38 protein-coding genes (1 of these 38 only partly in view) are annotated in these 54,383 nt (G+C 74.2%); 18 read left to right on the forward strand and 20 right to left on the reverse strand.

The genetic code is table 11. The features are described 5' to 3' along the window. Together AC3EVP_RS15580 and AC3EVP_RS15585 are read right to left on the reverse strand one after the other, a co-directional pair. Nucleotides 1-124: the 5' end (the start) of a P-II family nitrogen regulator gene (locus tag AC3EVP_RS15580; RefSeq protein WP_435130483.1), read on the reverse strand. The gene continues 215 nt to the left of window position 1, outside the view; 124 of the gene's 339 nt are visible here — the first part of the coding sequence; the start codon lies at nt 122-124; the stop codon falls past the left edge of the window. After that, nucleotides 121-1,491 carry an ammonium transporter gene (locus AC3EVP_RS15585; protein WP_435130542.1) on the reverse strand — a complete coding sequence of 457 codons (1,371 nt, stop codon included), beginning with the start codon at nt 1,489-1,491 and terminating at the stop codon, nt 121-123. The genes AC3EVP_RS15580 and AC3EVP_RS15585 overlap by 4 nt, the downstream gene beginning before the upstream one ends. 198 nt (nt 1,492-1,689) lie before the next feature. Between AC3EVP_RS15585 and era the strand changes: the two genes are divergently transcribed. Further along, nucleotides 1,690-2,661 (forward strand): GTPase Era, encoded by a 972-nt coding sequence (gene era / locus AC3EVP_RS15590; protein WP_435130485.1) that lies wholly within the window; start codon nt 1,690-1,692, stop codon nt 2,659-2,661. 250 nt (nt 2,662-2,911) lie between these two features. Here era and AC3EVP_RS15595 read toward each other — a convergent pair whose 3' ends face one another. Next, entirely contained in the window at nt 2,912-3,922 is a 1,011-nt protein-coding gene (locus tag AC3EVP_RS15595) for an Lrp/AsnC family transcriptional regulator (protein WP_435130487.1), read from the reverse strand. A gap of 117 nt (nt 3,923-4,039) precedes the next feature. Here AC3EVP_RS15595 and AC3EVP_RS15600 point away from each other — a divergent pair, with 117 nt between their 5' ends. Then, on the forward strand, nt 4,040-5,476 hold the full coding sequence (locus tag AC3EVP_RS15600) for an MFS transporter (RefSeq protein ID WP_435130489.1): 1,437 nt from the start codon (nt 4,040-4,042) through the stop codon (nt 5,474-5,476). A gap of 217 nt (nt 5,477-5,693) precedes the next feature. On the opposite strand, the gene AC3EVP_RS15605 is transcribed toward AC3EVP_RS15600, so the two are convergent. Beyond that, nucleotides 5,694-5,957 carry a protealysin inhibitor emfourin gene (locus tag AC3EVP_RS15605; RefSeq protein WP_435130491.1) on the reverse strand — a complete coding sequence of 88 codons (264 nt, stop codon included), beginning with the start codon at nt 5,955-5,957 and terminating at the stop codon, nt 5,694-5,696. A 4-nt stretch (nt 5,958-5,961) separates the two neighbouring features. Continuing rightward, nucleotides 5,962-7,089: a M4 family metallopeptidase gene (locus AC3EVP_RS15610; RefSeq protein ID WP_435130493.1), complete on the reverse strand. Its 1,128-nt coding sequence runs from the start codon at nt 7,087-7,089 to the stop codon at nt 5,962-5,964. 298 nt (nt 7,090-7,387) lie between these two features. On the opposite strand from AC3EVP_RS15610, the gene leuA reads away from it, so the two are divergent. The 4 genes from leuA to AC3EVP_RS15630 all read left to right on the forward strand — a co-directional run bounded on the left by leuA (nt 7,388) and on the right by AC3EVP_RS15630 (nt 12,050). Continuing rightward, a complete protein-coding gene (leuA, locus tag AC3EVP_RS15615) occupies nt 7,388-9,160 on the forward strand; it encodes a 2-isopropylmalate synthase (protein WP_435130495.1) in 1,773 nt (590 codons plus the stop codon). A gap of 312 nt (nt 9,161-9,472) precedes the next feature. Beyond that, nucleotides 9,473-10,174: a TerB family tellurite resistance protein gene (locus tag AC3EVP_RS15620; RefSeq protein WP_335983363.1), complete on the forward strand. Its 702-nt coding sequence runs from the start codon at nt 9,473-9,475 to the stop codon at nt 10,172-10,174. A 198-nt stretch (nt 10,175-10,372) separates the two neighbouring features. Continuing rightward, nucleotides 10,373-11,119 (forward strand): DNA repair protein RecO, encoded by a 747-nt coding sequence (recO, locus tag AC3EVP_RS15625; protein ID WP_335983366.1) that lies wholly within the window; start codon nt 10,373-10,375, stop codon nt 11,117-11,119. A 133-nt stretch (nt 11,120-11,252) separates the two neighbouring features. Beyond that, complete coding sequence (locus AC3EVP_RS15630) at nt 11,253-12,050, forward strand: isoprenyl transferase (protein WP_335983368.1); 798 nt, start codon at nt 11,253-11,255, stop codon at nt 12,048-12,050. Nucleotides 12,051-12,149: 99 nt separating this feature from the next. Here the strand turns inward: AC3EVP_RS15630 and AC3EVP_RS15635 are convergent, their stop codons facing one another. Further along, nucleotides 12,150-13,532 (reverse strand): glycine--tRNA ligase, encoded by a 1,383-nt coding sequence (locus AC3EVP_RS15635; RefSeq protein ID WP_335983372.1) that lies wholly within the window; start codon nt 13,530-13,532, stop codon nt 12,150-12,152. 244 nt (nt 13,533-13,776) lie between these two features. Here AC3EVP_RS15635 and AC3EVP_RS15640 point away from each other — a divergent pair, with 244 nt between their 5' ends. Continuing rightward, nucleotides 13,777-14,187: a Fur family transcriptional regulator gene (locus AC3EVP_RS15640; RefSeq protein ID WP_335983376.1), complete on the forward strand. Its 411-nt coding sequence runs from the start codon at nt 13,777-13,779 to the stop codon at nt 14,185-14,187. A gap of 62 nt (nt 14,188-14,249) precedes the next feature. Here the strand turns inward: AC3EVP_RS15640 and AC3EVP_RS15645 are convergent, their stop codons facing one another. Next, nucleotides 14,250-15,230 (reverse strand): helix-turn-helix domain-containing protein, encoded by a 981-nt coding sequence (locus AC3EVP_RS15645; RefSeq protein WP_335983378.1) that lies wholly within the window; start codon nt 15,228-15,230, stop codon nt 14,250-14,252. A gap of 175 nt (nt 15,231-15,405) precedes the next feature. Continuing rightward, nucleotides 15,406-16,947: an MFS transporter gene (locus tag AC3EVP_RS15650; RefSeq protein ID WP_435130499.1), complete on the reverse strand. Its 1,542-nt coding sequence runs from the start codon at nt 16,945-16,947 to the stop codon at nt 15,406-15,408. An 89-nt stretch (nt 16,948-17,036) separates the two neighbouring features. Between AC3EVP_RS15650 and AC3EVP_RS15655 the strand changes: the two genes are divergently transcribed. Further along, nucleotides 17,037-17,945, forward strand: a complete 909-nt coding sequence (locus AC3EVP_RS15655; protein ID WP_335983380.1) for a helix-turn-helix transcriptional regulator — start codon at nt 17,037-17,039, stop codon at nt 17,943-17,945. Nucleotides 17,946-18,089: 144 nt separating this feature from the next. Here the strand turns inward: AC3EVP_RS15655 and ppdK are convergent, their stop codons facing one another. Both ppdK and dusB read right to left on the reverse strand, forming a co-directional pair. Next, a complete protein-coding gene (gene ppdK, locus AC3EVP_RS15660; RefSeq protein ID WP_435130544.1) occupies nt 18,090-20,855 on the reverse strand; it encodes a pyruvate, phosphate dikinase in 2,766 nt (921 codons plus the stop codon). Nucleotides 20,856-21,217: 362 nt separating this feature from the next. Beyond that, the gene (gene dusB, locus AC3EVP_RS15665) at nt 21,218-22,432 is read right to left on the reverse strand and encodes a tRNA dihydrouridine synthase DusB (RefSeq protein ID WP_435130501.1); all 1,215 of its coding nucleotides are present in this window, start codon (nt 22,430-22,432) and stop codon (nt 21,218-21,220) included. A gap of 123 nt (nt 22,433-22,555) precedes the next feature. Here dusB and AC3EVP_RS15670 point away from each other — a divergent pair, with 123 nt between their 5' ends. The 3 genes from AC3EVP_RS15670 (at nt 22,556) to AC3EVP_RS15680 (ending at nt 25,705) form a co-directional block, all read left to right on the forward strand. Beyond that, nucleotides 22,556-23,977, forward strand: coding sequence for an MFS transporter (locus AC3EVP_RS15670; RefSeq protein WP_435130503.1), 1,422 nt, complete (start codon nt 22,556-22,558; stop codon nt 23,975-23,977). Next, nucleotides 23,974-24,489 carry a MarR family winged helix-turn-helix transcriptional regulator gene (locus AC3EVP_RS15675; protein WP_435130505.1) on the forward strand — a complete coding sequence of 172 codons (516 nt, stop codon included), beginning with the start codon at nt 23,974-23,976 and terminating at the stop codon, nt 24,487-24,489. The genes AC3EVP_RS15670 and AC3EVP_RS15675 overlap by 4 nt, the downstream gene beginning before the upstream one ends. A gap of 145 nt (nt 24,490-24,634) precedes the next feature. Further along, the gene (locus tag AC3EVP_RS15680; protein ID WP_335983396.1) at nt 24,635-25,705 is read left to right on the forward strand and encodes a LacI family DNA-binding transcriptional regulator; all 1,071 of its coding nucleotides are present in this window, start codon (nt 24,635-24,637) and stop codon (nt 25,703-25,705) included. A 4-nt stretch (nt 25,706-25,709) separates the two neighbouring features. Here the strand turns inward: AC3EVP_RS15680 and nirD are convergent, their stop codons facing one another. The 9 genes from nirD to AC3EVP_RS15725 form a co-directional block, all read right to left on the reverse strand. Beyond that, on the reverse strand, nt 25,710-26,099 hold the full coding sequence (nirD, locus tag AC3EVP_RS15685) for a nitrite reductase small subunit NirD (RefSeq protein WP_435130507.1): 390 nt from the start codon (nt 26,097-26,099) through the stop codon (nt 25,710-25,712). Further along, entirely contained in the window at nt 26,096-28,684 is a 2,589-nt protein-coding gene (gene nirB / locus AC3EVP_RS15690) for a nitrite reductase large subunit NirB (RefSeq protein WP_435130509.1), read from the reverse strand. The genes nirD and nirB overlap by 4 nt, the downstream gene beginning before the upstream one ends. A gap of 124 nt (nt 28,685-28,808) precedes the next feature. Beyond that, nucleotides 28,809-29,300, reverse strand: a complete 492-nt coding sequence (locus tag AC3EVP_RS15695; RefSeq protein WP_435130511.1) for an OsmC family protein — start codon at nt 29,298-29,300, stop codon at nt 28,809-28,811. A 56-nt stretch (nt 29,301-29,356) separates the two neighbouring features. Further along, nucleotides 29,357-30,046, reverse strand: coding sequence for a SanA/YdcF family protein (locus AC3EVP_RS15700; protein WP_435130546.1), 690 nt, complete (start codon nt 30,044-30,046; stop codon nt 29,357-29,359). A gap of 202 nt (nt 30,047-30,248) precedes the next feature. Next, on the reverse strand, nt 30,249-32,168 hold the full coding sequence (locus AC3EVP_RS15705; protein WP_435130513.1) for a hypothetical protein: 1,920 nt from the start codon (nt 32,166-32,168) through the stop codon (nt 30,249-30,251). 95 nt (nt 32,169-32,263) lie between these two features. After that, complete coding sequence (locus tag AC3EVP_RS15710; RefSeq protein WP_435130515.1) at nt 32,264-36,016, reverse strand: DUF5682 family protein; 3,753 nt, start codon at nt 36,014-36,016, stop codon at nt 32,264-32,266. Continuing rightward, nucleotides 36,003-37,232 carry an ATP-binding protein gene (locus AC3EVP_RS15715; protein ID WP_435130517.1) on the reverse strand — a complete coding sequence of 410 codons (1,230 nt, stop codon included), beginning with the start codon at nt 37,230-37,232 and terminating at the stop codon, nt 36,003-36,005. The genes AC3EVP_RS15710 and AC3EVP_RS15715 overlap by 14 nt, the downstream gene beginning before the upstream one ends. Beyond that, nucleotides 37,229-42,403 carry a hypothetical protein gene (locus tag AC3EVP_RS15720; protein WP_435130519.1) on the reverse strand — a complete coding sequence of 1,725 codons (5,175 nt, stop codon included), beginning with the start codon at nt 42,401-42,403 and terminating at the stop codon, nt 37,229-37,231. The genes AC3EVP_RS15715 and AC3EVP_RS15720 overlap by 4 nt, the downstream gene beginning before the upstream one ends. After that, nucleotides 42,400-43,299 carry a DUF4132 domain-containing protein gene (locus AC3EVP_RS15725; RefSeq protein ID WP_335983411.1) on the reverse strand — a complete coding sequence of 300 codons (900 nt, stop codon included), beginning with the start codon at nt 43,297-43,299 and terminating at the stop codon, nt 42,400-42,402. The genes AC3EVP_RS15720 and AC3EVP_RS15725 overlap by 4 nt, the downstream gene beginning before the upstream one ends. Before the next feature lie 295 nt (nt 43,300-43,594). On the opposite strand from AC3EVP_RS15725, the gene AC3EVP_RS15730 reads away from it, so the two are divergent. From AC3EVP_RS15730 to dnaG, 5 genes are all read left to right on the forward strand, one after another. Further along, nucleotides 43,595-44,422 (forward strand): sirohydrochlorin chelatase, encoded by an 828-nt coding sequence (locus AC3EVP_RS15730; protein WP_435130521.1) that lies wholly within the window; start codon nt 43,595-43,597, stop codon nt 44,420-44,422. A gap of 49 nt (nt 44,423-44,471) precedes the next feature. Then, nucleotides 44,472-45,791, forward strand: a complete 1,320-nt coding sequence (locus AC3EVP_RS15735; RefSeq protein WP_435130523.1) for a deoxyguanosinetriphosphate triphosphohydrolase — start codon at nt 44,472-44,474, stop codon at nt 45,789-45,791. A gap of 583 nt (nt 45,792-46,374) precedes the next feature. Beyond that, nucleotides 46,375-47,685 (forward strand): NAD(P)/FAD-dependent oxidoreductase, encoded by a 1,311-nt coding sequence (locus tag AC3EVP_RS15740; protein ID WP_435130525.1) that lies wholly within the window; start codon nt 46,375-46,377, stop codon nt 47,683-47,685. Between the two features lie 4 nt (nt 47,686-47,689). Continuing rightward, nucleotides 47,690-48,130: a GNAT family N-acetyltransferase gene (locus AC3EVP_RS15745; protein WP_335984378.1), complete on the forward strand. Its 441-nt coding sequence runs from the start codon at nt 47,690-47,692 to the stop codon at nt 48,128-48,130. Nucleotides 48,131-48,227: 97 nt separating this feature from the next. Continuing rightward, nucleotides 48,228-50,192 carry a DNA primase gene (gene dnaG / locus AC3EVP_RS15750; protein WP_435130528.1) on the forward strand — a complete coding sequence of 655 codons (1,965 nt, stop codon included), beginning with the start codon at nt 48,228-48,230 and terminating at the stop codon, nt 50,190-50,192. A 135-nt stretch (nt 50,193-50,327) separates the two neighbouring features. Here the strand turns inward: dnaG and AC3EVP_RS15755 are convergent, their stop codons facing one another. Next, nucleotides 50,328-51,338 carry a methyltransferase gene (locus tag AC3EVP_RS15755; protein ID WP_335984376.1) on the reverse strand — a complete coding sequence of 337 codons (1,011 nt, stop codon included), beginning with the start codon at nt 51,336-51,338 and terminating at the stop codon, nt 50,328-50,330. 437 nt (nt 51,339-51,775) lie between these two features. On the opposite strand from AC3EVP_RS15755, the gene AC3EVP_RS15760 reads away from it, so the two are divergent. Both AC3EVP_RS15760 and AC3EVP_RS15765 read left to right on the forward strand, forming a co-directional pair. Further along, entirely contained in the window at nt 51,776-52,444 is a 669-nt protein-coding gene (locus AC3EVP_RS15760) for a DUF1707 domain-containing protein (RefSeq protein WP_335984375.1), read from the forward strand. A gap of 436 nt (nt 52,445-52,880) precedes the next feature. Next, the coding region (locus AC3EVP_RS15765; RefSeq protein WP_435130531.1) for a type I polyketide synthase at nt 52,881-54,383 on the forward strand (1,503 nt) is incomplete at its 3' end.

Below are 54,383 nucleotides of genomic sequence, written 5' to 3' on the forward strand. Positions count from 1 at the left end.
GCCCGCGCTGCCGTCCGTAGCCGCTCGCCTCGGTGACGGTCAGGCCCTGCACACCCAGCTCCTGCAACGCCGTCTTCACGTCATCCAGCTTGTACGGCTTGATGACGGCGGTGACCAGCTTCATGCCCGTGGGCTCCTGTCCTTCGCGGCCGCGCCGAGGAACCCGCCACCCGCGCCCGCCGGGGTCGGCGCCCCGCCCGCCATGCCGTGGGTGAGTACGCCGTGATCGTAGGCGGTCTCGGCGTGCACGGTCAGGTCCAGGCCGGTCCGCTCCTGCTCCTCGCTGGCGCGGAAGCCCATCAGCCGCTCGATCGCCCGCCCGAGGCCGTACGTCACCGCGAACGCGTACGCCCCGACCGCGGCCACCGCGGCGGCCTGCCGGCCGAGTTGGGCCAGGCCGCCGCCGTAGAACAGGCCGCGCGGGCCGCCGGTCATCGTCGAGGTCGCGAGCAGCCCGATCAGCAGGGTGCCGGCGATGCCGCCCATCAGGTGCACCCCCACCACGTCCAGTGAGTCGTCCACGCCGAAGCGGAACTTCCAGCTCACCGCGTACGAGCAGAGCACCCCGGCGGCCAGGCCCACCACGGCCGCGCCGAGCAGGTCCACGCTGCCGCACGCCGGGGTGATCGCGACCAGCCCGGCCACCGACCCGGACGCGGCGCCCAGCGTCGTGGCGTGGCCGTCCCGGCGCCGCTCCACCACCAGCCAACCCAGCAGCCCCGCGCAGCCGGCCGCCTGGGTGTTGAGGAAAGCGGAAGCGGCCAGGCCGTTCGCGCCCAGCGCGGAACCGGCGTTGAAGCCGAACCAGCCGAACCACAGCAGCCCGGCGCCCAGCACCACCAGCGGCAGGTTGTGCGGGCGCATCGCGTCCCGGCGGAAGCCCAGCCGCGGCCCGAGCACCAGCGCCAGCGCCAGCCCCGAGGCCCCCGAGCACACCTCGACCACGGTGCCGCCCGCGAAGTCCAGCGCGTGCAGCTCGCTCACCACCCACCCGCCGGTGCCGAACACCCAGTGCGCGACGGGGACGTATACGGCCAGCGTCCACACCGGCACGAACACCACCCACGCGCCGAACCGGGCCCGGTCCGCGACCGCGCCGCTGATCAGCGCGGCCGTGATGATCGCGAACGACAGCTCGAAGGCGGCGAACAGCGGGGTGGGCACGTGCCCGGTCACGTCGGTCGGGCCGACCCCGCGCATGCCGAGGTGGTCCAGGCCGCCGATCAGGCCCAGCCCGCCCGCGTCCGGGCCGAACGCCAGGGTGTAGCCGGCCACCAGCCACACCAGGGTGACCAGTGCGATCGACACGAAGCTCATCATCAGCATGTTGAGCACGCTCTTGCTGCGGACCATCCCGCCGTAGAACAGCGCCAGGCCCGGCGTCATCAGCAGCACCAGCGCGGTCGCCGCCAGCAGCCACGCGGTGTCGCCCGCGCTGATCGCCGGGTGGCCGCCGCCGGTGGCGGAGGCGAGGGAGAGGACAGGGGGCAGGCCGGCGGACTGGAGCAGCACGGAGAGGTCCCTTCGGTCGCGGCTTGCACGAGCGTGCGACGTACGCGTTACCGGACGTGGGCGGGCGTGTTTCCGCCGCGTTTCGTGTTGCCGCCGGGTTTCGGGCGCCTCACGGTCCGTCGCACCCCCGTACGACCCGGGCGGCGCGGTCCGTACACCTCTGCGGTATCGGGGAGAATGGGGGCCATGAGCGCTCGCACCCCCTCCGCCGGAACCGCCGGTACCGCCGGAGGCACCTCGCACCGGTCCGGTTTCGCCTGCTTCGTCGGCCGCCCCAACGCCGGCAAGTCCACCCTCACGAACGCTCTGGTCGGCCAGAAGGTGGCGATCACCTCCAACCGGCCGCAGACCACGCGGCACACCGTCCGCGGGATCGTGCACCGGCCCGACGCGCAGCTCGTCCTCGTCGACACCCCGGGGCTGCACAAGCCGCGCACGCTGCTCGGCGAGCGGCTCAACGACGTGGTGCGCACCACCTGGGCCGAGGTCGACGTGATCGGTTTCTGCCTGCCCGCCGACCAGAAGCTCGGGCCCGGCGACACCTACATCGCGCGCGAGCTGGCCGGGATCAGGAAGACGCCGAAGGTCGCGATCGTCACCAAGACCGACCTCGTGGACGGCGACCAGCTCGCCCGCCAGCTCATCGCCGTCGACAAGCTCGGCCGGGACCTCGGGCTGGAGTGGGCGGAGATCGTGCCGGTCTCCGCCGTCGGCGACCAGCAGGTCGGGCTCCTCGCCGACCTCCTCGTCCCGCTCCTTCCGGAGGGCCCGCAGCTCTACGCCGAGGGCGACCTCACCGACGAGCCCGAGCAGGTGATGGTGGCCGAGCTGATCCGCGAAGCGGCGCTCGAAGGGGTTCGGGACGAGCTCCCGCACTCCATCGCCGTGGTCGTCGAGGAGATGACGCCCCGCGAAGGGCGGCCCGCCGACCGGCCGCTGCTCGACATCCACGCGAACCTCTACATCGAGCGGCCCAGCCAGAAGGGGATCATCATCGGGCCCAAGGGTGCGCGGCTGAAGGAGGTCGGGACGAAGTCCCGGCGCCAGATCGAGGGGCTGCTCGGGACGGCGGTGTTCCTCGACCTCCACGTGAAGGTGGCGAAGGACTGGCAGCGCGACCCCAAGCAGCTCCGCAAGCTCGGGTTCTGAAGGGTGCCCTGACCCCCCCGGGGGTGCCCCCTCCTCCGAGCTACGGGACCTTGCGGTCGTCGGTGGCTGGTCGCGCAGTTCCCCGCGCCCCTGGATATGCCCGGGTTCCTCCGGGGCAAGCCGGTGCGAGCCGCAGTTACCCAGGGGCGCGTGGGGGTACCTCCCAGGCGGAGCTCTGGGGGAGAACTGCGCGACCAGCCGGCCACCGGGCTGAGGTGGGGGCGAGACGGGACCGTCACGGCGCGGGAGGTCACGCCGGATAAGGGCCGGCCCCCTTGAGGAGACGGTGGATGGGCGCGGTCTCGGTCCGGCGCAAGCCGGGAAGCGCGGCGACGGGCCCCGTCAGATAGCGGTAGAGCGCCTCGGGGTCCTTGCAGCTGATCGACGCGTAGACGTTCGTGGTCCCGGTGGTCGCGGCGGCGAACGCCACCTCGGTGTGCCCGGCGAGCGCGGCGCCGACCTCCGCGAGCCGGGCGGGCTCGACCTCCAGCCAGAGGCCGGCGCGCAGTTCGGAGCGGAGCAGCCCGGCACCGAGGTCGAGGTCGTAGTAGAGGGCGCCGCAGGCGCGCAGTTCCGACAGCCGGCGCCGTACGGTGCTGAGCGACCACCCGGTGGCGGCGGCCAGTTCGGCGGCGGGCGTGCGGCCGTCGCGGGCGAGCGCGTCGAGCAGCAGGTGGTCGCCGGGGGCGAGCGGCACGGGCGCGGCGGCGGCGTCGGGCGGCGGGCCGGCGGGCGCGTCGTCCGGGGCGAGCGCGGCGGCCTCTTGCGGGGTGAGCGCGCTGCTGCGGCTGACCGGGCTGAGGTCGCGCCCGAAGAAGATGTGCAGCAGCGCGTGCGCGGCCACGTGCACCACCTGCGGGGTGCGCGGCAGCTTCTGGAGCAGCAGCGTGTCGTCGTGGCCGGGCGCGGCCGAGTGCGTCACGCAACTGATCTCGGTGCCGCCGGAGATGAGGTTGACCCAGCGGGTGCCGGCGTGCCGGGCCAGCGCCGCGCCGATCGAGGCGGCCGCGTCGGGCGTGCAGCGCACCCGCACCATCCAGGGCGTCAGCCCGGTCCGGAACGGGTCGGTCAGGCCGAGCACCCGGATCGTACGGTCGCCGCGCAGCCGGCCGTAGCGGCGCGCCACGGTCTGGTCGGAGACGCCGAGCACCTGCGCGATCCGGCTGAAGGGCGCGCGCCCGTCGATCTGGAGGGCGTGCAGCAGCCGCCGGTCGAGCAGGTCGAGTCCGGCCAGCGGGGCCCAGACGGCGTCGGATTCCACCACCACAGGCTACGTTCTGTCGGAATACGCCGCGACACCGGGTGTGGCTGGAGACGCGAACGGGTGTGCCCGAGGGTGGGGTGGTCCTTCCCGCGACACCGGAACGGAGTCCCACCCATGCGCAAGTGGCTGCCACTTGTGGCGATCTGCCTGGGCGCCTTCATCCTGCTGGTCGACGTCACCATCGTGAACGTCGCCCTGCCGAGCATGGCGTCCGACCTCCACGCGTCCTTCACCTCCCTCCAGTGGGTGATGGACATGTACGCCCTCGCGCTGGCCGCGCTGCTGCTCGCCGCGGGTTCGCTCGCCGACCTGTTCGGGCACCGGCGGCTGTACGTCATCGGGTTGGGCGTCTTCGCGCTCTCCTCGCTGGCGGCCGCGCTCTCGCCCGACGCGACGACGCTGATCACCGCGCGGGCGGTGCAGGGCGTCGGCGGGGCCGCGATGTTCGCCACCTCCGCGGCGCTGGTCGCCGCGTCCTACCAGGGCCGGGACCGCGGCACCGCGTTCGGGGTGTGGGGCGCGGTCAACGGCGCCGCGGCCGCACTCGGCCCGGTGCTCGGCGGGCTGCTCACCGAGGGGCTGGGCTGGCAGGCGATCTTCCTGGTCAACCTGCCGATCGCGGTGGTCGCCATCGCGCTGACCCTGCGGGTGCTGCCGGTCGGGCGGCGCGGCACCGGCCGGCTGGACCTGCCCGGCGCGCTCACCTTCACGGTGGCCGCGGCCGCGCTGACGTACGCGCTGATCCGCGGCGGGGAGGACGGCTGGACCGACACGCTGACCGTCTCCTCCTTCGTGCTCGCCGCTGTCGCCGTGGTCGCGTTCGTGGTGGCCGAACTGCGGTCCGCGCACCCCATGCTGGACCTGTCCCTGCTGCGCCGGCCCACCTTCTCCGGGCTGCTCGGCAGCGCGGTGCTCTTCCAGGCGGGCTCCTTCGGCGCGCTGGTCTACATCTCGCTGTGGCTCCAGAACGTGCTCGGCCTCAGCCCGATCCGCGGAGGTCTGGCGCTGATGCCGCTGGCGGTGGCGTCGTTCGTGGTCGCCGCGGCGGCCGGGCGGCACGCGCACCGCTTCTCGCCCGCGGTGCCGGTGGGCGTCGGCATGGTGCTCATCGGCATCGGAGCGGGTGTGCTCTGGCAGTCCGTGTCCGCGGGCTCGCACGCCTCCGCCCTCTTCGCGGGGCTCGCCGTCATCGGTGCCGGGGTCGGGCTGGCCACGCCCGTGCTGGTCTCGACCGCGGTCGACGCGGTGCCCGCGCACCGGTCGGGGATGGCCGGCGGCGCCGTCAACACCTTCCGGCAGCTCGGGATGAGCCTGGGGATCGCGTTGTTCGGGTCGATGTTCACGGCCCGCGTGCGGGAGGTCACCTCCCACCGCGGCACGGTGCGGGCGGCGTACGCCGCGGGGTTGGACCGGATCTTCCTGGCGAGTGCGCTGGCCGCGCTGGCGGGAGCGGGGTTGGTCTTCCTCACGGTGCGCCGCTCCCGGGTGGGCGAGACCCCCCAGGGTGCCCCGTCCCCGGATGCCCGGGACCTTGCGGTTCGGGGTGGTTGACCGCGCGGTTCCCCGCTTCCGGGTGGGCGGGACCCTCCGGGGTGCCCCGTCCCCCGGTGCCCGGGACCTTGCTGTTCGGGGTGGTTGGTCGCGCAGTTCCTCGCGCCCCTTTGCCCTTCGGGGTGGCCCTGGCTCGGAGTTACGGGATCTTGCGGTCTGCGGTGGTTGGTCGCGCGGTTCCTCGCGCCCCTGCTTGGGCGCCCTACATGCGGCGGGGTTAGGCGCCCTCGTTCAGGACGGTGGTGATGAGGTCGCGTTGGGCGGGGGTGAGGGCGGGGTCGGCGCAGTGGAGGGTGCGGTCGTCGATGGTGAGGACGTAGGTGAAGCCGTCGGGGACCGGGGGGCTGGGGGCGCGGGGGGTGGCGAGGGCCGCGCGGGCGAGGGCTTCGAGCCGGGGGGCGCCGGGGTGGCCGGCGGTGTCGAGGGCGGCCCGCCGGGGGATGCCGGCGAACCCTCCGGAGCGGACCACCTCGATACGCACGAAGTCACGCCTCCTGGGTCTGCTCACCGGGCTGCTGACGCGGCAGTTCGGCGGTGCCGGAGCCCGAGCCGCCGCCGGCGTCGGTGACGCCGACGGTGGACCACGCGGAGCGGACCGCCTGGTACTGGGCACCTTCACCGTAGCGCGCCTTCGCCGCCGCGGCGGTGGCCGCGGCGAACGCCGCGAAGTCGGTGTCGGCGGCGAGCGAGCCGCCGGTGAGGGTGTCGTACCAGATCTGCCCGGCCTGCTCCCAGGCGTGGCCGCCGAGCGCGGCAGCGACGAGGTAGAAGGCGTGGTTGGGGATGCCGGAGTTGATGTGCACCCCGCCGTTGTCGTCCGAGCCGGAGACGTATCCGGCCATGGTGCCCGGCTGCGGGTCCTTGCCCAGGCGCGGGTCGTCGTAGGCGGTGCCGGGGGCCTTCATGGAGCGCAGGGCGACGCCGTGCACGCCGGGGGCGAGCAGCCCGGAGCCGATCAGCCAGTCGGCCTGGTCGGCGGTCTGCCCGAGGGTGAACTGCTTGATCAGGCTGCCGAAGACGTCGGACACCGATTCGTTGAGAGCGCCGGACTGGCCCTGGTAGTCGAGGTTGGCGGTGTACTGGGTGACGCCGTGGGTCAGTTCGTGCCCGATCACGTCGACGGGGATGGTGAAGTCGAGGAAGACCTTGCCGTCGCCGTCGCCGAAGACCATCTGCTCGCCGTTCCAGAAGGCGTTGTTGTAGCCCTTCAGGTAGTGCACGCTGGCGGTCAGCGGCAGTCCGCGGCCGTCGATGGAGTGCCGGCCGTACGCCTTGAGGTAGGTCTCGAAGGTGTCCCCGAGCCCGTCGTACGCGCGGTTGACGCTGGCGTCCTTGGACGGCTGGGCGCCCTCGGCGCGGACCTCGGTGCCGGGCAGGTCGTCCTTGTGGCCGGCGTCGTGGATGGTGCGCTTCGGCTGGTCGGAGGGTGCGGACGGGGCGGCGGCGGTGCGGGCGGCCCCGGCCGGGCCGAGCGCGGCGTTGAGCCGGCGCCGGGTGCGCTCCCGGGCGTCGTGCTCCAGCGTGTGGCGCGCGGGGCCGGACAGGTCGGCGTCGTCGGACCTGGCGAGGCGGTCCAGGATGTGCGGCGGCACGATCGTGCAGAAAACTCCCATGGACGAACTGTGACAGTCACCGCACGTGCTGTCACTCGATTCCCGTCCACACCACGGGAAGGGGGGATTCGGCCGGACCGCGGTGGACGGCCGATCGTCTTGCATGGTGAGAGGAAGTACGCATCGGGTGCGTGTTCCGTCCGCGCGTGGGCTACTGTCGATGCCATGCGTTTCGGGCTGCTTCTCCTTAGCTGCCGCGGCGAGGGCCTGTAGTCGTAGGCCGACCCCCTCCCCGCGGAGTTTCGGCGTTTCCAAGCCGTCGGCCGCCCCGAGCGGAGCCCCGAGGAGAGCCACCCCGATGAACAGCCAGCCCAGCCGGAACCGTGTCGGCCGCCCCACGCCCATCACCGCCGCGACCGTCGCCCAGCGCGCCACGTCGATGCCGATCCACAAGTACGGGCGGTACGAGCAGGTCGACATCCCCGACCGCACCTGGCCGGACGCCCGCGTCACCAAGGCTCCCCGGTGGCTGTCCACCGACCTGCGCGACGGCAACCAGGCGCTGATCGACCCGATGTCGCCGGCCCGCAAGCGGGAGATGTTCGACCTGCTGGTGCGCATGGGCTACAAGGAGATCGAGGTGGGCTTCCCCGCCTCCGGCCAGACCGACTTCGACTTCGTGCGCTCCATCATCGAGCAGGACGCGATCCCGGACGACGTGACGATCTCCGTGCTGACCCAGTCCCGCGAGGAGCTGATCGAGCGGACCGTCCAGTCGCTGGTCGGCGCCCGCCGGGCCACCGTCCACCTGTACAACGCGACCGCGCCGGTCTTCCGGCGGGTGGTCTTCCGCGGCAGCCGCGACCAGGTACGGCAGATCGCGGTGGACGGCACCCGCCTGGTGGTGGAGTACGCCGACAAGATCCTCGGCGACGACACCGTCTTCGGCTACCAGTACAGCCCGGAGATCTTCACCGACACCGAGCTGGACTTCGCGCTGGAGGTCTGCGAGGGCGTGATGGACGTCTGGCAGCCCGAGGAGGGCCGCGAGATCATCCTCAACCTGCCCGCCACGGTGGAGCGTTCCACCCCCTCCACGCACGCCGACCGCTTCGAGTGGATGTCGCGCAACCTGTCCCGGCGGGAGTACGTGTGCCTGTCGGTGCACCCGCACAACGACCGCGGCACCGCGGTGGCCGCCGCCGAACTGGCGCTGATGGCCGGCGCGGACCGTATCGAGGGCTGCCTGTTCGGGCAGGGCGAGCGGACCGGCAACGTGGACCTGGTCACGCTGGGCATGAACCTCTTCAGCCAGGGCATCGACCCGCAGATCGACTTCTCGCAGATCGACGAGATCCGCCGCACTGCCGAGTACTGCAACCAGATGGAGATCCACCCGCGCCACCCCTACGCGGGCGACCTGGTCTACACGTCCTTCTCCGGCTCCCACCAGGACGCCATCAAGAAGGGCTTCGAGGCGATGGAGGCCGACGCCGCCGCCCAGGGCAGGAGCATCGACGAGATCGAGTGGGCGGTGCCCTACCTGCCGATCGACCCCAAGGACGTCGGCCGCTCCTACGAGGCCGTCATCCGGGTCAACTCGCAGTCCGGCAAGGGCGGTATCGCCTACGTGCTGAAGAACGACCACAAGCTGGACCTGCCGCGCCGGATGCAGATCGAGTTCTCGAAGATCATCCAGAACAAGACCGACACCGAGGGCGGCGAGGTCACCCCGGCGCAGATCTGGGCGATCTTCCAGGACGAGTACCTGCCCACCCCGGACAACGCGTGGGGCCGGATCACGCTGCACTCCGCCCAGACCTCCAGCTCCAGCGACGGCGCCGACGAACTGACCGTCGGCGCCGAGGTGGACGGCGAGGCGACCACCCTCACCGGCCGCGGCAACGGCCCGATCTCGGCGTTCTTCGACGCGCTGGCCGGCGTCGGCGTGGACGCCCGGCTGCTGGACTACTCCGAGCACACCCTCAGCGAGGGCGCGTCCGCGCAGGCCGCGTCCTACATCGAGTGCGCCATCGACGGCCGGGTGATGTGGGGCATCGGCATCGACGCCAACACCACCCGCGCCTCGCTGAAGGCCGTCGTCTCGGCCGTCAACCGCGCAGGGCGGTAACGGGACCGCCCGTTCGGCCCGTCGACGCCCGGCCGCCCGTCAACGCGGGTCGGACCTTCCCCCCGGTGAGTGATTCGCGCACCGGGGGGAGGTCTGCCGGGCGCCGGCCATCCGCCGCGGCAGGTCCCGAAAACGGGCGCGGCGGGCTGCCCGGGAGGGCCGAAAAGCCCCCGGCCGACAGCAACTGACCCCGCACGCGGTACTGACGGCGTAGCCAACTGTGGCTAACATCACGCTCGACGGCACCGTGGCCGCTGCGCACGTTGGCGCCGTTGCGGATGCGTACCGGGACGAGGACGGCCGGAGGGTGCGATGAAACTGGGGCCTATCTGGAGTGTGCGCACATCCTGGCACACCGAGGACGACGGCGAGTTCTACTGCCCCGAGTGCGGCGGCGACCGCGCGTACCACCGCAGAACCGGCACCCGCAGGCTGACGGTCTTCAACGTCCCCCTGTTCGCGCGGGGTTCGGCCGGCAGCGTGATCGAGTGCACCGCGTGCCACCGCCAGTACGGCTCCGAGGTGCTGGCCTTCCCGACCACCACCCGCTTCTCCGCGATGCTGCGGGACGCGGTGCACACCATCGCGCTCGCCGTGCTCACCGCGGGCGGCGCCGACGCGAAGCCGACCCGGGAGGCCGCGGTCGGCGCGGTGCGGGCGGCGGGCTTCAGCGACTGCACCGAGGACCAGCTGCTCGGGCTGCTGGCCGCGATCGTCGCCGACGAGGGCCGCTTCCGCCGCTCCGACGAACTCGGCCCGGACTCCTTCGCCGAGGCCGTCGACGGCTGCGGCAGCTGGCTGTCGATCGAGCTGCACGAGGCGCTGGAGCCGCTCACCGACCACCTCGCACCCCAGGGCCGCGAGCGGGTGCTGCTCGAAGGCGCGCACATCGCGCTCGCCGACGGCCCCTACCGGCCGGCCGAGCGCGACGTGCTGGAGGCGATCGGCCGCTGCCTGTCGATCAACACCTCCGACATCGACCGCCTGCTGCGGGCCGCCGCGACAGCGGCCTGACCGGCCCCGGCCAGGGGCCGCCTCCCGGACCGGCCTCCCCGCCCGGGCCCGGACCGCCGGCGTGCGCGTACGGGGCGTACGGCGGTGGTCCGCGGTCCGGATACGGCGGCGGCCTGGCGCGGCCCGCTGCGGCACGTCACGTCACGGCACGGCGAACCGTTTCCCCGGGGCGGACCCCGGTAGGCGAGAATGGTCCGCATGAGTCTGTTCCGCGACGACGGCATCGTGCTGCGCACCCAGAAGCTGGGCGAGGCGGACCGGATCATCACCCTGCTGACCCGCAGGAACGGCCGGGTGCGCGCGGTGGCCCGCGGGGTGCGCCGCACCAAGTCGAAGTTCGGCGCCCGGCTGGAGCCGTTCAGCCACGTCGACGTGCAGTTCTTCACCCGGGGCGGCGAACTCGTCGGCCGCGGGCTGCCGTTGTGCACGCAAGGCGAGACCATCGCCCCGTACGGCGGCGCCATCGTCACCGACTACGAGCGCTACACCGCGGGCACCGCCATGCTGGAGACCGCCGAGCGCTTCACCGACCACGAGGGCGAGCCCGCGGTGCAGCAGTACCTGCTGCTGGTCGGCGCGCTGCGCACGCTCGCCGCGGGCGCCCACGAACCGCGGCTGGTGCTGGACGCCTTCCTGCTGCGCTCGCTCGCGGTCAACGGCTACGCCCCGAGCTTCGACGACTGCGCGCGGTGCGGGATGGCCGGGCCGAACCGGTTCTTTTCGGTCGGCTCGGGAGGAGTCGTCTGCGGCGAGTGCCGGGTGCCCGGAAGCGTCGTACCCTCACGGGAGGCACTGGAACTGCTCGGCGCGCTGCTGGGCGGCGACTGGGAGACCGCGGACGCCTGTGAGCCGCGCCACTGCCGCGAGGGCAGCGGGCTGGTGGCGGCCTACCTCCAGTGGCACCTGGAGCGCGGGCTGCGGTCGCTGCGCTTCGTGGAGAAGTGAGGCGGCCGCGGCTCACGCCGTACCCCGCCGCACCGCAGCGCACCGCACCGCCTGATCGCCGCACCGCACCGCACCGCACCGCACCGCATGATCGACGAACGACCTGCCACGACCTGTCGGGAGACGTACCACCATGGCACGACGCGGGATTCTCACCCGTCACCGGAAGACCTACAGCGCGCCCGAGCCGCACCCCTCCGGCGAGCGCCCGCCGAAGATCCCGGGCGAGCTGGTCCCCAAGCACGTCGCCGTGGTGATGGACGGGAACGGCCGCTGGGCGACGGAGCGGGGCCTGCCGCGGACCGAGGGCCACAAGGTCGGTGAGGGGGTCGTCCTCGACGTGCTCAAGGGCTGCCTGGAGATCGGCGTCAAGAACCTGTCGCTGTACGCCTTCTCCACCGAGAACTGGAAGCGCTCGCCGGAGGAGGTGCGCTTCCTGATGAACTTCAACCGCGACGTCATCCGGCGCCGCCGCGACGAGATGGACGAGCTGGGCATCCGCATCCGCTGGGTCGGGCGGATGCCGAAGATGTGGAAGTCCGTGGTGCAGGAGCTCCAGGTCGCGCAGGAGCAGACGGTCGGCAACACCGCGATGACGCTCTACTTCTGCCTGAACTACGGGGGCCGCGCCGAGATCGCCGACGCCGCGCAGGCGCTGGCCCGCGACGTGGCCGCCGGCCGGCTGGACCCGGGGCGGGTCAACGAGAAGACCTTCGCGAAGTACCTGTACTACCCCGACATGCCCGACGTGGACCTCTTCCTGCGGCCCAGCGGCGAGCAGCGCACCTCCAACTACCTGCTGTGGCAGAGCTCTTACGCGGAGATGGTCTTCCAGGACGTCCTGTGGCCGGACTTCGACCGCCGCGACCTGTGGCGCGCCTGCCTGGAGTACGCCCGGCGCGACCGCCGCTTCGGCTCCGCCCAGGCGTAGGCACACGCCGGCGCCCGAAGACAGACGCGAAAGGGGCGCGGGAACCGGATCGCCGGTTCCCGCGCCCCTTTCCGCGCGAGGACTCGCGTCGGAGTCGCGTCAGCAGCCCAGCAGGCGGGAGCCGAGGTAGGACTCGACCTGGTCGAGGGAGACGCGCTCCTGCTTCATCGTGTCGCGCTCGCGCACCGTGACGGCGTTGTCATCGAGGGTGTCGAAGTCCACGGTGACGCAGAAGGGCGTGCCGATCTCGTCCTGGCGGCGGTAGCGGCGGCCGATCGCGCCCGCGTCGTCGAACTCGATGTTCCAGTTCTTGCGGAGCGCGGTCGCCAGGCCCTTGGCCTTCGGGGACAGCTGCGGGTTGCGGGACAGCGGCAGCACCGCGACCTTGACCGGCGCCAGCCGCGGGTCGAGCCGCATGACGGTCCGCTTCTCCATGACGCCCTTGGCGTTGGGCGCCTCGTCCTCGTTGTACGCGTCGAGCATGAACGCGAGCATGGCGCGGTTCACGCCCGCCGCCGGCTCGATCACGTACGGGTACCAGCGCTCGCCGGCCTCCTGGTCGAAGTACGACAGGTCCTGGCCGGACGCCTTCGCGTGCGCCGACAGGTCGTAGTCCGTGCGGTTGGCGACGCCCTCCAGCTCGCTGAACTCCTGGCCGCCGAACTGGAAGCGGTACTCGATGTCAGCGGTGCGCTTGGAGTAGTGGGAGAGCTTCTCCTTCGGGTGCTCGTACCACCGGATGTTCTCCTCGCGGATGCCGAGGCCGGTGTACCAGTTCCAGCGCTCCTGCATCCAGTACTCGTGCCACTTCTCGTCCTCGCCCGGCTTGACGAAGAACTCCATCTCCATCTGCTCGAACTCGCGGGTGCGGAAGATGAAGTTGCCGGGCGTGATCTCGTTGCGGAACGACTTGCCCATCTGCGCGATGCCGAACGGCGGCTTGCGGCGGGCGGTGGTCTGCACCTGGGCGAAGTTCACGAAGATGCCCTGCGCGGTCTCCGGCCGCAGGTACGCCACCGAGCCGGCGTCCTGCGTCGGGCCGAGGTGGGTCTGGAGCATGCCGGAGAACTGCTTGGGCTCGGTGAAAGCGCCCTTGGTGCCGCAGTGCGGGCAGTTGATGTCGGCGAGGCCGTTCGCGGGCAGCCTGCCGTGCTTCGCCTCGTACGCCTCCTCCAGGTGGTCGGCGCGGAAGCGCTTATGGCAGGAGGTGCACTCGGTGAGCGGGTCGGAGAAGGTGGCCACGTGGCCGGAGGCGACCCAGACCTCGGGGGAGAGGATCACCGACGAGTCGAGTCCCACCACGTCGTCACGCGAAATCACCATGGCGCGCCACCACTGGCGCTTGATGTTCTCCTTGAGCTCGACGCCCAGCGGTCCGTAGTCCCAGGCGGCCTTGGAACCGCCGTAGATCTCACTGCTCGGGAAAACGAAGCCACGGCGCTTGCTCAGGCTGACGATGGTGTCGATCTTGTCGGCGGCCACGGTGCTCTCTTCAGTGCGACGGGGGGTTCGGTCGCCCCAGATTACCGGCGGGTGCGGGGCCCATATCAAATCCGTTCCGGCGCGCGGGCCGCCGAGGGCCTCCGCTTCGGCGCCGAGCGCGCAATACTTGACAACGGTTTCCACTTGTCCGGGCCGTGGCGGTCCGGCCGGGGCTGGCACAATGGGCCGCCGGGCCCGGGTCCGGGGACGGCGACCTCGGGACGACCTGAGAAGGAGGCAACCCGTGGACAGCACCAAGCAGCCGGTGCGCGGCCGCTCCACCCGACAGCGCGCCGCGGTCGCGGCGGCCCTCGACGAGGTCGACGAGTTCCGCAGCGCCCAGGACCTGCACGACCTGCTGAAGCACCGCGGCGACTCGGTGGGCCTGACCACGGTCTACCGCACCCTCCAGTCGCTGGCCGACGCCGGCGAGGTGGACGTGCTGCGCACCGGCGACGGCGAGTCCGTCTACCGCCGCTGCTCCGGCGGCGGCCACCACCACCATCTGGTCTGCCGCGGCTGCGGCCGGGCCGTCGAGGTCGAGGGACCCGCGGTCGAGAAGTGGGCGGAGTCCATCGCGACCACCCACGGGTTCGTGGACGTCTCCCACACCATGGAGATCATCGGGACCTGCGCCGACTGCGCGAGCAGCTAGCCGCTGACTGCTGACCGCTGACCGCTGACCGCGAGCCGCTGACCGTTGGCCGCCGGCCGGCCTTAGAGCCAGCTGCGCCGGGCCGCCTCCATGCCGAGCTGGAAGCGGGTCCGCGCGCCCGCGTGCTGCATCAGGTCGTGGATGTGCCGCTGCACCGTGCGGATGCTCCACCCGAAGGTGCGGGCGATCACCTCGTCGGTGGCGCCGCTGGCCAGCAGCCCGAGCAGCTGCCGGTCGCGCGGGTCCATCGTCTCCTGGACACCGTTCGGCCCCGACCGGTTCAGCGGCACCGCGCGGGCCCACACGGACTCGAAGAGGGCCGCCGCCATGTCCAGCAGCGAGGACGGGTGGATGAGGTAGGCGATGCCGTTGTGGTAGTCGTCGGCGGAGCTCATGATCGCCAGGGCGTCGTCGCACATCACCAGCTTCACCGGCAGCGACGTGCCGACCTTGGCGCGTTCGCCGCGCCGGATGCCCTCCCAGATGTTCTCCAGCCGCCCGGGCAGCGCCACCGACTCCTGGTCGTAGACCACGCGGTAGCCGATGGTGCCCGCCTCCAGGAACCGCCGCTCCTCCAGGTTGGGGCCCTCGTCGCCGTGCTCGCCCGCGGCGACGAAGTACGGCGGCTTGTCGAACGCCCGGATCTCGCGCTGCGCGCGGCGCTGCACCCGTACGAAGGTGCGCCAGATCTGCGGCGCGCCCGTGACCACCTCGATCCGGGCGTCGAGCCGGCGTGCGGACTTCTCGGCGTGGAACGCCTCGTCCAGCTTGTTCAGGTGCTGCTGGAGCAGCCGGAGTTCGTGCTCGCGTTTGGCGATCAGCACCGAGCCGGCCAGCGACGGCTCCACCGCCGAGTAGCGGGCCGGGCGGCCGGGTGTGCGCGTCACCAGACCGCGGTCGATCAGGCTGGACAGCGCGCGCGTCGTCGTGGACGTGGTGACGTTGACCCGGCTCGACAGCACGTCGGCGGTGGAGTTGCCGCGCGAGATCAGTGCCTCGTAGACCCGCGCCTCCGTCTCCGGTATGCCGACCGTTTCCCACATGAGCACTCCCTGTCGTGTATACGACACGCGTCGTGTACCCGCAGCCATCCGGTCATGGTCATGGCTGACACAACTGCGCCACGGTCTCATACCGCAGGGCTCACCGGGGAGCGCCCACGAAGGGGGTGCCGGGGCGACTGCCCCGGCACCCCCTCGCTGTTTCGCTCCGGCCCGCTCAGACCACCTTGCGGGGCAGGCGCAGGCTCAGCGCGACCGTTGCCGCCACGGCCACGAGCTGGGCGAGGAGGGTCCACACCAGGGCGTCCTGGATACCGACCGACGACGTCGACAGGCTCAGGAAGAGCGTGCCGAGGGTGGCGACGCCCAGCGCCAGGGCGGACTGCTGGGTGGTGGCCATCGCACCGCTGCCGACGCCCGCCTGGGCCGCGGGCACCTCGCTCAGCACGATCCGCAGGACCACCGGCAGCACGAAGCCCTGCCCGAAGCCGGCCACCGCCATGCCCGGCGCGAGCGCCCACACGCCCAGGTGCGGCCAGCCCCAGAAGAACGTGCCGGCCAGGACCAGCAGGCCCGCCGCCTGGATCAGCGACCCGCCGGTCACCGTCAGCCGCCCCCAGCGCGCCACCGCGCGCGGCCCGAGCAGGGAGGCGGCGAAGAACGCCGCACACAGCGGGGCCAGCGCCGCGCCCGCCTGGAGCGCGCTGAACTCCAGCCCGTCCTGCATCGCCACCGCCAGCACGAACATGAAGCCGCCGAAGCCCAGGCAGAACGGCACGATCAGCAGCAGTCCGCTGCGCACGCTGTGGATACGCACCAGCGACGGCGGCAGCAGCGGGTTGCCGCCGGTGCGCTCCCCGCGCACCTCCACCGCCACGAACGCGGCCCCGGCGAACGGCGACAGCGCCAGCAGCACCCACGCCCACACCGGCCAGCCGGCCGCGCGGCCCTCGGTGAGGGGCAGCAGCAGCGCGACCAGCGTCAGGGCCAGCAGCCCGGTGCCGGCCCGGTCGATCCGCGCCGGGTGCTGCGACTTCGTCTCCGGCACCGCACGCAGCGCCAGGACGAATGCGACCGCGGCGACCGGCACGTTCACCAGGAAGATCGACCGCCAGCCGCTGCCGGCGATGTCCGCGGAGACCAGGACGCCGCCCAGCACCTGCCCGACCACGCTGGCGATGCCCGCGGTCGCGCCGTAGTAGCTCAGCGCCTTGCCGCGGCTGCTGCCGGAGGTCGCGGACTGGATGGTGGCCAGGGCCTGCGGCAGCAGCAGCGCGGACGCCGCGCCCTGCGCGACCCGCGCGCCGACCAGCGTCCACGCGTCGGGGGCGACCCCGCAGGCCAGCGAGGTGAGGGCGAACAGCGCCAGCCCCCACAGGAAGAGGTTGCGGCGGCCGAACATGTCGCCGAGGCGGCCGCCGAGCACGAGCAGCACCGCGTACGCGACGCCGTAGCCGGAGACCACCATCTCCAGCACCGCGGAACCGGCGTGCAGGTCGTGGTCGATGGTGGGCAGGGCGACGTTGACGATGAAGAAGTCGACCATCGGCAGGGCGGCGCCGAGCAGGACGGTCAGCAGGCCCAGGGTGCTCAGGCCGGGGGTGGTCGGGGCCGGGGCCGGGTTCGGGGCCGGGGTGGTCGGGTTCGGGGCGGGGGTGGTGCCCTTGCCCCTTCCGGTGCCGAGGTGGGTGACCCGGGGCAGCACCTGGGCCCGGGACACGAGGGTGGGTTCCATGCGATCGGTCACGTGTTCCACCATGGACCGCTGCTCAGGGGGGTACCAGACAGCGTTTATCCAGGTATACGGACCACCTGGCAATGGGCTGGGGAGTGCGGCACGCTGGAGGCATGACATCCAGCGGGCCCGGCATCCGGGATCGTACGGCTCCCGGCGGCGCGGCGGGCGAGAGCCGGCGGCGCGAACTCGCGTCCTTCCTGCGCAGCCGGCGCGAGCGGATCTCCCCGGAGCAGGTCGGGCTGCCCCCGGGCCGCCGGCGCCGTACGCCCGGGCTGCGCCGCGAGGAGGTCGCGCAGCTCGCCGCGGTGGGGGTCACCTGGTACACGTGGCTGGAGCAGGCCCGGGAGATCCAGGTCTCCGGGCAGGTCGCCGACGCGATCGCCCGGGCGCTGATGCTGGACCGGATCGAGCGGCGCCACCTGTTCACGCTCGCCGGGGCCGCCGACCCGCACCCGGACCTGGACTGCCCGGGCATGTCGACGACCGTCCGCGCCATGATCGACCAGCTCGAACCGCTGCCCGCGGTCGTCCTCAACAGCCGCTACGACATCATCGCCTACAACCGCACCTACGGGCGCCTGGTCACCGACCTCGACGCGATGCCGCCCGAGGACCGCAACCTGATGTGGCTGGCCTTCACCGACCCGCAGTGGCGCGAGCGGATGCTCGACCGGGAGGAGAACATCCGGCTGATGGCCGCGAAGTTCCGCGCCTCCATGGCCGAGCACCTCGCCGACCCCGCCTGGAAGGCCCTGCTCAGGCGCCTCCAGCAGGGCTCGCCCGAGTTCTGCGCGATGTGGGAGCGGCACGAGGTCCTCGTCCAGCCCGACAGCCACGTCAAGCGCTACCTCAACCCCGACGTCGGCCTGCTCGCCTTCGACTTCACCCACCTCTGGCTCGGCCCCCAGCAGGGCCCCCGCCTCACCACCTACGCCCCCGCCGACCCCACCACCCGCGAACGCCTCCACCGCCTCCACCACCTCACCCTCCCCCCAACCCCCCACCCCCTCCCGGCCTGACCGGGACAAGGGGGCGGGGGCGGCCGCTTCCGCACGAAGGGGCCGCCCCCGGTGGGGCGGGGTCGGGGGGTGCCGGTGGTGAGGGTTGGGCGGCCCCGGTGGGGGCCGCCGCCGGCGGGCCGACCCGGCCCCGGTTTCAGGTGGTCAACTCAGCCCCGCCCGCCCGGCTTCGAGGCGGGCGACGGGGATGCGGAAGGGTGAGCAGGAGACGTAGTCCAGGCCCACCCGGTGGAAGAAGTGCACCGACTCCGGGTCGCCGCCGTGCTCGCCGCACACCCCGAGCTTCAGGCCGGGGCGTACCGCGCGCCCCGCCTCCGCGGCCGAGCGGACCAGGGACCCGACCCCGTCGACGTCGATCGTCTCGAACGGGGACACCCCGAAGATGCCCTTCTCCAGGTAGGCGGTGAAGAACGACGCCTCCACGTCGTCCCGGGAGAAGCCCCACACCGTCTGGGTGAGGTCATTGGTGCCGAAGGAGAAGAACTCGGCCGCCTCCGCGATCTGCCCGGCGGTCAGCGCGGCCCGCGGCAGCTCGATCATGGTGCCGATCGACAGCCTCAGCTCGGTGCCGCTGGCCGCCTCGACCTCGGCGATCACCGCGTCGGCCTCGTCGCGGACGAGTTCCAGCTCCTGCACGGTGCCCACCAGCGGGATCATGATCTCCGGGCGCGGGTCGCCCTTCACCGAGCGCCGGTACGCCGCCGCCTCGGCGATCGCCCGCACCTGCATCGCGAACAGCCCGGGGATGACCAGGCCGAGCCGCACCCCGCGCAGCCCCAGCATCGGGTTCTGCTCGTGCAGCTTGTGCACCGCCTGGAGCAGCCGCAGGTCGTTCTCGTTGGCGTCCTTGCGGGCCTCGGCGAGCGCGACCCGCACCGACAACTCCGTGATGTCCGGCAGGAACTCGTGCAGCGGCGGGTCCAACAGCCGTACGGTGACCGGCAGTCCGTCCATCGCCTCGAAGAGCTCCACGAAGTCGGCCTTCTGCAACGGCAGCAGCGCGCCCAGCGCCTCCTCCCGTTCGGCGTCGGTGTCGGCGAGCACCAGCCGCTCCACCAACTCCCGCCGCTCGCCCAGGAACATGTGCTCGGTGCGGCACAGCCCGATGCCCTGCGCGCCGAACCGCCGGGCCCGCGCGGCGTCCTCGGCGTTGTCGGCGTTGGCCCGCACCCGCAGCCGCCGCACCCGGTCGGCGTACGCCATCACCCGGTGCACCGCCTGCACCAGTTCGTCGGCCTCCTCCGCACCGGCGTGCATCCGGCCCTCGAAGTACTCGACCACCGGAGAGGGCACCACCGGCACCTCCCCGACGTAGACCTTCCCCGAGGACCCGTCGATCGAGATGAGGTCGCCCTCCTCTATCACCACACCGCCCGGCGCGGTCAGCCGGCGCCGCTTGGTGTCGACCTCCAGCTCCTCCGCCCCGCACACGCAGGTCTTGCCCATCCCGCGGGCCACCACGGCCGCGTGCGAGGTCTTTCCGCCGCGCGAGGTGAGGATGCCCTCGGCGGCGATCATGCCGTTCAGGTCGTCCGGGTTGGTCTCGCGCCGGATCAGGATGACCCGTTCACCCGAGCGCGACCACTTCACGGCGGTGTACGAGTCGAAGACCGCCTTGCCGACCGCCGCGCCCGGCGAGGCGGCGATGCCCCAGCCGATCCGCCGGTAGCGGGAGTCCCCGGCGGTCGCGGCGTCCTCGAACCGGGGGAACATCAACTGGGCGAGCTGCGCGCCGTTGACCCGTTGCAGCGCCTCGGCCTCGTCGATCAGCCCCTGGTCGACCAGTTGCGTGGCGATCCGGAACGCGGCGGCCGCGGTCCGCTTGCCGACCCGGGTCTGGAGCATCCACAGCTGGCCGCGCTCGATGGTGAACTCGATGTCGCACAGGTCCCGGTAGTGCGTCTCCAGCGTCTCCATGATCTTCATCAGCTGGTCGTACGACGCCTTGTCGATCGCCTCCAGGTCGGCGAGCGGCACCGTGTTGCGGATGCCGGCCACCACGTCCTCGCCCTGGGCGTTCTGGAGGTAGTCGCCGTAGACGCCCTGCTGGCCGCTGGCCGGGTCGCGGGTGAAGGCCACCCCGGTGCCGGAGTCGGGGCCGAGGTTGCCGAAGACCATCGAGCAGACGTTGACCGCGGTGCCCAGGTCGCCGGGGATGCGCTCCTGGCGGCGGTAGAGCTTGGCCCGCTCGGTGTTCCAGGAGTCGAAGACGGCCCGGATCGCCAGGTCCATCTGCTCGCGCGGCTGCTGCGGGAACTCCCGCCCGGCGTGCGCCTCGACGATCGCCTTGAACTCCTCGACCAGCCGCCGCAGGTCGGCCGCGTCCAGCCCGAGGTCGCTGTCGGCGCCCTTGGCCCGCTTCGCCTCCTCCAGCGCCTCCTCGAAGAGGTCGCCGTCCACCCCGAGCACGGTCTTGCCGAACATCTGCACCAGGCGCCGGTAGGAGTCCCAGGCGAACCGCTCGTCGCCGCCGGCCTGCGCGGCCAGCCCCGCCACGGACGCGTCGGACAGCCCGATGTTCAGGACGGTGTCCATCATCCCCGGCATGGAGAACTTCGCCCCGGAACGCACCGACACCAGCAGCGGGTTGTCGTGCTGGCCGAGGGTGCGGCCCATCCGCTGCTCCAGCGCGTCGAGGTGCGCACTCACCTCGTCGCGGAGCGCGGCCGGTTCCGCACCGGACTCCAGGTAGACCTTGCACGCCTCGGTGGTGATGGTGAAGCCCGGCGGGACCGGGAGGCCGAGGTTGGTCATCTCGGCGAGGTTCGCACCCTTCCCGCCGAGCAGATCCTTGAGGTCCTTGTTGCCCTCAGTGAAGTCGTAGACGTACTTGCGCTTCTTCTCGCGTGTCGACACGGGTCCGTTGACTCCTCGCGTCCTGGTTGCCCTGACGGCGGGGAGCGTACCCATCTCGAAGGTGCCCAAGGCCGTCCATCATCACGACACACGGGTGTAACCGCTCGTCTGCCGTCTAATCCAAAGCACGCGGCTACCGGTCGGGTCGGGGCGGTGCGTTCACGAGTCGAACGGACGACCCCGAAGCGCGAGGTGCGACGGCCGATTCGGGTACGCACAGTGACGGCTACGCGGGCGGGGTGTACACAACCGAATGGCACTGAGTGCCAAGCGTTCGAGAAGTAGCGCGCTCTGATGTGCGCTCATTTGAGCGAATGGCATATCAGACGTGGCGCGAATCACGTGATCCGCCGTCCCCGCGTCTCATCTGTCGGACGTACGAAAGGTACGTATCGCCGGGCCTTGCGCTGCCCGGTTCAGCCGCCCGAGGTGTCCGACTCCGCGTCCTCCGTCAGCGCCGCGCACTCGTACGGGTCGTTCAGCCAGCCGTCCGGCAGGACGACCCGCTTGCCCGCGGCGGTACGGCCCCGCGGCCCGTCGGCGTGCGCCGGCCACGGCTGCGTCTGGTCCAGCGAGCCGAGCAGGTCGGACAGTTCGGCCAGCGACGACGCGGTGGCCAGCGCGCGGCGGACGTCGGAGCCGACCGAGAACCCCTTGGTGTACCAGGGGACGTGCTTGCGGAAGTCGACCACTCCGCGCGTCTCGTCGCCCAGCCACCGCCCGAGGAGGTCGGCGTGCCGCAGCATCACCGCGGCGACCGCGGCGAAGTCGGGGCGGGCGGCGGCCTGGTCGCCGCCCTCGCCCGTACGACCGGGGCCCAGTGCGGCGACCAGGTCGCCGAACAGCCACGGCCGGCCCAGGCAGCCGCGGCCGACCACCACCCCGTCGCAGCCGGTCTCGCGCATCATCCGCGCCGCGTCCTCGGCGCACCAGATGTCGCCGTTGCCCAGCACGGGGATCTCCGGGACGTGCTCCTTGAGCCGGGCGATGGCGTCCCAGTCGGCGGTGCCGCCGTAGTGCTGGGCGGCGGTGCGGCCGTGCAGCGCGACCGCGGTCACGCCCTCCTCGACGGCGATCCGGCCGGCGTCGAGGTAGGTCAGGTGGTCGTCGTCGATGCCCTTGCGCATCTTGATGGTGACCGGCAGGTCGCCCGCGCTGCCGACCGCCTCCCGCAGGATCGACCGCAGCAGGTTGCGCTTGAAGGGCAAGGCCGAGCCGCCGCCCTTGCGGGTGACCTTCGGCACCGGGCAGCCGAAGTTGAGGTCGATGTGGTCGGCGAGGTCCTCGTCCACGATCATCCGCACCGCCTTGCCGACGGTCGCCGGGTCCACGCCGTACAGCTGGATCGACCGGGGGGTCTCGGCGGCGTCGAAGTGGACGAGCTGCATCGTCTTCTCGTTGCGCTCGACCAGGGCGCGGGTGGTGATCATCTCGCTGACGAAGAGCCCCTGGCCGCCGGAGAACTCGCGGCACAGGGTGCGGAACGGCGCGTTGGTGATCCCGGCCATGGGGGCGAGCACGACCGGGGGCCACACGGTGTGCGGGCCGATCTGGAGGGCACCCGGGGCGGGTGCGGCCTTCGGCTGGGGTGCGCCGGTCGCGGGCGGGGCCAGGGTGGCGTCAGCGGTCATGCGCCCATTGTCCCGTACTGGGGGAGCGGACCTCGAAACGGTTGTACGACAACAACGAAATCGGTTGTAGAGTAGTAATGATTCTACTTGTACAAGCGATGCGAGAGGCCGGGACGCGAAGGTATGCCCGAACTGACCTACCGGCGCCGGATGCTGGTCCTGGCGATCTGCTGCATGAGCCTGCTGATCGTCAGCCTGGACAACACGATCCTCAACGTCGCGCTGCCCTCGATGCAGCGGGACTTCCACGCCTCGCTCTCCGGGCTCCAGTGGACGATCGACGCCTACCTGGTGGTGATCGCCTCGCTGCTGCTGCTGGCCGGCTCCACCGCCGACCGGGTCGGGCGGAAACGGATCTTCCAGATCGGCCTGGTGGTCTTCACCCTCGGGTCGGCGCTGTGCAGCCTCGCCCCCGGGCTGGGCTGGCTGATCGCCTTCCGCATGCTCCAGGCGGTCGGCGGCTCGATGCTCAACCCCGTGGCGATGTCGATCATCACCAACACCTTCGTCGACCCCAAGGAGCGGGCGAAGGCGATCGGCGTGTGGGGCGGCGTGGTCGGCATCAGCATGGCGGCCGGTCCGATCATCGGCGGTGCGCTGGTGGAGTCCGTCGGCTGGCGCTCGATCTTCTGGATCAACGTGCCGGTCGGCCTGGCCGCGCTGGTGCTGACCGCGCGGTTCGTGCCCGAGTCGCGGGCGCCCCGGGCCCGCCGGATCGACCCGGTCGGCCAGGTGCTGGTGATCCTGCTGCTCGGCACCCTCACCTACGGGATCATCGAGGGCACCGGCGCGGGCTGGGGCTCGCCGCTGATCGTCAGCTGCTTCGTGGTGGCCGCGGCGGCGGTGCTGGCGCTGGCCGGCTACGAGCGCCGCAGGTTCGACCCGCTGATCGACGTGCGGTTCTTCCGCAGCGTGCCCTTCAGCGGCGCCACCCTCATCGCGGTGTGCGGCTTCGCCGCGCTCGGCGGGTTCCTCTTCCTCAACACCCTCTACCTCCAGAACGACCGCGGCCTGTCGGCGCTGAAGGCCGGTCTGTACATGGTGCCCATGGCCGTGATGTGCCTGGTCTTCGCGCCGCTGTCCGGCCGGCTGGTCGGCGCCCGCGGGCCGCGGCTGCCGCTGGTGCTCGCCGGGATCACGATGACCGCCAGCGGCGTGCTCTTCTCGGCGTTCCACGCGGAGGAGCACAACGCCGAACTGTTCGCCTCCTACGTCCTGTTCGGCATCGGCTTCGGCCTGATCAACGCGCCGATCACCAACACCGCGGTGTCCGGGATGCCGCGCGCGCAGGCCGGGGTGGCCGCCGCGGTCGCCTCCACCAGCCGGCAGGTCGGCTCGTCGCTCGGCGTCGCGGTGCTGGGCGCGGCACTGGCGGCCGGGCTGCACGAGGGAGCATGGTGGATCATCGCCGGGTGCGGGGCGGCCGTGCTGGCGCTCGGCGTCCTCACGACCGGGCGCTGGGCGCGCGGGACGGCGGAGCGTACGGCGTCGGCGCTGATGGCGCCGGAGGTGGAGAAGGACGAGATGGCGGTGAGCGCGTCGTGACGACGGCGGAAGCGGCAACGGCAACGGGTGCGGGTGCGGCTGCGGGTGCCGAGGTCCGGACGGGGGCGGCCGAGCGGATCTGGAGTAACCTCCGCGCGCTGGTGCTGGAGCAGAACGAACGGCGCAAGGAGACCGCCGAAGCGCTCGGGATGAGCTTCTTCCGGGTCAAGGCGCTGCGCCGGATCGCCGCGCGCCCCTACCGGATGAGCGACCTCGCCACCGAACTCGCCTCCGACCGCCCCTACCTCACGCTCATCGTCGACGACCTGGAGAAACGCGGCCTCGTCGAGCGCCGCCAGCACCCCACCGACCGCCGCTGCAAGATCGTCTCCGCGACGGAGCAGGGGCAGGCCGCCGCGGCCCGCGCGAACGCGATCCTCGGCAACCCCCCGCCCGCGCTCGCCGCCCTCCCCCCGGACGACCTCGCGACCCTCGACCGCGTCATCGCCACCCTCGTCGCCTCCGGCGCCCAGGCCTTGGCCGGCCCCCCTGCCGTCGAACCCGGCGAGTAGCAGCCCGACCGCCGCTGCCCGGTGTGCGGGCAGTGGCGGGTGGGGGTTGGGGGGATGACAGCGGGGTGGGGAGCGAAAGTTTCGTAAGAGGGAGCGAAGGTTAAGGGCACTGCTCTTGCGGGGCGGGCGGGCTACGATCACGGGTATGAGTACCACCAGCGTGCAGCCGCCCCGTGACGACCAGCCGGAGCCGTCCGGCGGCGGCACCGCGACGCTTGCCGAGATCGCACGGGCCGCGGGCGTGTCGGCTCCGACTGTTTCGAAGGTCCTCAACGGCCGGGGCGATGTCGCACCCGCCACCCGCAGCCGGGTGGAGGAGCTGCTGCGCCGGCACGGCTACCAGCGGCGGCGCGGCAGCGTGCAGCCGGCGCCGCTGATCGACCTGGTCTTCCACGAACTGGAGAGCTCCTGGGCGATGGAGGTGATCCGCGGGGTGGAGAACGTGGCCCGGCAGGAGAGCCTGAACGTGGTGCTGTCGGAGTCCGCCGGCCGGCTCAGCCCCGGGCAGACCTGGGTGGACGGGGTGCTCGCCCGCCGCCCCACCGGGGTGATCCTGGTGCTGTCCGGCCTCGACCCGGCGCAGCGCGCCCAGCTGATCAGCCGCGACATCCCGTTCGTGGTGCTGGACCCGGCCGGCGACCCGGGCGAGGACGTCCCCGCGATCGGCGCGGCCAACTGGCAGGGCGGCCTCGCCGCCACCCGCCACCTGCTGGAGCTGGGGCACCGCCGGATCGGCGTGATCGGCGGGCCCGACGGCATGATGTGCAGCCGGGCCCGGATCGACGGCTACCGCGCGGCCCTGGAGACCGCCGGCGTCGGCTACGACCCGGCGCTGGTGCGGTCCGGCGACTTCCACCACGAGGCCGGCTACACCGCCGGACTGGCGCTGCTGGGCCGCCCGGACCGCCCCACCGCCGTCTTCACCGGCAACGACCTCCAGGCCCTGGGGCTCTACGAGGCCGCCCGCGAGCTGGGCCTGCGCGTCCCGCAGGACGTGAGCGTGGTCGGCTTCGACGACCTGCCGCTGGCCCGCTGGATCAGCCCGCCGCTGACCACGGTCCGGCAGCCGCTGACGGAGATGGCCGAGGCCGCTGCGCGGCTGGTGCTGGACCTCAGCCGCGGCAAGCAGCCGAGCACCCTGCGGGTGGACCTGGCCACGCGGCTGGTGGAGCGGGCCAGCAGCGCGCCGCCCCCCGCCGCGGACGAAGCGCCGTAACGCGTCAGGCGAGCCGCACCGGGTAGCTCGCCACGGCCACCGTGTCGTCGTCCAGGCACCGCCCGTCCGCCAGGTCGAACCGCTGCTTGAGCAGGGGCGAGGCCACGTACGGGCGGTGGTCGGGCGCGGTTGAGCCGACCAGGCCGTGGCTGAGCACGCCCGCACCGGTGAACGGGTCCACGTTCCCGATCGCGTACAGCTTCCCGCCGCGCACCCGGAAGAGCGCGGCCTGCGCACCGTCGGGCAGCAGTACCGCCACCCCGCGGCCGGGCCCCAGCGCGTCGAGCCGGCACACCGCGAACCAGCCGCCGGGGACCCGCAGTTCGACCGTGGCCGGGCGGTCGGGAGCTTCCGCGGCGGCGCTCGGCGCGGTCAGATCGGTCGTGGCACTCATACGGTCACCGTCTCGGTCAGGGCCAGCAGTACCGGCTCGGGCTTGATCTGGTCGCGCTCCGGCACGAAGCGGACCGTGGGGTCGGGGGTGTCGGGCGCGTTCACGAAGGACACGAACCGGCGCAGCCGCTCGGGGTCGCCCACGGTGTCCGCCCACTCGTCGCGGTAGTGCGCCACGTGCTCGGCCATCAGCGCCTCCAACTCCGCGCAGATGCCCAGCGAGTCGTGCACCACCACGTCCCGTACGTGGTCCAGGCCGCCCGGGATGCGCTCCAGCCACACGCTGGTGCGCTCCAGCCGGTCCGCGGTGCGCACGTAGAACATCAGGAACCGGTCGATCAGCCGGACGAGTTCGGCGTCCGAGAGGTCCTTGGCGAGCAGGTCCGCGTGGCGCGGGGTGGCGCCGCCGTTGCCGCCGACGTAGAGGTTCCAGCCGGACGCGGTCGCGATCACCCCGAAGTCCTTCGACTGGGCCTCCGCGCACTCCCGGGCGCACCCCGACACCGCCGACTTGAGCTTGTGCGGGGAGCGCAGCCCCCGGTAGCGCAGCTCCAGGTCGATCGCCATCCGCACGCTGTCCTGCACGCCGAACCGGCACCAGCTCTGCCCCACGCAGGACTTCACGGTGCGCAGCGCCTTGCCGTAGGCGTGGCCGGACTCGAACCCGGCGTCGACCAACCGGGCCCAGATCAGCGGGAGCTGCTCCACCCGGGCGCCGAACATGTCGATCCGCTGGCCGCCGGTGATCTTCGTGTAGAGGCCGAAGTCCCGGGCCACCTCGCCGATCACGATCAGCTTCTCCGGGGTGATCTCGCCGCCCGGCACCCGCGGCACGATCGAGTAGGAGCCGTTCTTCTGCATGTTGGCCAGGAACCGGTCGTTGGTGTCCTGCAACGCGGCCTGCTCGCCGTCCAGGACGTGCCCGCTCGCCCCGATCACCGGCGCCAGCGACGCGAGGATCGAGGCGACCGCGGGCTTGCACTCCTCGCAGCCCTCGCCGCCGCGCGCCGCCTCCCGCCCGTATCCGTCGAGCAGTTGGCGGTAGGAGGTGATGCGCAGCGCGCGCACGATCTCGTACAGCTCGGTGCGGGTCTGCGGGAAGCAGCGGCACAGGCCGGTGTCCACCTCGACGCCGTTCGCGGCGAGTTCGGCGGTCACGATCTGCCCGAGCACCTTCACGCAGCTGCCGCAGCCGGTGCCGGCCCGGGTGCACTTCTTCACGTCCGGCACCGAGGTGCAGGAGTGGTCGGTGACGGCCGAACGCACCGTGCCCTTCGCCACGTTGTGGCAGGAGCAGATCACGGCGTCGTCGGGCAGCGCGGACACGCCCAGTCCCGCGGCGCCGCCGCCCGCGCCCGCGCCCGCCGGGAGCACCAGGTGCTCGGCCGCGACCGGCGGCACCGTGCCGGTCAGCGGGCGCAGCAGCCCGTAAGACTCGGTGTCGCCGACCAGCACCCCGCCGAGCAGCGTGCCGTCCTCGGCGACCACCAGCTTGCGGTAGACCCCGGAGCGCGGGTCGGCGTACACCACGTCCAGGCAGCCGTCGGCGGCGCCGTGCGCGTCGCCGAAGCTGGCCACCTCCACGCCGAGCAGCTTCAGCTTCGCGGAGGTGTCCGCGCCGGTGAACGCGGCCGTCTCGCCCGCGATCCGGCGGGCGGCCGTCTCTGCCATCTCGTAGCCGGGGGCGACCAGGCCGTAGACGCGGCCGTCGGCGGCGAGCGCGCACTCGCCGATCGCGTACACCGAGGGGTCCGCGGTGCGGCAGGACGCGTCGACCACGATGCCGCCGCGTTCGCCGACCGGCAGGCCGCACTCCCGGGCCAGCTGGTCGCGCGGCCGGACCCCCGCGGAGAACACCACCAGGTCGGTGCCGAGCGTCGAACCGTCGGACAGCGCCATCGCGCGCACCCGCCCGTCCGGGCCGGCGACGATCTCCTGGGTGCCGACGCCGGTGTGCACGGCCACGTCCAGCTGCTCGATCCGGCGCCGCAGCGCGCGGCCGCCGCCCTCGTCGACCTGCACCGGCATCAGCCGGGGCGCGAACTCCACGACGTGCGTCTCCAGGCCCAGGCCCTTCAGGGCGCCGGCCGCCTCCAGGCCGAGCAGGCCGCCGCCGACCACGGTGCCGCTGCTCGCGCCCGCCGCGTACGCCTCGATCGCGAGCAGGTCCTCGATGGTGCGGTAGACGAAGCAGCCCGCCGCGTCCCGGCCCGGCACCGGCGGCACGAACGGGTACGAGCCGGTGGCCAGCACCAGCGTGTCGTACGCCACGACCAGCCCCGAACGGGCCGTCACCGTGCGCGCGTCCCGGTCGACGGCCACCGCGGGGTCGCCGAGCCGCAGCTCGATGCCGTGCCGCGCCATGAAGCCGTCCGGTACCAGGCCCAGCTCCTCCGGGGCGGTCCCCTCGGAGAAGTACGAGGTCAGGTGGACCCGGTCGTAGGCCGCGCGCGGCTCCTCGCACAGCACCACCACCCGGGCCCTGGCGGTGAGCCCGCGGTCGGCCAGCGCCTCCAGGAAGCGCTGCCCGACCATGCCGTGGCCGACCAGCACGATCGTCGGGCGCGTCTCGGTTCGGTTCTCCATACCCGCAACCCTGCGCCGCCGCTGTTTCCCGAGGACATCCCGCCGATTTCCCGACGGCAACGCTGCCCTCATCCCCCCGGGTGCCCCGGTGTGAGCGCGGCGGCGGCCGCTTCGTGGGCCGGGGTTACGCGGGGGAGGTGGGAACGGGCCTCGCGGTGGGGGCGTGGTGGACGGGGAAGTTGACGGAGTTGGCGATGAAGCAGAGCTCTTGGGCGCGCTCGTGGAGGGCGTGGGCCAGGTCGAGCATGTCGGGGGAGGCGACCTCGACCTCGGGTCGCAGGACGGCCTCGGTGAAGTGGCCGGCGCCGTCGGGCGTCTCGGTCATGGTGCCCTCGGCACGGTCGGTGTAGCCGGTCACCACGACGCCGTTGACCGCGCAGAGGTGGAGGTAGGAGAGCATGTGGCACTGCGAGAGCGCGGCGAGCAGCATCTGCTCGGGGTTCCACCGGTCGGCGTCACCGCGGAAGTGCGGGTCGGCGGACCCGGCGATCACGGGTGTGCCGGGTGCTGTGACCTCGTGGGTACGGCGGTAGGAGCGGTAGGAGTCCGTGCCGGTGCCGACGTTGCCGGTCCAGACCAGCTCGGTCCGGTAGATGTGCTGCCGGGCGGACGGCATGGCGGCTCCCTCGGGTCGGTGGCCGCCATGCTAACCAAGCGGTCGCTTCCCACCGCTCAGCGGGCGGCCAGGGCGCGGGCCACTGCGGTCTCGTGGCGGCCGAGGAACTTCGGGTTCGGCTTGAGCACGACGTCGAGTGCGGCCTTGTCCGCGGCCAGCACCTCCCGGGTGCCGCCGGCGTACCAGGTGGCGTCGTGCCGCTCGTCGACGCCGACGCCGTACGCGTCGATCCCGGCGGCCGTGCACAGCGCCAGCGCCCGGTCGACGTGGAAGCCCTGGGTGACGAGCACCGCGCGCCGCACCCCGAAGATCCGCCGGGCGCGGTCGCAGGAGTCCCAGGTGTCGAAACCGGCGTAGTCCAGCACCACACGGGAGGCGGGCACGCCGTGCGCCTCCAGGTAGGTGCGCATCGCGGCCGGTTCGTTGTAGGAAGGGCGGCTGTTGTCGCCGGTGGCGAGGATCACCCGCACCTTGCCCGCGTCGTAGAGCCGCACCGCCGCGTCGAGCCGGTGCGCGAGGTAGGCCGACGGGACGTTGCCGGTCAGTCCCGCGCCGAAGACCACGGCGACGGGCGCGCTCGGCACGTCCTGCTCGGAGCGCACCCGGCTGTCCTGGGTGAGCCGCAGCCACGCGGAGGGCAGCAGCGCGAGCACGCACAGGGCCACCGCGCAGCGCAGCAGGCGGCGCCGGGCGCGGCGGGACTCCGGCAGGCGGGGGAGGAGCCGGGGGCGGGCGCCGTCGGGCACGAGCAGGCCGTCCCGGGTGCGCGGGCGGTGCGGCGGGGCCACGCCTCGGCGCGCCCCCGGTGCACGTACGGTCCTCCGCGCACGGAGGGTCCCCGGCACCCGTACGGTCCCCGGCGTGCGGGTCGGACCGGTCCGGTCACGCATGCCGTACTCCCTCGCTCGACGCGGCGGACGCACCCGCGCCCGCCGTACGCACCCCGCCCTACACGCTCAGGGACGTCCGCCCGGCCCACGCGGTTGCGGTGAACTCCCGTGCCGCGGCAGCCGAGTACAGCGCCGCGGCCAGCCAGGCGGTGGCGAACGCGTCCGGGTCGGCGGGCAGCATCGCGCCCAGCCGGTCCGGGCGGCGGGCCCGGGTCGCGGCGGCCAGTGCCCGCGCGCACGCCGCGGCCGTCGGCAGTCCGGCGGCCACCAGCCGCCCGGGCAGCTCCGGGTCGACCGCGGCGGCGGCCAGCGCACGGCCGCCCGCCACGGTGCGGCCCACCGCCCGGCTGAGCAGCTCCCACTCCACCGGGGGCGGCGCGAGCGGCGGCGCCGGCGGCGGGGCCGCGGCGACTCCGGTAGGCCCGGCGGCGCCGGGCGGGAGGCGGTCCAGCCCCAGGTCGTGGCGGGCGCCGTCCTGCGCCGCCAGGGCCAGCGCCGCGACGCTGGAGGGCCGGTCGGACGTGAGCCGGCCGATCAGCCGGACCCGGCCGCCGGGGCGCTCGGCGAGCCGCCGCAGGTTGTCCGCGTACGTCAACTCCGGCCGCTCGTCCGGCGCGTGGAGCAGGACCGGCGGGCCGTCGTCGGGCACCAGCACGGGCCGACCGCCGCGGACGGCCACGGTCCCGTCGAGGAAGAGCAGGTCGGAGCCCGCGGGGCGGCGCTCGGGGTCGGCCGCCTGATGGGCGAGCACCGCCCGGACCTGGTCCGCGGGCGGGCGGCGCCACAGCGCGTCCAGCGGCTCCGCGTACCAGTCCGCGCCGCCCGCGCCGACCGTCCGCAGCCCGGCGCCGCCGCCGATCCGGCCGTCCTCCGTGACGGTCGCGCCGGTGGCGATCAGGCCCGCGCCGCGGCCGAGTGCGCGCAGGGACAGCGCCGCGCCGCCCGGCACCCGGGTGCCGGCGGCGGCCCTGGCCCGGTCCGGCGGCCCGGGCGCGACCACGGCCAGGGTGCGCAGCGCGCCGCCCGGCGCGAGGGCGTACGTCCGCGCGCCCGCGTAACCCGACGCGGTCACCACCGGCTCGGTGAACAGCCCGTACAGCCGCAGTGATCCGCTCGGGCGGTAGGTCCGGCGGGCCTCGCCCGCCGCCCGGTGCGCGGCGGCGCGGGAGGCGGGGTCGGCCGGGTCGGCGTCCCGCACGGTGCGGGCCAGGTCGAGCAGTTCGGCCAGGTCGTCGACCAACTCCGCCAGCCGGAAGGAGGGTTCGGCGGCGCGGGCCTCGCCCAGGCGGCGGGCGGCGCGGACCGCGGCGGCGGCCGGGCGGTGCAGGCCGGCCAGCCGGGCGGAGCGGGCGGCGTGCAGCAGGCCGGTGCGCGGCAGCGTGGAGGCGACGGCGCCCTCGCGCAGGACGGCGACCCCGGCCGCCCACAGGGCGTGTGCGGCCTGCCGCACGGCCGGGGACAGCGGGGGCGGGTCCGACGGTGTTCCGGGAGCGGGGGGTGCGGAGGCCGCGGCGGGTGCGGGTGCGGGTGCGGGCGCTGGTGCGTCCGGCAGCGGGTCGGGCCGCTGCGACGGCTCGGGTGCTTCCGCGACGGCAGCGCTGCTTTCCCCCGGGCGTCCTCCGCCTTCGACGTCCCCGGCGCCCTCCGTGTCCTCGGGCTCCTCCGCTTCTTCCTCCGCCTCCTCCGCCAGGGGCGCCGCCGCCAGTACGGCGGCCCGGTGCAGGCAGGCCGGGGCGAGCAGGCAGTCGCAGCGCACCGCGGCGGCCGTCGCCACCGTGCCCCGCGCGGTGAGGGCGAGCAGCACCGAGGTGTCCGCGTCCACCGCCACCCGCACGGCACCCTCCTCCCGGGTCACCTGCCACCCGGCCACCTTCGCCACCGCACCGTCGAGCCGCTTGCGCAGCCTCGGCGGCAGGTCCGCCAACGCGTCCGCCGCCGCCCCCGCCGCGACCGGCGGCAGCCCCGTACCCCGCTCCATCCCCGCGCCTTCTTCCCCTCGCACCACGCCCCCCGCCACCGCACTTCATCCTGCCCCAGGGGTACGACACTCCCGGCCCGCCGTCCGGGCCCGGCTCAGCGCCCCCGCACCTGGTCCCCGATCCACCCGGCGAGCTGGAGCGGCCCGAGTGCCGCCACGGGCATGCCCGCGCCGACGAGCTGCCCGGCCACGCCCGTGGAGTAGCGCGGCCGCCCCGCGTCGTCCAGCGACGCGCAGCCGAGCACCCGGCAGCCCGCGTCCACCAGTGCCCGTACCTCCGTCAGGAGCGGCCCGACCGGGCCGCCCTCCTCGAAGTCGCTGACCAGGACGACCAGGGTGCGCGAGGGCACCGTGACGAGCGTGCGGGCGTGCCGCAGCCCGCGCGCGATGGACGTGCCGCCGCCGACCTTCACTTCGAGCAGCAGCGACAGCGGGTCGTCCACGTGGTCGGTGAGGTCGAGGACCTCGGTGGAGAACGCCACGAAGTGCGTGGTGAGCGCCGGCACCCCGGCGAGCACCGCCGCGGTGAGCGCGGCCCACACCGTGGACGCCTCCATGGACCCGGACACGTCGACGACCAGCACGACCCGCCAGTCCGCCGACGCGCGGGCGCGGGTGCGGAAGACGGGCCGCTCGGGCCGTACGGTGACCGCGCCGGTGGCCGGGTCGCGCTCGGCCGAGGCGAGGTTCGCCCGCAGGGTGCGGGCCAGGTCCAGCGGGCCGCCCGGGCGCCGGGTGGGCCGGGGGTGGGTCAGGCCGGACAGCGCCGGGCGCAGCCGCACCGCGAGCGCGCGGGTCAACTCGGCGACGATCCGAGCCACCAGGGGCCGCAGCCGCGCCAACCGGGCCTCGGGCAGGCCGCCGGCGTACGACAGGACCGTGCGCAGCAACTCGACCGAGGGCCGCGCCGACTGCGGGTCGATGGCCAGCGCCGCGTCCAGCCGGCCCGCGGTGGCCGCCACGGACAGCACCTCCTCGCGTACGTCGGCGCCGAACAGGTCCGCCAGCTCCTCGCCCCAGGCCCGGACGTCCGGGTAGGGCGCGCCCTGCCCGCCGCCCGCGCCGGTCGCGTGCGGCACGCTCGCCGCGCCCTCGCCGCGCCCGGAGCCGTACAACTCGTCGAGCGCGGAGGCGATCCGCCCGGCCCGGCCGCCGTCGGCGCCGCGGTCGGCGACCTGGCCGAGCAGCAACTGCCAGCGGACGTCGGGGGAGACGCCGAAGGCTGCGGATGCCGGTGCCGGTGCCGGCGCCGGTGCCGGTGCGGGCTCGGGTGCGGGGCGGGGCTGCGGTTCTGGGCCGGGTACGGATTCCCGGGCCGCTGCGGGTGCGGGCGCGTCCTCGGCGAGCAGCGCCAGCAGCCCGTGGGCCGCCAGCACTTCGCGCCCGGCGAGGTCCGCCGCCGTGTGCCGGGCCAGGTCGTGCGGGTCGGGCACCGCGGCACCCTGCGCGCCCGGCGCGGACGGGTGGGCGCGGACCGTGTCGAGCAGGCGCGCCCGGGCGGCCGGGGACAGGACGTCGAAGCCGTGCCGCAGCGCGGGCAGCCGGGTCAGGAACGCCCGGTCCGGCAGCTCCGCGACCAGTTCGGCGACCGGTGCCAGCAGCGGCCCCGACTCCAGCAGCGGTCCGGCCGCGGTGAGCGCACCGGCGAGGAACGCCCCCAGGTCGCGCCGCAGTTCGGGGCTGGCCGCGCCATGCGTACGGGCGGCCAGCGCGGTGCCGAACGCGGCCGGTGCGAGGTCGTCGAGCAGCACCTGGGTGGCGGCCGCGGCGCCCTTGACCAGCGGGCTGCCGTGGGCGGCCAGCCGGGCCAGGGCGTCGCGGACCCGCAGCCCGGGCGTACCGCCGCGGGTGGCGAGTTCGGCGAGCGCGCGGGCGTCGGCCGGGTCGTCGGAACCGGCGAGCCCGTCCAGCGCGCGGACGCCTGCCGCGGTGAGGGCGGCGAGCGCGTCGGCGATCCGCCCGGCCGCCCAGTCCGCGGGCAGCCCGGGCAGCAGCCCGGCCGCGATCCGGTCCAGCAGCCGTATGCCGGCGAGCAGTTCGGGCAGTGTCCCGCCGGCGGGCAGCACCTCGGCGGCCTCGGCGAGGCGGTCCGCGGCGGCGTCCGGCAGCCCGCACTCCGCGGCCTCCTCGAAGCCGGCCAGCACCTCCGCCGCCGTGGGGCCGCCGCGGCGCCGCTCGGCCAGGGCGCGGGTGCGCAGCAGCCCGGCCGCGGCCTGCGCGAGGTCGCTGCCGTGGGCGGCCGCGGCGTCCAGCATCGCCGCGGTGGTCGGGGTCCAGCCGACACTCCAGCGCACGCCGATCGTGCCAGGGCCGTCCTCCGCCTCCCCGCTGCCGCCGCCCGGCGTACCGGCCGGCGGCGATCCGAAGGGCGGGGCGGACGGGGGCGGCCCCAGCGGCGAGCCGCTGCCGTGGACGACCTCGCCGTACGGCACCCGGCACACCGCGAGGCGGCGCAGCGCCAACTCCCGGCGCAGGTCGAGCGGTGAGCGGTGGGGGTCGAGCCGCACCTCGCGCCGCTCGGGTGCCTGGGGTGCGGGCAGCCGCAGTTCGGTGAGCAGTGCCTCAACGGCCGGGCCGAGCCCGGAGCGCGGGGTGCCCGGGGCGAGCCGGCCGTGCCGGGTGCCGACCAGCACCGACTCCAGCGCCTGCGCCACCACCCGCCCCCGGCCCAGCAGTTGGCCCTGCGCGAGGACCGTCTGCGCGGCCTCCAGCAACTCCGACCGCCCGGCGGCCGGCCGGCCCCGCAAGGTCGCCAGGTCCCGTGCGTGCCGCACCATTTCGCGGGCGTCGGGCGGCCCGCACGGGTGGCCCGCGGCGCGTACCGCGGCACAGATCCGCACCGCCGTGGACACCAGCAGCGCGTCCAGCCGCTCCGGGTCGCCCGCCGCCTCCACCGCGCCCTGCTGCCACTGCGGGTCCCGCACCCCGGCCGGATACCCGGACCGCTCGTCCAGCAGCGCGAACGTGTACGGGACGAGGGAGGTCGTCACCTTCGCCGCCTTCGCCGCCTTCGCCGCGGGGGCGTCCCCGGGTACGACGTCGGGTGCGGTGCTTCGGGCGGTGCCCGGCGCGGTGCCGCCGTCCGGCAGGGCGCCCTCGGGCCGTACCGGACCCGGCAGGAGCGCCGGCGCGTGGAACGCCCCCACCAGCGCCACCGCCCGCCCCGCCCCGCGCTCGGCCATGACCCGCCGCATGTGCGCCTCGCGCCGCAGGTCGTGCGGGTCGAGGCGGTCCGCGGCGGCCGCGTCCCGGCGCAGCGCCCAGCCGACGAGCAGGGCGGCGCGCCGCAGCGACTCGGGCGAGCCGCCGGGCGCCGCGGACTCCACCAGGCGGTCCCACAGGTCGTCCTCGGCCCGGCCGCCGGCGCGGTCCCGCAGGATGTCCGCGAGACCGCGCCGCGGCGGGCCGTCCACGCCCGCGCCGCCCCCTCCGCGGCGCGGGCTGTCCCCTTCGGGCGCTCCGACCGGCAGGTCGAACGCCACCACCGGCACCCCGGCCGCCCGCGCCCAGCGCAGTGCCGCGAGTTCCGGCGAGAACTCCGCGAAGGGCAGGAACACCAGCCCCCGCGGACCGTGCCCGGCGAGCGCCACCGGCGGCAGCACCTCCGGGTCGGCCAGGTACGGCAGCCAGCTGCCGAAGTCCTCCGGCAGCTCGACGAAGAGCACGTCGGGCGCCGCCTCTTCCAGCAGCCGCGGTACGGCCGCCGCCAGTGCGGGCGAGTGGTGCCGTACCCCGATCAGATACGGCTCCCTGCACCCGGCCAGCCCCGCTGCCTCCGCCGCCACCTCCGCCCGCCCCATCCCCTCGGCCGGCGCGGGGGCGGGCGCGGTGACCTCAGCCGAGGGCATCGCGCAGCTCCCACAGGGTGCGCCACAGGGGCGCGCCCTGTTCGGCGCGGCGGCGGACGGGCCCGTCCCAGTAGCCCAGGAGGCGGGCGTGGTCGGCGGGGTCGTCCTTGCGCACGGTGCCGAGGAGGTGCCCGGGCAGGGTGCGCAGCGGGTCGCGGCCGTCGGGCAAGTAGGCGGCGGCCAGGCCCATCGAGGTGGCGACGTGGACGGCTTCGGCGGTGCTCATCACCGTGGACGGCCGTTCCACCTCCCAGCCCTCCGCGCTGCGGCCGCCGCGCAGGTCGCGGAAGGCGGTGACCAGCGCCTCCAGGACCGCCTGGTCGACGGTGAATTCGGCGCCGCCGCGGGCGAGCGCGGCCGTGGCCTGGGCGCGCACCAGCGCGGTCTCGGTGTCGAGGTCGGCGATCGGCCCGACCGTCTCGAAGTTGAACCGGCGCTTGAGGGCCGCGGACATCTCCGAGACGCCCCGGTCGCGGAGGTTGGCGGTGGCGATGACGGTGAACCCGGGCACAGCGTGCACCGTCCCCTCCCCGTCGTCCGCGCTGTCCGCCAACTCCGGTACGGCCATGCGCCGTTCGGACAGGATGGAGACCAGCGCGTCCTGCACCTCCGGCAGGCAGCGGGTGATCTCCTCGACCCTGGCCACCGCGCCGCGGGTCATCGCGGTCAGCACGGGGGAGGGCACGAGGGCCGCGCGGCTGGGCCCCTTGGCGAGCAGCGCCGCGTAGTTCCAGCCGTAGCGGACCTGGTCCTCGGTGGTGCCCGCGGTGCCCTGGACGGTCAGGCCGCTGGTGCCGCACACGGCGGCCGACAGCAGCTCCGACAGCATCGACTTGGCGGTGCCGGGCTCGCCGACCAGCAGCAGGCCCCGCTCCCCGGCGAGTGTCACCACGCACCGCTCCACCAGCGCCCGGTCGCCGACGAACTTGCGGGCCACCACCAGTTCGCGGCCGGACGGATCCTCCTCGGTGCCGGTGCGCAGCACCTCGCCGCCCGAGCCGCACACGAAGACGACCACGGCGCGCGGCGTCAGCCGCCACCCGGGCGGGCGCGGCCCGCGGTCCCACTCGGCGAGGAAGGCCAGCTCCCGCGCGTACCGGTCCTCGGCCAACTCGATCTGCCGCCGCGCCGGCTGCCCGCTCAACACGCCACCCCCACCTGTGTCTTCGCCTGCTCCCGCACCGGAACCCGCACCTTTTTCCGTACCGCCGCTCATCGCCGGCCCCGTCCCGTCCTGCGCTGCACGAACTCCTCGAACGCCGGCATGTCCCCGTCCAGCACCCGCTGCCACGCCCGCCGGAACAGCTCGGGCACCGGCTGCTCCGGTATCGGCTGGTAGGTGATCTCCAACTGGGCGGCGCTGAACAGCGGCTCCTTCCACGACTCCATCGGCAGCGCCGGGGACTTCGCCTCGACCCAGCCGCCGGGCAGGAACAGGGTGCGGCCGGCGCGCGGCCGCTTCGCCTCCACCACCAGGTCAGTGGCGGCCAGTTCGGCCCTGGCCCGCTTCGCCCGGGCGGGCTTCCAGCCGGTCCACACCGCCACATTGCGGTCGGTCGGGTCGGGCAGCGCGAGCAGCATCAGATACAGCGCGGCCGCGTCCGGCGACAGGCCGAGGTGCTGTGCGACCTGCCCGGTCAGCTCGGGCACGCTGCGCGCCGGGTCCTGCGCGGCGCCAGCCGGCCCGTCGGCGGCCACGGCGGCCGCCAGAGCGTCGCCGAGCACGTCCCGCAGCGCCTGCGCGTAGGGCTTGGCCGACCCGCCGAACGCGGCGAGTTGGACGAGTGCGGGGTGGTCGGGGCCGCCGTCCGGGGACGCGCCGGGAAGTACGGCCGCCGGCCGCAGCCACACCGTCTCCACGTCGATGCCGCGCCGCGACGTGGTGAGTGCCAGGGCCGGGCTGAGCCGGACCAGGCCCTCCGCGTCCTCGCCGCCGGTCTCCGGCAGGCCGTACGCCTGGCGCAGCGCCGGTGCGACCTGCTTGCCCTCGGCGTCCCAGATGAGGTCGGTGTCCAGCAGCAGGTGCTCGTCGGCGAGCCGGGCGCGCAGTGCGGCCAGGGTCTCGCGCAGCGCGGGGCGCAGCGGGTCGCCGTAGGGCAGCCGGTACGCCAGCCAGCGCAACGCACCGGCGTAGCGCCACAGTTCGAGCCCGGTGAGCAGCGCGGCCGGGTCGTCGGCGCGCATCTGGCTGTCCTCGCCGAGGCGCTGGCGGGTGCGGCCGTGCAGGGCCGGGTCGGACTGCGGGTTGGCGGTCTTCCCGATCCAGCCGCCGAGATCGCCCTCGCGCTCGGCGCGTTCGACCAGTTCGATCGGCACCGGGCGGCGCTTGCCCTGTACGGCCAGCCATGCGTCGGCGAGCGCGTCCGGGTCGAAGCCGTCCTGCCACAGCCGGTCCAGCGCGGCCGGGTCGGCGGGCACCAGGGCGGCGAGCAGGCGGGTGCGGTGGTCGGTGGGCAGCCGGCGCAGCTCGTCCCGTGCGGTCAGGGCGCGGTTCGGCCGCAGGTCGGCCAGGTCCAGCACCTCCGCGGGCGGCAGCCCCCACTTGCCGTGGCCGCCGAGCCCGGGCAGGCCGAGCAGCAGCAGGGCGGCCAACGACACGTCCACGCCGGTGCGTTCGGCGAACCGCGCGGCCGCCTCCGGCCGGTACGGCACCGGGCCGCGCGTGGCGACGGCGGTGAGCAGAGCCGCGATCGCGTGCGCCGGAACCTGCGGTACGGGCGCGGTACCGGTCGTGCCCGGCGGGGTGCCCAGGACGCGGTCCTCGACGAGCGTGTAGCCCTCCCACGGGCCGAAGGCGCCGTCGGGCGCGAACTCGACCGCCTTCCAGGACTGCCGGTCGTCGCTCCGGTCCTGGGTGTAGGCGGCGATCAGCAGGGTGCGGTCGCCGCTGCGCAGCACCTCGCCGATCCGGGTGGTGGCGGGCTTCCCGGTGATCTCCACCAGCCGGAGCCGGCCGCGCGGGTCGGTGAACACGCTGTCGCCGCCGGCCGGGTCCGGGGTGAGCAGCGCGGGCAGGAACTCCAGCAGTGCGGCGCGCTGGTCCTGCGGGGTGCCCGGGGCGGCGGCGCGGGCCGCGGCGGCGGCGACGCCGGAGCCGGCGAGCGTGAGCCAGTCGAGGTCGTGCCTGCGCTGCTGGACGAAGTACGGCAGGCGCCGGTCGTCCTGCTCGGGCTCGGCTGCCGGGCGGGCTTCCTGGGTGCCGGCGATGACCGCGTGGAGGGTGTGCAGGGTCTCGATCGTCCCGAAGCTCCGGACGTTCGCGGCGCCGGGGTAGCCGCCGACGGCCACGAAGCCGGTCAGTCCGCGCAGCGCTTCGGTGATCATCCGGTCGTGGGCGTGCTCGGCCACCGCCGGGGGCTTGTCCTCGGCCGCCGGGGTGCGGCGCTCGGCGAGCCGCATGACCAGGCGGGCCGCGGCCGCGGTGACGGCGACGATCGAGGCGACGCCCTTGACCAGCCGCGGGTCGCCGATCCCCGGCAGCACCTCGTGCACGGCCGCGCGCAGGTCCGGGTGGTCGTGCTCGGCGGAGCCGGGCTTGGTGCCGCGCACCGGGGCCAGGAGCGCGGCGGCCTGCTCGTCGGTGACGGCGCGCAGCACCGCGGAGCCGGCCTCGTCGCGCGGGCGCAGCGCGTGCCAGTACCACAGCGGCGGCACGAGGCCGGTGCCCTGTGCGTGCGGCCCGCCGCGGGCGCCGGTCTCCACCTCGCCCAGCTCGACGCCGTCCGTGTCGTACAGCTGGACGGTCCGGGTCCAGGTGTTCCGCGTGCTCGGGTGGAGCACGGCGCCGCCCGGCAGCCGCAGCGGCGGGGCGAGGGTGCCGCGGCCGGCGAGGGCGGGGGTGCGGCTGCCGTCCACGGAGCACGCGGTGTACGTGCCCGCCGCCTTGTCGTGCCGCACCCACCAGCCGAGCAGGCCGTCCTTGCTGCCGAACGGGGTGCCCTCCAGGCCCGGTTGCAGCGGGAGCAGGGACGACCAGGACTCGACGACCTGCTGGCCGGCGCCGTCGTCGGCGAGGGCGCTGTCGAAGAAGGCGGGCAGACTGGCGCGGCCGCGGACCGCGCCGGCCGGGTCGTACTCGTGCCAGCGGTTCTCGTGCAGCACCCAGTACGAGATGCCGTCGGAGGCGATCGGGCGGCGCCCGGCGAACGAGGTGTCGCCCGGCAGCACCGGCCGGGCGCCGAACCAGCGGCCGCCGCCGGGCAGCGCGAGCGACACCGGACCGGCGTCGCGGTGCGGGGCGGCGAGGTCGCCGCCCGGGCGGAAGACGTCCGCGGGGCGGCCGGACCAGGCCGCGCGCCGCTCGTCGCCGTAGCCGGACACGATCAGCCACTGGCCGTCGACCCACCGCACGACGGGCCGCATCCAGGAGTAGCGGTTCGGCGCGGGCAGCGGCAGGGTGCGCTCGTCGAGCACCGCGTCGGGGCCGACAGCGGCCACGTGCGGGCCGTTGGCGACGATCAGCGCGGGCCAGGCGTCGTCGAGTTCGAAGTCCAGGTCGTCGGCCTTGACGGTGGCGCGGTACCGCTCGACATAGGAGTCCAGGGCGGGCCAGCCCAGTTCGTCGAGGATGCCGGCGCGCAGGGTGCGGGCCAGGACGGGCGCCACGTCGAAGGCGGCGAGCCGGTCCACGGCCGCGGGCGCGGTGGCGAGCACCTCGGGGTCGGCGAAGCGGTCGACGCGGGCCAGCAGCCGGCCGAGTTCCGGCAGGCCGAGCGGGCGCGCCAGGTCCTCGGCGCGGGCGGCGAGCCAGCCGGCGACGGCCGCGGACAGCCGGGGGTGGGTCGCCAGCGTCCGCAGGTTCTCCGGGCCTTCGACATGGGTCGCGACCTGTTCGACGGCCGCACCCAGCATCGGTGCGAACCGCGGGTCGGCGACGACCGCGCCCAGGTCGCGGCGGCCGGGGCTGTCGTCGGTGAGCCAGTCGCGCAGGTCGACCGCGACGCCGGGGTGCGGGTCGGCGACCGGCACGCCGGTGGCCAGGCACACGTCCAGCAGGTCGGGGTCGAGCTCGCGGTGGCCGCGCTCGGCGGTCAGCCGGACCGGCTCGCCTTCGCGGGCGAGCTGGGGCGCGAACCGCTCGACCAGTTCCAGTTCGGCCGCGAGCCGCTCCTCCTGGCGGCGGTAGCCGCGCCGGCGGAACTGCGCCCACTGGCTGAACCACCAGGCGGCGCTGGGGACTTCGGCGTCCCGCTCGGACGGGGAAGCCGCAGCGGCCTCCGCCGAGGCGCCCGCCGCGGTGGCCGCCGGGCCCTCGGCGAGCAGCGCGAACGCGCCTGCCTGCTCCAGCAGTTCCAGCCACATCGTGTCGATCGCGGTCCGGCCGGTGTAGGTGTTCGCCGCCTCGGCGGGGAAGAGGCGCAGCAGCCGGGCCCGGGTGGCGCGGTGGGAGCGGGCGGCGGTGAGCAGGCCGGTGCGGGCGGACTTCCAGAACGACACGGCGGCGCGGTCGATCGCGCTGGTCCCGAGCAACTCCTCGATCAGCGCGGCCTCTTCGGCCGGCGCGTCGCGCCCGGCGGCCTTGGCAAGCCGGCGCAGGTCGTCGATGAGCCCGGCGTACGGCGGCAGCCCGGCGGCGGCCCGCTCCCCGCTCAGCAGCCGGAACTGGGTGAACGCGGCCTCGGGGGAGAGGCGTTCGGACAGCCCGCGGGCCTGTTCGCGCAGCGTCTTCCCGGACAGCGCCCCGGCCGAGGCGAACTCCAGGAACACCTCGCGCAGCCGCTCCTCGTCGACCGCCAGGGCGTGCCGCCGCTCGGCGTCGCGCGCCTTGCCGAAGTACGAGGAGGCGTACGTGGTGGACTCGGCGGCGAGGAAGATCCGCGCCACCTCTTCGTAGTACGTGGGCAGGAAGTGCGGCACCGAGCGGTCCAACCGCTCGCCGATCTCGGTGAAGCCGTCCTTCGCGTGGCCGGGCCGGGAGGCGGCGAGCCGGGTCAGCCGCTCCATCTCCTTGACGACGGCGAGTGCGTGGCGGGCGTTGGCCGGGTCGTTGACCAGGGCCCAGGCGGGGAAGCCGAGGGAGCGCCGCAGGACGTGCCCGACCGGGACCGCGGTCGCGGCCTCGGCGCCGTCCGTGCGGTCGCCCTTCGTGCGGTCGCGCTCCGTCCGGGTGCCCTCGTCGGCCTGCGGCCCGAACCCCGGTGCGAAGCCGAGGTATTCCAGGGACAGGTCCTCCGCCGCGCCCAGCGCCTCGGGTACCAGGCGGACGACGGTGCGGCCGGTGAGCACCGGGTGCGCGTAGGCGCGGGCGACCAGCACATCGGTCGTCGCCTCCCGCTGCCCCGCATCGGCGGCGCCCCCGCCGGCCGCCCGGCCCGTACCGGATTCCGCGCCCGGCCGGCGGTCGAGCGGCAGCACCGCGCCGGCTGCCAGCAGATCCCCGTCGTTCATCGCTTCCCCTCCGCGCCCTCTTCGTTCTCCTCGGGCACGACCCGGCCCGCGTACAGCGCCGACGCCATCCGGTGCCCCTCCGACCAGGCGACGGCGTCCACCTCCGACAGCCGCAGCCGCCCGCCGCCGCTGCCGCGCCACTCCAACTCCCCGGTGACGGCCTCGGCTTCGGGGTAGTCCGCGCCGAGCCACAGCGCCGCCTCCACCGGCCGCCCGTCCGTCACCACCTGGCAGACCGCGTGGCCGCCGCGCACCCGGTAGCCCAACTGCGTGGCGCGCGCGGTGGCGTGCCGCAGCTGCTCGAACCGGCCGCCCGCATAGGTGTCGACCGTCGTGGCCGCGCCGTCGGTCTCCGCGTCGCGCCGCCACACCTCGCGGAACAGCTGGCCGATGCTCTGCCGAACCTCCAACTCGGCGGCGAATTCCCGCAGTTCGTCGAGGTCGGCGGGGTCGGTGAGCAGGACGGGGTGGGGTATCAGCACGGCGGGCGCGGCCAGCCGCACCGAGTCGCCGTCGAGGTCCACCACGCCGAGGCCGCGCTCGGGGTCGGCGTCCCGCAGGAAGCCGGCGCGGGCCAGGTCCGGGGTGCCGTCCGCGGCGACCGGCGCCACTACCAGGTCCCGCAGCGCCGCCTGCCAGGACGCGTCGGGCCAGACCCGGGCGACCAGTGCGGCCGGCACCGGCAGGGAGCGGACGAGCCAGCTGTCGGCCTGCGCCAGGCACTCCCGCTCGTGGCGCTCCAGCCACTCCACGAGTTGCTGGAGCCGCACCACCTCCGGGTCCGCCCGCAGCTTGCCCGGCACCTGCTTCAGCGTCCGCCCCGCGGCGTTGCGGCACACCACGCGGGTGCCGTCCAGCGTCACGGCATAGCCGTCCGCCGCCTCGATCCAGCCCATCCCCGGTTCCCTCCCAGCCGTTCGCCCCCCAGGTGAAACACCCTAGGAGCCACCACTGACAATCCCCGCCCGTCCGGGTGAACGCCGGGAACGCCGGGAGCACCGGGAATATCCGGTGGCCGCCGCCGTGCCGCCGCGCCGCCGCGAATCGGAGTAAAAGTGGAGATATGACGTACCGAGCCGGCTCACCGTGCCCGCCGCACCGCGGTGAGCGGACCGTGACCCGTCGGTACGCGGCCGCAACGGCGCGGACACAACCGGTGCGCAGGATCGCGGGTATGACAGGGGAGAACAGATGGACCCGACGAGCCGGGGGGACCCGATGAGCCGGGCCGTGCTGTCCGCTGGGGCCGTGACCGGGGCCGCGAGCGCCGCCCCGGCCGGGCCTGTGGTGGGGCCGCGGCCGCCCACGCTCGTCGCCGTCGGGCACGGCAGCCGCGACCCGCGGGCCGCGCGCACCCTGGCCGCGCTGGTCGCCCGGGTCCGGATGGCGCGCCCCGGGCTCGACGCGCGGATCGCGTACGTCGAGATCGACCGCCCGCTGCTCGGCGAGGTGCTCGCGGAGCTGGCCGGGGCCGCCGTCGTCGTACCCCTGCTGTTCGGCCGCGGCCACCACGTCAAGCACGACCTGCCGCAGGCGCTGGCCGGCGCCGGCCACCTGCGGGGCGTCGTCGCCGGCGCGCTCGGCCCGCACCCGCTGCTCGCCCGCGCCCTGCACGACCGGCTCACGCAGGCCGGGTGGGACGCCGGCGGCGAGGCGGTGGTGCTGGCCGCCGCGGGCTCCCGCGACACCGACTCGGCGCGTGACACCGAACGCACCGCCGCGCTGCTGTCCGACCGGCTCGGCGGCGTGCCGGTCGTCCCCGGGTACGCCTCCGCCGCCCACCCCACCGTCCCGCAGGCCGTCGCCGCTCTCGCCGAGCGGGGCCTGCGCAAGGTCGCCGTCGCCTCCTGCTTCACCGCGCCCGGGCGGTTCGCCGCGCAGGTCGCCGCTGCCGCCCCCTGGATCGCCGCCGCGCCGCTGGGCACCCACCCGGCGATGGCCGAGCTGGTGCTGCGCCGCTACGACGAGGCGTGCGCCGGGGTGCGCCGTATTCCCGGTTCCTCCTCGTTCATCGGATGATCGCCCGGTCTCCGCGGTGCCCGCACCCGGGCCGGTTACCGTCGTCGGTATGGACGCGAACCAGCCAGGCGGCAACGGGCCGGGCGCACCCCGGACGGACGGCTACCGCGACGCCGACATCGAGCGCTATGTGCCCGAGCCGGACAAGCGGCCCGGGCGGACCGCCTTCCAGCGGGACCGGGCCCGGGTGCTGCACTCCGCGGCGCTGCGCCGGCTGGCCGGCAAGACGCAGGTCGTCGACCCCGAGGCGGGCGGCACCTCCGGCGCCGACACCAGCCCGCGCACCCGGCTCACCCACTCTCTGGAGTGCGCGCAGGTCGGCCGGGAACTCGGGGCCGCGCTCGGCTGCGACCCCGACCTGGTGGAGACCGCGTGCCTCGCGCACGACCTCGGGCACCCGCCCTTCGGGCACAACGGGGAGATGGTGCTCGACGAGTTCGCCGCCCACTGCGGCGGGTTCGAGGGCAACGCGCAGAGCCTGCGGCTGCTGACCCGGATCGAGCCCAAACGGTTCACCGAGGTCGCCGCGGCCGGCGGCGGCGAGCCCGCACTCGTCAGCGTCGGGCTCAACCTCACGCGGGCCGCCCTCGACGCCGCCACCAAGTACCCCTGGCCGCGCGGCTCCCACCCGGCCGACCCCGGCTCCCGCAAGTTCGGGGTCTACCCGGACGACCTGCCCGTCTTCACATGGGCGCGCGAGGGCGCGCCCGAGGGGCGGACCTGCTTCGAGGCCCAGGTGATGGACTGGGCCGACGACGTCGCGTACTCCGTGCACGACGTGGAGGACGGGCTCCAGGCCGGGCACATCGACCCCCGCGCGCTGGCCTCCCGGCCCGACCGGGACACCGTCTTCGCCTGCGCCGCCGACCGCTACGCCCCCGCGGGCACCGACCCCGAGGAGCTCTCGGCCGCACTCGACCGGCTCCTCGCGCAGCCCTGGTGGCCGCACCGCCACGACGACTCCGCGCTCGGCCAGGCGCGGCTGAAGGACGCGGCGTCCCAACTCATCGGACGCTTCTGCCTCGCCGCGGAAACGGCGACCCGCCGCCGCTACGGCACCGCGCGCCTCACGCGGTACGGTGCCGAGCTCGTCGTGCCCCGCGAGCAGCGGCTCGAATGCGCCGTGCTCAAGGCTGTCGCCGACCGCTACGTCATGCAGCGCGCCGCCCAGGAGCGGCGGCGCGCCGAGCAGCGCGTCGTCATCCGCGAGCTCGCCGAGACGCTTCTCGCGCGGGCGCCCGACGGGCTCGACCCCCAGTTCCGGTCCCTCTTCCTCGCCGCCACCGACGACGCGGGGCGCTGCCGCGCGGTCGTCGACCAGATCGCGTCCCTCACGGACGCCGCCGCCACCTACCGTCTCCGACGGTGAGGCCGCCCCCGGAGGTGGGTGCCCCTTGCGGTGCGGTGCCTTCTTGTGCGGGTGCGTTGTGGTTGGTCGCGCAGTTCCCCGCGCCCCTGGGTTCTGCCCCCTGCGGTGTGTGTTTCGCCTGCGGGTGCGTATGGGCTTGGCGCGCAGTTCCCCGCGCCCCTGATCGGGTTGCTCGCCGCCGTTGGGTGCGGGTCGCGGTGCGCTGCGGAGCAGCCGCACATGCCCAGGGGCGCGGGGAACTGCGCGCTCAGCCACGAGGCGCCCGGAGGCAATGGCACGCGCCGCAAGGGGCAGGACCCAGGGGCGCGGGGAACTGCGCGACCAACCACAACGCGCTCACAGGCGATGGCACGCGCCGCAGGGGGCAGGACCCAGGGGCGCGGGGAACTGCGCGGCCAGCCACAACGCACCCGCACGAGAAGGCACCGCATTGCAAGGGCTGCCACCCCCGGGGGCGGGGACGCGCCGTAGAGGGGGAGGGGCCCGGGGGCCGTGGGATGATCACGGCGCGGCACCCTTTTCGTTCGGGCCGCCGTGCGGGACGCTCAGCAGGGCAACGGACTACCTGCCGGGGAGGCACACCGTGGTGGACGCGCACCAGACCTTCGTGATCGTCGGAGCCGGCCTGGCCGGAGCGAAGGCCGCGGAGACGTTGCGCGCCGAGGGTTTCACCGGCCGGGTGATACTGATCGGCGACGAGCGCGACCACCCGTACGAGCGCCCACCGCTGTCGAAGGGCTTCCTGACCGGCAGCGCCGCACGCGACTCGGTCTTCGTGGAGCCCGCCTCCTGGTACGCGGAGCACGACGTCGAGCTGCACCTCGGCCAGCCCGTGGTGAACCTGGACCGCGCGGCGCACACCGTGAGCCTGGGCGACGGCACCGTACTCCAGTACGACAAGCTGCTGCTTGCGACGGGCGCGGAGCCGCGCCGCCTGGACATCCCGGGCACCGACCTCGCCGGGGTGCACCACCTGCGCCGGCTCGCCCACGCGGAGCGGCTGAAGCACGTGCTGACCAGCCTGGGCCGGGAGAACGGCCACCTGGTGATCGCGGGGGCCGGATGGATCGGCCTGGAGGTGGCCGCGGCCGCGCGCGGCTACGGCGCCGAGGTGACCGTGGTGGAGCCCGAGCCGACCGCGCTGCACGGCGTGCTCGGCCCGGAGATCGGCTCCGTCTTCACCGACCTGCACAGCGAGCACGGCGTCCGCTTCCACTTCGGCACCCGCCTGACGGAGATCACCGGCCAGGACGGCATGGTGCTGGCGGCGATCACCGACGACGGCACCGAGCACCCCGCGCACGACGTGCTCGCCGCGATCGGCGCGGCACCGCGCACCGCGCTCGCCGAGGCCGCGGGGCTGGCGCTCGCCGACCGCGCGGAGGGCGGCGGCATCGCCGTGGACGCCTCGCTGCGCACCTCCGACCCGGACATCTTCGCGGCGGGCGACGTCGCCAACGCGGAGCACCCGCTGCTGGGGTCCCCCACGTCCCGGACCAGGGGCGGCCGGCTGCGGGTGGAGCACTGGGCGAACGCGCTGCACGGCGGCCCCGCCGCGGCCCGTGCCATGCTCGGGCAGCAGGTCGGCTACGACCGCGTCCCCTACTTCTTCTCCGACCAGTACGACCTGGGCATGGAGTTCTCCGGGCACGCCGCGCCCGGGTCGTACGACCAGGTGGTGTGCCGCGGCGACGTCGGCAAGCGCCGGTTCATCGCGTTCTGGCTGCGCGAGGGCCGGGTGCTCGCCGGGATGAACGTCAACGTGTGGGACGTCACCGAGCCGATCCAGAACCTGATCCGCGACGGCCGCCCGGTCGACCCCGAGGCGCTGTCCGACCCGGCGGTGCCGCTAGCCTCGTTCCTGGACCGACCTGCACCGAACGCGGAGGAATGACCGTATGCGCACCGCCGTCGTACCCGTCGAGGAGATCTTCCCGCTGCGGTGGGAGGTGCTGCGCACCGGCATGCCGCGCGAGGCCGCCGTCTACCCGGAGGACGCGCGCGAGGACACCTTCCACATAGCGGCCTACGACGAGCAGGGCGCGGTCCGGGCGTGCGTGACGTTCTTCCCCGACCCCCTGCCGGGCGAGGCGGCACCCGCCTTCCGCTTCCGCGGCATGGGCAGCGCCGCCCAGGTGCGCGGGGGCGGCTTCGGTGCCGCCGCGCTGCGGGCCGGGCTGCGGGAGTCCGCGGCCCGGGGCGCCCAGGTGGTGTGGTGCAACGGCCGGGTCTCCGCCCGCGGCTTCTACGAGCACTTCGGGTTCACCGCGACCGGCGAGGAGTTCCAGCTCGCCCCGAGCGGACCGCACTACGTCTTCGTGACCAAGGAACTGGGCTGACCTGATCCCGGGACTTCCCGGGACAGGCCCGCCCGGGCACGCACGTCCCTCCCACCGCCCCGCCGGAGCTGTCGGCGGCGGGCCGTAAACTACTTCCGTGGCAGGAAGGATCAGGGACGACGACGTGAGGGCGGTACGCGACGCCGTCCCGATCGACTCCGTCGTCTCCGACTACCTCCAGCTCAAGAACGCCGGCGGCGGCAACCTCAAGGGCCTGTGCCCCTTCCACGACGAGAAGTCCCCCTCCTTCCAGGTCAGCCCCTCCAAGGGCCTCTACCACTGTTTTGGTTGCGGCGAGGGCGGGGACACGCTCGCGTTCGTGATGAAGGTGGACCATCTGACGTTCGCCGAGGCCGTGGAGCGGCTGGCCGCGCGGGTCGGGATCACCCTGCGGTACGAGGAAGGCAGCGCCGTCCCGGGGCGGCAGCAGGGCGAGCGGATTCGGCTGGTGGAGGCGCACCGCGCGGCCGCCGCCTTCTACGTGGAGCAACTCGGCTCGGCCGAGGCGGAGATCGGGCGGGCCTTCCTCGCCGGGCGGGGCTTCGACCAGGCGGCGGCCGAGCACTTCGGCGTCGGGTACGCACCGGCCGGGTGGGACCACCTGGTGCGCTTCCTGCGCGGGAAGGGCTTCAGCGACAAGGAGCTGATCACCTCCGGGCTCGCCTCCGAGAGCCGCCGGGGCGGCGCCATCGACCGGTTCCGCGGCCGGCTGATCTGGCCGATCCGGGACATCACCGGCGAGGTGATCGGCTTCGGCGCCCGCAAGTTGCGCGAGGACGACCAGGGCCCGAAGTACCTCAACACGCCCGAGACGCCGCTCTACCGCAAGTCCCAGGTGCTGTACGGGATCGACCTCGCCAAGAAGGAGATCGCCAGGACCGGCCGCGCGGTCGTCGTCGAGGGCTACACCGACGTCATGGCCTGCCACCTCGCCGGTGTCACCACCGCCATCGCCACCTGCGGCACCGCGTTCGCCGGGGACCACATCAAGATCTTGCGCCGGCTGCTGATGGACAACTCCACCTCGGAGGTGGTCTTCACCTTCGACGGCGACGCGGCCGGGCAGAAGGCCGCGCTGCGCGCCTTCGAGGACGACCAGAAGTTCGCCGCCGAGACGTCGATCGCGATCACCCCGGGCGGCATGGACCCCTGCGAACTGCGGCTGGCCGAGGGCGATCCGGCGATCCAGCGGCTGATCGACGGCCGCACCCCGCTCTTCGCGTTCGCGCTGCGCTCGATCGTGGGCCGATACAACCTCGACACCGACGAGGGCCGGGTCGCCGCGGTGGACGCCGCGGTGCCGGTGGTCGCCGCGATCAAGAACCAGGCGCTGCGCGACCGTTACGCGATCCGGCTGGTCGGGATGGCGGGGATCTCCACGCAGGCGGAGGAGCAGAGCATGATCCGCCGGGTGCGGGCGATGGCCCGGGCCCGCGCGGCGGGCGGCTCGGCCGGCACCGGCCCCTCCCGCGGCGGGCCGTCCCGTGGCGGGCCGGGCGGACCGTATGCGAACGGGTCGCACCCGAACGGGTCGGGCGGTGGGCCGGAGCGCGCCGAGCGGCGGGCGCCGTCCGGGCCGCGGCTGGACCTGCGCAGCCCCGCGCACCGGGTGGAGCGCGAACTGCTTAAGCTGGCCCTCCAGTTCCCCGCCCTGGTCTCCCCGGCCTTCGACGCCTACGGCGAGGACGAGTTCACCGGCCCGCCGTACGCCGCGGTGCGCCGCGCGATCGCCGAGGCGGGCGGCGCGGAGTACGCCGACGGGGACTATCTGCTGCGGGTGCGCGAAGCCGCGCCCGACGACACGGTGCGCGGCATGGTCACCGAACTGGCCGTCGAACCGGTCATGCACAAGACGCCCGAGGTGTACGCGGGCGAGGTGCTGGTGCGGGTGCGGCTGCTCGCGGTGGACCGCCGGGTGGCGCAGGTCCATGCGACCGGGGCGCGGCTGGCGGCGCAGGGCGTGCCGGCGGACGCGCCGGAGGCGGTCGCGGCGGCGAACGAGTTGTGGGCGCTCCAGCAGTACGCCCAGCGGCTGCGGGTCAGCGGAGCAGCGGCGCTCTAGGCCGATACACCTGGGGCCGCCTGGTCGACGGCCGCGCGGTGCGGACTGCGCACCGCGCGGCCGGCCGTCACCGAGGCCGCCGTCACCGGGTGCACCGGCGCCGCGGAAGCTCGCACAGACAAGGTGCCGGCCCGGTCAGACCGGTGTGCAGGCGGTGATGCTGAGGTCCGCCGGGCAGGGGGTGATGGACAGCACGTGGAAGCCCGCCTCCTTCGCCTCGCGCCGCATGTCGGCCTCGCTGCGCTCGCGGGCCTGCGCCTCGCCGACCACCATCTTGACCAGGTTGCGGAAGGCGGCCCCCGAGTCGTGCTCCACCAGCGGGTCGATCACCAGGAGCTTCGGGCTGTCCTCGGTCGGCGTCGCGCCCTCGGGAACCACCGCCCGGCGGATGTTCCGCAGGATCTGCACGCCGCTCTCCGAACTCCAGTCGTGCAGCACGTTCTTGAGGATGTAGAGGTCGCCGCCGGCGGGCACCTCGTGCAGGATGTCCGCGGGCTGGAAGGTGAGCCGGTCGGCGAGGTCCGCGCTGCCCGAGGCGGCGAGCTCGGCCTCGGCGCGGCGGCAGGTGTCCGGGCGGTCGACGCAGACGCCCCGCAGATGGGGGTGGGCGGTGAGGATCGCCTTGAGCAGGGTGCCGTTGCCGCCGCCGACGTCGACGACGGTGCGCACGCCGGCGAACGGGACGTGCTCGGCGAGCACGGTGCCGATCGGCCGTGCCCAGTCCTCCATGGCGCGGTCGAAGATCCGGGCGCTGTCGGGGTGCTGGTCCAGGTACTCGTAGAGCGAGACGCCGAACGCGGCGGGCATCACCGACGTCCCGGTCCGTACCGCCTCGGTCAGTCCGCCGGTCGCCGCGTGGCCGTACAGGCCGCACAGCAGCGCCGCCAGGTTGCGGACCGACTCCGGGTGGTCGCTCCTGAGCGGCTCGGACAGCGGGGAGTTGGCGTACCGGCCCTGCTCGTCGCGGGTGAACACGCCCAGTGCGGTGAGGGCTTGCAGGACGGAGCCGAGGGAGTCGGCGTCCGCGTCGACGGCCTTGGCCAGTTCGGGCGCGGTGGCCGGGCCCTGCGCCAGCACGTCCGCGACGCCCAGTTGGGCCGCCGTGCCGACCGCGGCGGAGGCCATCGCCCCCATGACCAGACTCATCAACGACATTTCCTGGTTCCCCAATCGCTTGTGCCGCACGCGCGTGTGCCGCATGGCCGACCGCCGGTGGGCCCCGGCCGGCCGGTGCGGTGGCACCGTCCGAACACGGCCGTCACAACCTGCCGTTGTGTGAAACGAGTGTGTGCATGAGCACAGTGGTGCCACTGCGCAGGTACGATCCGTGCGGCACACGCTAGACAAACGGCCGCTGTACGTCGTGCCGTTCAACCCGATCGCACCCGACCCGACGGCCCCGCACGGGCCACCTGTTCCCCGTGCAGCCGCATGTGGGCCGACCCGCCCGCCCACGGGGCCCGTTCACGCGCGATCGGTCGGCAGTTGAACGTCGTAGGGCCGAGCCGCAGCGCTCCGGGCCCGGCCGGGCGGCCGGATCGAGTGCCTTGAGAATCCACTGGTACGGGAAGAGGCTGGACACCATGACTGATGAGAAGCCGTCGATCGATGACGGCGCGGAGGACTCGCAGGCAGCGCTGCGGGCGTCGGACGCGGACCGGGAACAGGTGGTGGAGATCCTGCGGGACGCCGCCGGGGACGGCCGGCTGACCTCCGAGGAGGTCAGCGAACGGGTCGAGGCCGCACTGAGCGCCCGCACCGTCAGCGAACTGGCCCAGCTCACCAGGGACCTGCCGGTCTCGCCGGTCCCCGCCGACGCCGGCACCGGGTCCGAGCGGCCCAAGGACGTCGTGGAGATCAACCAGCGGTGGGGCACCCTGCACCGCTCCGGCACCTGGGAGGTCCCGCGCCACCTGGACATCCGGATGCACGGCGGCGACGTCAAACTCGACTTCACCGAGGCCGTGATCGGCCACGACACGCTGGACATCGACGCGCAGATCAGCATCGGCGGCAACCTCATCCTGGTCGTCCGGCCGGGCATCGTGGTCAGGACCGACGACGTGACCGTGCGGGTGGGAGAGGTCAAGTACCGCAATCCCGCGTCCGACGCGGACGCCCCGGTCGAGCTGCGCGTGAACGTCACCGGACTCCTCAAGGGCGGCGACATCGTGGTCCGCCACCCGCGGCGGACGCTCGGCCAGTGGATGCGCGGGGAAAGCGCCCTGAGCACCTCCGACAGCAAGAGCTGACCCGCCGATTCGGCGCACTCGCGGGGCGGTTGAACGGCCAACGGCCGATTCACCGCCCCGCGCTCGTTTTTCCCCTCGCACCGCCCGAACGGTATCCCCCGCGGCGCCGGCACCGCGTTCAACTGACGCGTTGCGGCACCCATGGGGCCTGGATATGTTCCTGTCGCTGGTGGACTCGACCTCAGGGTAAACATCGGCTTCACCCCGGTATCCCGGTCCGGAAGTTGCTGACGGCAATCGTGAGGTGGCGTGTGCGGCAGAAACTCCCTGGGAGCCCTGCCACGGTGAAAGTGTGACGGTATTCCACTGCCGGGACCGGGTTTTCCAGCCCGTGCTGCCCGCGCACCGATATTGCGTACTTCCTGGATAACGCCACATCGCGTCCCCCGAGATCGACGGCGGATTATCCTCGGCACAGCAGGGATGGCGGATTCAGGTGTCCAACGAAGAAAAGCTTCGCGATTACCTCAAGCTCGTGACGACCAACCTGCGCCAGGTCCGCCGCCGTCTGGCCGAGGTGGAGGAACGCGACCAGGAGCCGATCGCGATCGTCGGGATGGGCTGCCGCTTCCCCGGCGGGGTCCAGGGCCCGGAGGACCTGTGGCGGCTGCTCGCCGCCGGCACCGACGCGATCGGCCCGTTCCCGCAGGACCGCGGCTGGGACCTGGAGAACCTGTACGACCCCGACCCGGACCACCCGGGTACCTCCTACGCCCGGCACGGCGGGTTCATCTACGACGCGACCGACTTCGACGCCGACTTCTTCGAGATCAGCCCGCGCGAGGCGGTCTCGATGGACCCGCAGCAGCGGGTGCTGCTCGAAGTGGCCTGGGAGGCGTTCGAGCAGGCCGGGATCGACGTCAGCGCGCTGCGCGGCACCCCCACCGGCGTGTTCGCCGGGTCCTACGGCCAGGGCTACGGCACCGATCCCTCGATGCGGTCGGGCGCCTCCGAAGGGCACCTCCTCACCGGCGTGTCGACCAGCGTCACCTCCGGGCGGCTGGCGTTCACCTTCGGGCTGGAGGGCCCCGCGGTGACCATCGACACCGCCTGCTCCTCCTCCCTGGTGGCCCTGCACATGGCCGCCCGGTCGCTGCGCGCGGGGGAGTGCTCGCTCGCCCTCGCCGGCGGCTCCACGGTGATCTCCGCCCCGTCCGTGTTCGTGGGCTTCTCCCGGCAGCGCGGCATGTCCGAAGACGGACGCTGCAAGTCCTTCAGCGAGGGTGCGGACGGCTCCGGCTGGGCCGAGGGCGTCGGCATGCTGGTGGTGGAACGCCTCTCCGACGCCCGGCGCAACGGTCACAAGGTCCTTGCGGTGGTGCGGGGTTCGGCGATCAACCAGGACGGCGCGTCCAACGGCCTGACCGCGCCGAACGGCCCCGCGCAGCAGCGCGTCATCCGGGCCGCGCTGGCCGGCGCCGGCCTGACCACCGCCGACATCGACGCGGTCGAGGCGCACGGCTCGGCGACCAGGCTCGGTGACCCGATCGAGGCCGAGGCGCTGCTGGCCACCTACGGCCAGGGGCGCCCCGAGGGCCGGCCGCTGTGGCTGGGCTCGGTGAAGTCGAACATCGGCCACACGCAGGCCGCGGCCGGTGTCGCCGGTGTGATGAAGATGGTGCTGGCGCTCCAGCACGGGCAGTTGCCGCGCACGTTGCATGTCGAGGAGCCGACCAGTGAGGTGGACTGGTCGGTGGGCGGGGTGGAGTTGCTGGCGGAGCCGGTGGAGTGGCCGGGTGGGACGGGGCGGACGCGGCGGGCGGGTGTGTCCGGTTTCGGGATGAGCGGGACGAACGTCCACGTGATCCTGGAGGAGGCCCCGGCCGCGGAGACGGCTGCGGAGGCGGCCGAGCCCGGGGACGACGGAGACGACGGGGACAACGGGGTCGCCGCGGACGTGCCGGAGGCGGCGGAGGAGGTCGCTGCTCCGGCCGTTCTC

Source organism: Actinacidiphila sp. bgisy144 (genome assembly GCF_057708105.1).

Coding starts and splice junctions, on each gene's coding strand:
- AC3EVP_RS15760 (WP_335984375.1), top strand. CDS start 51,776: ATGACTGATGAGAAGCCGTCGATCGATGACGGCGCGGAGGACTCGCAG.
- AC3EVP_RS15725 (WP_335983411.1), bottom strand. CDS start 43,299: ATGGGCTGGATCGAGGCGGCGGACGGCTATGCCGTGACGCTGGACGGC.
- AC3EVP_RS15670 (WP_435130503.1), top strand. CDS start 22,556: ATGCCCGAACTGACCTACCGGCGCCGGATGCTGGTCCTGGCGATCTGC.
- AC3EVP_RS15755 (WP_335984376.1), bottom strand. CDS start 51,338: ATGAGTCTGGTCATGGGGGCGATGGCCTCCGCCGCGGTCGGCACGGCG.
- AC3EVP_RS15650 (WP_435130499.1), bottom strand. CDS start 16,947: ATGGTGGAACACGTGACCGATCGCATGGAACCCACCCTCGTGTCCCGG.
- AC3EVP_RS15680 (WP_335983396.1), top strand. CDS start 24,635: ATGAGTACCACCAGCGTGCAGCCGCCCCGTGACGACCAGCCGGAGCCG.
- era (WP_435130485.1), top strand. CDS start 1,690: ATGGGGGCCATGAGCGCTCGCACCCCCTCCGCCGGAACCGCCGGTACC.
- AC3EVP_RS15745 (WP_335984378.1), top strand. CDS start 47,690: ATGCGCACCGCCGTCGTACCCGTCGAGGAGATCTTCCCGCTGCGGTGG.
- AC3EVP_RS15705 (WP_435130513.1), bottom strand. CDS start 32,168: ATGGAGCGGGGTACGGGGCTGCCGCCGGTCGCGGCGGGGGCGGCGGCG.
- AC3EVP_RS15720 (WP_435130519.1), bottom strand. CDS start 42,403: ATGAACGACGGGGATCTGCTGGCAGCCGGCGCGGTGCTGCCGCTCGAC.
- nirD (WP_435130507.1), bottom strand. CDS start 26,099: ATGAGTGCCACGACCGATCTGACCGCGCCGAGCGCCGCCGCGGAAGCT.
- AC3EVP_RS15630 (WP_335983368.1), top strand. CDS start 11,253: ATGGCACGACGCGGGATTCTCACCCGTCACCGGAAGACCTACAGCGCG.
- ppdK (WP_435130544.1), bottom strand. CDS start 20,855: ATGGGTACGCTCCCCGCCGTCAGGGCAACCAGGACGCGAGGAGTCAAC.
- AC3EVP_RS15620 (WP_335983363.1), top strand. CDS start 9,473: ATGAAACTGGGGCCTATCTGGAGTGTGCGCACATCCTGGCACACCGAG.
- dusB (WP_435130501.1), bottom strand. CDS start 22,432: ATGACCGCTGACGCCACCCTGGCCCCGCCCGCGACCGGCGCACCCCAG.
- AC3EVP_RS15600 (WP_435130489.1), top strand. CDS start 4,040: ATGCGCAAGTGGCTGCCACTTGTGGCGATCTGCCTGGGCGCCTTCATC.
- AC3EVP_RS15730 (WP_435130521.1), top strand. CDS start 43,595: ATGGACCCGACGAGCCGGGGGGACCCGATGAGCCGGGCCGTGCTGTCC.
- AC3EVP_RS15645 (WP_335983378.1), bottom strand. CDS start 15,230: ATGTGGGAAACGGTCGGCATACCGGAGACGGAGGCGCGGGTCTACGAG.
- leuA (WP_435130495.1), top strand. CDS start 7,388: ATGAACAGCCAGCCCAGCCGGAACCGTGTCGGCCGCCCCACGCCCATC.
- AC3EVP_RS15710 (WP_435130515.1), bottom strand. CDS start 36,016: ATGCCCTCGGCTGAGGTCACCGCGCCCGCCCCCGCGCCGGCCGAGGGG.
- nirB (WP_435130509.1), bottom strand. CDS start 28,684: ATGGAGAACCGAACCGAGACGCGCCCGACGATCGTGCTGGTCGGCCAC.
- AC3EVP_RS15610 (WP_435130493.1), bottom strand. CDS start 7,089: ATGGGAGTTTTCTGCACGATCGTGCCGCCGCACATCCTGGACCGCCTC.
- AC3EVP_RS15695 (WP_435130511.1), bottom strand. CDS start 29,300: ATGCCGTCCGCCCGGCAGCACATCTACCGGACCGAGCTGGTCTGGACC.
- recO (WP_335983366.1), top strand. CDS start 10,373: ATGAGTCTGTTCCGCGACGACGGCATCGTGCTGCGCACCCAGAAGCTG.
- AC3EVP_RS15655 (WP_335983380.1), top strand. CDS start 17,037: ATGACATCCAGCGGGCCCGGCATCCGGGATCGTACGGCTCCCGGCGGC.
- AC3EVP_RS15715 (WP_435130517.1), bottom strand. CDS start 37,232: ATGAGCGGCGGTACGGAAAAAGGTGCGGGTTCCGGTGCGGGAGCAGGC.
- AC3EVP_RS15735 (WP_435130523.1), top strand. CDS start 44,472: ATGGACGCGAACCAGCCAGGCGGCAACGGGCCGGGCGCACCCCGGACG.